This window comes from Stutzerimonas chloritidismutans AW-1 (genome assembly GCF_000495915.1).
Taxonomy (GTDB): domain Bacteria; phylum Pseudomonadota; class Gammaproteobacteria; order Pseudomonadales; family Pseudomonadaceae; genus Stutzerimonas; species Stutzerimonas chloritidismutans.
Window position 1 is genome coordinate 1 of record NZ_AOFQ01000048.1, and the last position, 52,081, is coordinate 52,081.

The window sequence follows — 52,081 nt, forward strand, 5'->3', positions numbered from 1 at the left end:
GCCCGCCGGCGAGCCCCCCCCCCGCCGCTACGCGCTGACCGCCGAACGCTTCGACGGTAAGCGTGCCCGCGAACTCGGCCTGCTTGCCGAGACCTACCCGGCCAGTGAACTGGACGCCGCGCTCGAGCAGTGGGTCGACAACCTGCTGCTCAACAGCCCGCAGGCGCTCAAGGCTTGCAAGGACCTGCTGCTGGAAGTGGGTGATGGCGATTTCAGCGCCGACCTGCGCCAGACCACCGAACAGGCCATTGCGCGCCTGCGCACCAGCTCGGAAGGTCAGGAAGGCCTGAGCGCCTTCCTGGAAAAACGCACGCCCGCCTGGCAGGAGCGCGCGTGATGACTGGGCTTCTGTGGGGTGCTCGCTCGTATACGTTGTCGCGTACGCGCGGTGAGAGGGTTGCGTTGTGTGGTGGTCGGGCGGCTGTGTCGGTCCTTGGCACCGCCCCCTCGCCCCAGCCCTATCCCCAAGGGGGAGAGGGAGTTGGTCTGTGCAATGGCTGGGCGGGAGTGCATGTGCGTAGCAACTCCCCCTCGCCCCGGCCCGCTCCCCAAGAGGGAGATGGGGTTGGGTTGTGTGGGGTTTGGGAGCGGCTGCCTAACCATATCGTCCGCGCTCATGCCGCTGATCGCACATCAACCGGTCACGCCAATCATTGCCGAACCACTTCATTGCTTCGCCCCACTCCGTCATCCCCTCGCCCCTCAGGGGAGAGGGCTAGGGTGAGGGGAAACGTCTTCCAGGCCACGCAGGAATCACAACAATGATTACCACCCTCCTGGTTGCCAACCGCGGCGAGATCGCCTGCCGCGTAATGCGCACCGCCAAGGCCATGGGCCTGACCACCGTTGCCGTGCACAGCGCCATCGACGCCAGCGCGCGCCACGCCCGCGAAGCCGATATCCGCATCGACCTCGGCGGCGCAAAGCCGGCCGACAGCTATCTACGCGTGGACAAACTGATTGATGCGGCCAAGGCCAGCGGCGCCCAGGCGATCCACCCGGGCTACGGCTTTCTCTCGGAGAACGCCGAGTTCGCCCGCGCCATCGAACAGGCCGGGCTGATCTTCCTCGGCCCACCCGCCTCCGCCATCGACGCCATGGGCAGCAAGTCCGCCGCCAAGGCGCTGATGGAAGAAGCCGGCGTGCCGCTGGTACCGGGCTACCACGGCGAGGCGCAGGACGTGGAAACCTTCCGTGCCGCCGCGGAAAAGATCGGTTACCCGGTGCTGCTCAAGGCCACCGCCGGTGGTGGCGGCAAGGGCATGAAGGTAGTCGAGCGCGAGGCGGACCTGGCCGAGGCGCTGGCGTCCGCCCAGCGCGAGGCGCAGTCGTCGTTCGGCGATTCGCGCATGCTGGTCGAGAAATACGTCCTCAAGCCGCGCCATGTGGAAATCCAGGTCTTCGCCGATCAGCACGGCAACTGCCTGTACCTGAACGAACGCGACTGCTCGATCCAGCGCCGCCATCAGAAAGTGGTTGAAGAGGCGCCGGCGCCAGGCCTCTCCCCCGAGCTGCGCCGCGCCATGGGTGAAGCTGCGGTAAAGGCGGCCAAGGCCATCGGCTACGTCGGTGCCGGCACGGTGGAATTTCTGCTGGATGCCCGTGGCGAATTCTTCTTTATGGAAATGAATACCCGCCTGCAGGTCGAGCACCCGGTCACCGAAGCCATCACCGGCCTCGATCTGGTCGCCTGGCAGATTCGCGTCGCCCGCGGCGAGCCGCTGCCGATCAGCCAGGAGCAAGTGCCGCTGATCGGCCATGCCATCGAGGTACGGCTGTACGCCGAGGATCCGGACAACGATTTCCTCCCCGCCACCGGCACCCTCGATCTCTATCGTGAAGCGGCGGATGGCCCGGGCCGTCGCGTCGACAGCGGCGTCGCCGAGGGCGATACCGTGTCGCCGTTCTACGACCCGATGCTCGGCAAGCTGATCGCCTGGGGCGAGAACCGCGAGGAAGCGCGTCTGCGCCTGCTGGCCATGCTCGACGAGACCGCCGTCGGCGGCGTGCGCACCAACCTCGCGTTCCTGCGCCGCGTCGTCGGCCACCGCGCCTTCGCCGAGGCCGAGCTGGATACCGGCTTTATCCCGCGTCACGAAAGCGAATTGCTGCGTCCGGCTGGCGAGCTATCCGATGCGTTTTGGCAGCAGGCTGCGGAGTGCTTCGTGCAGACCGAACCGACCAAGGTACGCGGCGACGATGCCCATTCGCCGTGGTCCAAACGCGACGGGTTGCGTTTCGGCATGCCGGCGCAGATCAGCCTGCACCTGCAGTGCAATGGCGAAAGCCGCCGGCTGAAGGTCGATCCGGCAGCGCCGCAGCCAAACGTCCGCACGCCCAAGGCGATCCGCCAGGGCGATGCGCTGTACCTGCAGTGGAACGGCGAATGGCTGGCTGTGCGCACCTTCGACCCCATTGCTGAAGCCGAGGCCAGCCACCAGCATCACGGCGGCCTGACCGCACCGATGAACGGCAGCATCGTTCGTGTATTGGTGGAGGCCGGTCAGCATGTCGAGGCCGGCACCGCGCTGATCGTGCTGGAAGCAATGAAGATGGAACACAGCATCCGCAGCGCCCAGGCAGGCGTAGTCAAGAGCCTGTTCTGCAGCGAAGGCGAAATGGTCAGCGAAGGCGCGGTGCTGCTGGAGATGGAAGAGGCGTGACGGTCGCCATGGTGAGCAAGGCTTCGCCGTTGTTCACCTACGTCCCCCGCAACCAGTAGGGTGGAAAACGCCGCAGGCTTTTCCACCGGTAGCCGGACGCCTCGGCTGACACACATAAACCGGTGAGCCCGCCAATCGCGCTCACCCCAGGAGGACATATGAGCCTGCCCAAACAGGTCCGGCTGGTGGAAGTCGGCCCGCGTGACGGTCTGCAGAACGAGCAGCAGCCCATCAGCGTGGCGGACAAGGTGCGCCTGGTGGACGACCTCAGCGCCGCAGGGCTGTCCTATATCGAAGTCGGCAGCTTCGTCTCACCCAAGTGGGTGCCGCAGATGGCGGGCTCCGCCGAGGTCTTCGCGCAAATCCAGCGCAAGGCCGGTGTCACCTACGCGGCGCTGACGCCCAACATGAAGGGTCTGGAGGCGGCCATCGAGGCCGGCGTGAAGGAAGTCGCGGTGTTCGGTGCGGCCTCCGAAGCCTTCTCGCAAAAGAACATCAACTGCTCCATCGCCGAGAGCCTGGCGCGCTTCGCGCCGCTGATGGAGGCTGCCCGCGAGCAGGACATCCGTGTGCGTGGCTACGTTTCCTGCGTGCTCGGCTGCCCCTACGAAGGTGAAGTGGCGCCAGCCAAGGTCGCCGAAGTTGCCCGCGAGCTGTATGCCATGGGCTGCTACGAGGTTTCCCTGGGCGACACCATCGGCACCGGCACACCGGGCAAGACCCGCTCCCTGTTCGATACCGTGGCCCGTGAGGTGCCGCGCGAACGGTTGGCCGGGCATTTCCACGACACCTACGGCCAGGCGCTGGCGAATATCTACGCCAGCCTGCTGGAAGGCATCGCGGTGTTCGACAGCTCGGTCGCCGGTCTCGGCGGTTGCCCCTACGCCAAAGGCGCCAGCGGCAATGTCGCCAGCGAAGACGTGCTGTACATGTTCAACGGGCTGGACATAGCCACCGGCATCGACCTCGATGCGTTGATCGGCGCCGGCCAGCGCATCAGCCAGCTGCTGGGGCGTGCCAATGGTTCGCGGGTCGCCCGCGCCAGGCAGGCCGGTTAGCGGCACCGATTTTGCTAAACCCTATTCGTTGGGCGGCCATCTATCGGACCACCCGGCACAGACAGAACAACAAGTAGAGGTAATTCATGAACAAGATTTACCCCAGCGCCGCCCACGCCCTGGAAGGCCTGGTCGAGGACGGCATGACCATCGCCGTCGGCGGCTTCGGCCTGTGCGGCATCCCCGAGCAGCTGATCGCCGCCCTGCGCGACAGCGGCAAGAAAGACCTGACTGCCATCAGCAATAACGCCGGCGTCGACGGCTTCGGTCTCGGCCTGCTGTTGGAGACGCGGCAGATCAGCAAGATGGTTTCCTCCTACGTGGGTGAGAACAAGGAGTTCGAGCGCCAGTACCTGGCCGGCGAGCTGGCCCTGGAATTCACCCCGCAGGGCACCCTGGCCGAGAAGCTGCGTGCAGGCGGTGCGGGCATTCCGGCGTTCTACACCAAGACCGGCTACGGCACCCTGGTGGCCGAAGGCAAGGAAACCCGCCAGTTCAACGGCGAGTGGTACGTGATGGAGGAATCGCTGACCGCGGACCTTGCGCTGGTCAAGGCGTGGAAGGCCGACAAGGCCGGCAACCTGCTGTTTCGCAAGACCGCGCGTAACTTCAACCCGCTGGCCGCCATGGCCGGCGAGGTCTGCGTCGTCGAGGTGGAGGAGATCGTCGAGACCGGCGAGCTGGACCCTGACCAGATCCACCTGCCGGGCATCTACGTGCATCGCATCGTGCACAACCCGAGCCCGGAAAAACGCATCGAAAAACGCACGGTGAGGAGCTGAGACCATGGCCTGGACACGTGAACAGATGGCGCAACGCGCCGCCCAGGAGCTGCAGGACGGCTTCTACGTCAACCTCGGTATCGGCCTGCCGACCCTGGTAGCCAACTACATCCCCGAAGGCATGGACGTCTGGCTGCAGAGCGAGAACGGCCTGCTCGGCATCGGCCCCTTCCCGACCGAGGAAGAGATCGACCCGGACCTGATCAACGCCGGCAAGCAGACCGTTACCGCCCTGCCCGGCTCGAGCTTCTTCGACAACGCGCAGAGCTTTGCCATGATCCGCGGCGGCCACATCAACCTGGCCATCCTCGGCGCCATGCAGGTGTCGGAAAAGGGCGACCTGGCCAACTGGATGATCCCCGGCAAGATGGTCAAGGGCATGGGCGGCGCGATGGATCTGGTAGCCGGCGTCAAGCGCGTCGTAGTGCTGATGGAGCACACCGCCAAGGGCGGCGCGCACAAGATCCTGCCGGCCTGCGACCTGCCACTGACCGGTCTCGGCGTGGTCGACCGGATCATCACCGACCTCGGCGTACTGGACGTCACCGAGCAGGGCCTGAAGCTGGTGGAGCTGGCCGAAGGCGTCAGCTTCGAGGAGTTGCAAGAGGCCACCGGCAGCCCGATCCATCGCTGAAACCTGGGTGCGGGAAGGACGCCGGAGCAACCTTTGCCCGCCGCGTTTTCCCGCCTGCCCCGAACGCAACAAGCCGGCGGCGCGCCAGCACTGGCCAGTCACTTAGGCGCCCGTATACTGCGGCATTGGCCGGCCTGCGAGGCCGCTTCTCCTGTGTCGTTCGAGGGCACCCTTTCCCGGAGTCAGGCCGCGCGCCTGGCCCTCGCGTTACGCCCCAGCGTAGCGCCTTTTAATTCGGAGTCCGTCATGCAAGACGTCGTCATCGTAGCTGCAACCCGCACCGCCATCGGCAGTTTCCAGGGCGCGCTGGCCAATGTGCCGGCGGTCGAACTCGGCGCCACCGTGATCCGCGCGCTGCTGGAAAAAACCGGCATCGACCCGGCCCAGGTCGATGAAGTCATCCTCGGTCATGTGCTCACCGCCGGCGCCGGTCAGAACACCGCGCGCCAGGCCTCGATCAAGGCCGGCCTGCCGCACGCGGTACCGGCCATGACACTGAACAAGGTCTGCGGCTCGGGCCTCAAGGCCGTGCACCTGGCCGTGCAGGCGATCCGCTGCGGCGACGCCGACGTGGTCATCGCTGGCGGTATGGAGAACATGAGCCTGGCGCCCTACGTCATGCCCGGCGCGCGCACCGGCCTGCGCATGGGCCACGCACAGATGGTCGACAGCATGATCACCGACGGCCTGTGGGACGCCTTCAACGGCTACCACATGGGCATCACCGCAGAGAATCTGGCCGACAAGTACGGCATCGACCGCGCCCAGCAGGACGCCTTCGCCGCGCAGTCGCAGCAGCGTGCCGCCGCCGCCATCGAAAGCGGCCGCTTCGATGCCGAGATCACCCCGGTCATGATTCCCCAGCGCAAGGGCGAGCCGCTCGCCTTCGCCCGTGACGAGCAGCCCCGCGCCGGCACTACGGCCGACTCCCTCGGCGGCCTGCGCGCAGCGTTCAAGAAAGACGGCAGCGTCACCGCCGGCAACGCTTCGACCCTCAACGACGGAGCCGCCGCGGTGGTGCTGATGAGCGCCAGCAAGGCCGTGGCCCTGGGCCTGCCGGTGCTGGCGAAGATCGCCGGTTACGCCAACGCTGGCGTCGACCCGGCGATCATGGGCATCGGCCCGGTTTCCGCTACCCGCCGCTGCCTGGAAAAAGCCAGCTGGTCGCTGGCCGAACTGGACCTGATCGAAGCCAACGAAGCCTTCGCCGTTCAGGCGCTGTCGGTGGGTAAGGAATTGGGCTGGGATGCCGATAAGGTCAACGTGAACGGCGGCGCCATCGCCCTCGGCCACCCGATCGGTGCCTCGGGCTGCCGCATCCTGGTGACGCTGCTGCACGAGATGCAGCGCCGCGACGTTCGCAAGGGCCTGGCAACACTGTGCATCGGTGGTGGCCAGGGAGTAGCCTTGGCAGTCGAACGCCCCTGAGCGCACCGTCGCGGCAGGGCATGCTGGCAGACACGCGCCCGGATCACCGGGCGCGACAGAGGATGATCGGAAGGAATCATGGCGAAACAGACCTACAGTATTTCCGACCTGGCCAATGAGCTGGACATCACCACTCGCGCCATCCGCTTCTACGAAGAACAGGGCATGCTCACGCCGACCCGCCGCGGTCAGGAACGCATCTATTCACCCAAGGATCGCGTCGCGCTGAAGCTGATCCTGCGCGGCAAGCGCATCGGCTTCTCGCTGGCTGAATGCAAGACGCTGATCGAGCTCTACGATCCCAAGGCCGGCAACCAGAAGCAGCTGAACATCATGCTGCAGATGATCGCCGAGCGGCGCCAGCAGCTGGAGCAGCAACTGCTCGACATCCAGCAGATGCAACTGGAACTGGACACCGCCGAGGAGCGCTGCCGCAGCGCCCTGGAAAGCACCCTGGCCAAGCAAGCCGCCAGCTGATCGCACCCCCTCCGCTCTACTCCTTTGATTCTGCGTCGCGCCCCGCGCAACGCCGGATTTTGTTTGTCCAGCAGTCAGCCATTGCGGATGTCCATGGAACTGGACATGTTCCAGAATTCCGGACACCGCCGCATGTTCACCTGAGCAGTGTCTGCCGCAGCGGACACCGCTATCGCCCTGCAATCATCCGAATGCCGCTGCAGAGCGCGCCTTTCCTCGCTCGCGAGCGATAGGCACAGAACCTGCAATCCACCCTGCGACGCCAGAACAAACCAAAGAACAAGACTGGCGCCGGATCGGCAGCATCGGCTCGGCCTCTGTTCTTGTTCTGGCCTGTTAACGCCCTCGACCCACGGGCGGTTACGCGTCCGCCCCCGGGCACCAGAACAACAACAAGAAGGAAACCTGCATGTCGACCAAGAACAAACTCTCCCGTATCGCCTGCGCCATCGGTGCGACCACCCTGCTCGGCGCCAGCCTGTTCAGTGGCGTCGCCAGCGCCGCGGAAAAGATCCGCTGGCAGGTGCCGCTGGCCTTCCCTTCCCACCTGATCGGCCTCTCCACTCCGGTCAAGCATCTTTCCGAATCGCTCAAGGCCGTGTCGGGCGGCGACATCCAGCTGCGCTACTACGAGCCGGGCGAGCTGGTGCCGCCGTTCGAGATCATGGATGCGGTGAGCAGCGGCAAGTACCCGGCCGGCTACACCTGGATCGGCTACGACCAGGGCACCATCCCGGCCCTGCCGCTGTACTCCGGCGCGCCGTTCAACATGGAGCCGCCGGCGCACCTGGCCTGGTACTACCAGGGCGACGGCAAGAAGCTGCTCGAGGAGATCTACGCCGAGCGCAACATCCACCCGATGCTGTGCAGCATCATCGGCCCGGAAGGCGCCGGCTGGTTCGCCAAGCCCATCGAGAAGCTGGACGACTTCGACGGCCTGCGCATCCGCTTCGCCGGTATCGGCGGCAAGGTGCTGGAAAAGCTCGGCGCCTCGGTGACCATGGTGCCGGGCGGCGAGATCTACCAGGCGCTGGAGCGCAAGACCATCGACGCCACCGAGTTCTCGCAGCCGGCGGTGGACAAGATGCTCGGCCTGGACCAGATCATCAAGAACTACATCATGCCCGGCTGGCACCAGACGCTGACCACCTCGCACCTGCTGGTGAACAAGGACGTCTGGGACAAGCTCGCACCGGAAAGCCGCGCACTCATCGAGATGGGTTGCGAGTCGGCCACCCTCAAGGGCTTTGCCGAAAGCGAGTGGGCCCAGCCGACCGCGCTGCGTGACTACCAGAAGCAGGGCGTGAAGGCCCAAGTGCTGCCTGAGCCGGTACTGCGCGAGCTGCAAAAGGTCACCGACGAGGTGCTCGACGAGATGGCCGCCAAGGACGAGATGTTCAAGCGCGTCCTGACCAGCCAGCGCGAGTTCATGCAGCACCACTCGATCTGGCACGGCATGGGCTATCTGCCGCGCGACTTCTACAAGTACGACTGACAGCTGTACTGCAGCCCGCGGGCACGGCGACGTGCCCGCCTCCTACCCCTGTGCCGAGATTCCGAGGTCCGCCGTGTCCTTCAAGCCCGTCTCTCCCGATGCGCCAGCGCCCGCCGCGCTGCCGTACAACCGCATCTCGCGGCCGCTGGATCGCCTGCTGGTGGCCATCGGCGAAGCCAGCGCCTGGCTCTGGCTAGCGGTGCTGCTGGTCGTGCTGGCCAATGTGTTCAGCCGCTTCGCCCTCTCGCGTGGTTCCATCGCGCTGGAGGAAATGTCCTGGCACCTGTTCGGCGCCGCGCTGATGCTTGCCCTCGCCTATGCCGTAGTGCGCGACGACCATGTGCGTGTCGATGTGCTGAGCGAACGCTTCAGTCTGCGCAGCCGCGCCTGGATCGAGCTGGTCGCCATCGTTCTGCTGGCGCTGCCGGTGATCGCGCTGATGATCGATGCGCTGATTCCCTACGCCTACAAGGCCTACCTCTACAACGAGCGCTCCCAGGCACCCAGCGGGCTGCCCCATCGCTTCATCTTCAAGAGCGTGCTGCCCATCGGCCTCGCCCTGCTGGCGCTGGCGCTGCTGTCCCGCGCGTTGCGCTGCAGCACCCTGCTGTTCAATTTCCCGCGGGCCCTGACGGCCCCCTCGGACGAGCGCGACCGCACTCGTTCGCAGCCCTGATGGAGTAGTCGCAATCATGGGTCTGGAAGAAATCCTCGTCATCGCCATGTTCGCCAGCTTCATGGGCCTGCTGCTGCTCGGCTTCCCGGTCGCCTGGTCGCTGGCCGGCATCGGCCTGCTGTTCGCCGTGGTCGGCTATGTGCTGGTGGAACACTTCGACGCCAATCTCTGGTTTACCTGGGACGGCACCATCGGCGTGCTCGACGCGCGCATCTACGGCATCGTCGCCAATGAGCTGATGGTGGCCCTGCCGCTGTTCATCTTCATGGGCATCATGCTCGACCGCTCCGGCATCGCCGAACGCCTGATGCACAGCCTAGTGCGCGTGCTCGGCCCGCTGCGCGGCGGCTACGCGGTGACCGTGGTGGTGGTCGGCATCCTGCTCGCCGCCTCCACCGGCATCGTCGGCGCCTCGGTGGCGCTGCTCGGCATGCTCTCCATCGGGCCGATGCTGCAGGCCAACTACAACAAGAGCCTGGCGGTGGGCACCGCCTGCTCGGTGGGCACCCTGGGCATCCTGATTCCGCCGAGCATCATGCTGGTGCTGATGGCCGACCGCCTCGGCACCTCGGAAGCCTCGGTGGGCAAGCTGTTCATGGGCGCGTTGATCCCGGGGATGATGCTGGCGCTGATGTACATCCTCTACATCGTGATCGCCGCCTGGCTGAAGAAGGACTTCGCCCCGGCCCCGGTCAACCGGCCGAAGCTCGACGCCCGTGCCCTGCTCGACGTGTTCTGGGCCGTGGTGCCGCCGCTGGCACTGATCTTCGCTGTGCTCGGCTCGATCTTCTTCGGTATCGCCACCACCACCGAGGCCTCCGCCGTCGGCGCCTTCGGTGCACTGTTGATGGCAGCGGCCAGCCGCCGGCTGAACCTGCCGGTGCTCAAGGATGCGCTGTACCAGACCAGCCGCACCGCCGCGTTCATCTTCGGCATCTTCATCGGCGCCACGGTTTTCGCCGCCGTGCTGCGCGGCCTGGGTGGCGACGACGTGATCCGCGCGGCGCTCACCGGCCTGCCGTTCGGCCAGACCGGCGTACTGCTCACCGTGCTGGCAATCACCTTCCTGCTGGGGTTCTTCCTCGATTGGGTAGAGATCACCCTGATCATCCTGCCGCTGGTGGCGCCGGTGCTGTTCTCCATGGGCGTCGATCCGCTGTGGTTCGCGATTCTCTTCGCGCTCTGCCTGCAGACTTCGTTTCTCACCCCGCCGGTGGGCTTCGCGTTGTTCTACATCAAGGGCGTCTGCCCGCCGGGCATCACCACCCGCGATGTCTACCTCGGCGTGCTGCCGTACATCATCATCCAGCTGATCGGTCTGGCCTTGGTGTTCTATTTCGCGCCGCTGGCCACCTGGCTGCCCAACGAAGTGTATAGCCCCTGAAAACTACCTGCGTTGGCAATACTGCGTTAGAACCGGCCTCAGAATGCTCATTTACAACACGTAAACTCCGCTTCTTCGGCCGCTTCTGCCTTGTCTTGCCTGCCTCGGCAACGTTTTCTCCAGCGTCTCCAACGTCCTCCGGCTGCCTTGCCCGTGGCAGCCGGGGCCAACCATAATCGGTCGCCCCAGAACGGACCCTGACTGCCCATGAGCATTGCCCGCGACGCACTCGACAACCACGGCCTGATCGTCGGCGTTTCGCCGGAACGCTTCCGTGCCGTGGCCATGCCACTGCTGTTCGATCATCTGAACGCGCAGTGCGAGGGCACCATCGCGGTCAATCGCCAGGCGCGCATCGTCTGGATCAACGACAAGTACGCCGAGAAGGTCGGCATTCGCGATCCGGCCAGCGTGCTCGGCAAGGAAATCGAGGAAGTGCTGCCGGCCAGCCGCCTGCGCGAGGTGGTGGAAAGCGGCCTGCCGAGCATCATCGACCTGATGGCCTTCGGCGACGAGCACTTCGTCGTCACCCGCATTCCGCTGCGCGACGAGGACGGCACCCTGGTCGGCGCGCTGGGCTTCGTGCTGTTCGACCGCGCCCGCCACCTCAAGCCGCTGATGTCCAAGTACACCAGCCTGCAGACGCAGCTGGTCGCTACCCAGAACGAACTGGCCAAGGCGCGCCGGGCGCGCTACACCATCGCCGGCTTCATCGGTAACAGCCCGGCCGCCAGCGAGATCAAGCGCCAGGCGCGGCGCGCGGCGCAGCTCGATGCCACCGTGCTGCTGCGCGGCGAAACCGGCACCGGCAAGGAGCTGCTGGCCCAGGGCATTCACAACCTGTCGCCACGGGCGCGCGGCCCCTTCGTCGCGGTGAACGTCGCGGCGATCCCGGAAAGCCTGGTCGAGGCCGAGCTGTTCGGCACGGCCCCCGGCGCCTTTACCGGCGCCGACCGCAAGGCGCGCATCGGCAAGTTCGAGGTGGCCAATGGCGGCACGCTGTTCCTCGACGAGATCGGCGACCTGCCCCTGCCGCTACAGGCCAAGCTGCTGCGCGTGCTGCAGGAACAGGAGGTCGAGCCGCTCGGCTCCAACCAGGTCAAGGCGCTCAACGTGCGGGTGATTGCCGCGACGCATATCGACTTGGAAGCCAAGGTCGCCGCCGGCCAGTTCCGCGACGACCTGTACTACCGCCTCAACGTCCTCGCCCTGCGCGTGCCGCCGTTGCGCGAGCGCGCCAGCGACATCCCCGCCGTGGTCGAGCACCTGCTCGACGACATCGCCAACCGCTCCGGCCAGCCGCCCATGGAGCTGAGCCCCGAGGCACTGGCACTGCTCTGTGCGCAACCCTGGCGCGGCAACGTGCGCGAGCTGGGCAATCTGCTGGAGCGCGCGCAACTGTCCGCCGACGGCCCGCAGCTGCAGGCGGCACACTTGATGCCATTGCTCGGCGATCAGGCACGCCCGGTAGACGCCAGCATCCATCTGGCAGCCGTGTCTCCACCTGTTCAAGCCGCAGCGGCAGCCAGTCTCGAAGAACTGCCGCTGCAACCGCTGGCCCAGACCATCGCCCAGGCCGAGCGTCGCGCGCTGCAGAGCGCACTGGCCGCCTGCAAGGGCAACCGCCGGCGCGCCGCCATGGAGCTCGGCATCTCCCGCGCCAGCCTCTACAGCAAGCTGCAGCAACATGGCCTGAGCCAGCGCTGAGCGGTCTAACCCGCGGCTTGGCCGTCGTTGACGACGCGGCAATGTCACAGCGGCTGATCTACATTGGAGGCAGGGCCGCCGATTCCCGGCGCCGCAAGGGGACGCTCAACGATGACAGACGATGCAGGCAAACTGGTTCTCAGGCTCTCGGTCGGCGTATTGATGCTGCTGCACGGCATCCACAAACTGCTGCACGGCGTCGATGGCATCGGTGGCATGCTGGCCGGCATGGGCCTGCCGACGGTCCTCGCCTACGGCGTCTACCTGGGTGAGGTGGTCGGACCGCTGCTGGTGATCCTTGGCCTTTATACTCGCCTCGGCGCTCTGCTGATGCTGGGCAACATGGTCGTCGCGCTGGCGCTGGCGCACCGGGCCGAACTGTTCGACATCGGGCCGATGGGCGGCTGGGCCATCGAACTGCAGGGCCTGTTCCTGTTCGGCTCGCTGGCCATCATGCTGCTCGGCGCCGGGCGCTACAGCGTCGGCGGGATCAACGGCCGCTACAACTAGCAACCCGAGTGTCCGGCGCGGCGGACAGTCGTCCAGCGCGCCGGACATCGCTTCACCTGAACTCCGCCGCGCCGAACATCTCGCTGCCCACCTCCACTGCTTCCGCATCCCCGCCCTAGAGCCCTCGCCCCGACGGCGATGACCGGCTATCGCCTGCTCTCGCCTCCTTCCGCCCGCTGGCATGTCATTGGCTTGAGCGCTTATGCGCCCGACCCGGCGCATCGGCTCGACAACAACAAGAAGGAAGCCCTAATGATGCCTATCCGTAGCAATCCATTTACCCGCCGCGCGCTGTGCCTGACGCCATTGGCGCTGTCGCTACTTGCCGCCGAATCCGTGCAGGCGGCGACCTGCACCGAACTGCTTGGCCGCGAGATACCAGCCCAGGCCATCGGCCTGCCCACCAGCGGCGCCCGTGTCACGGGGGCGACCCCGGTGGCCGCTGGCGGCAACGCACCGCAGACGTTTGGCGCCTATTGCGACCTCAGCGCCGAGATTCGCCCGGTCGATCCCGCCGCACCGGCAATAAGCATGCGCCTGGTGCTGCCCGAGCGGTGGAACCGCAAGGCGATGATGTTCGGCGGCGGCGGTTACAACGGCACGGTGCCGAACGTCGCCGGCAACGTACCCGCCGGCCCGGTCGATCAACCCACGCCGCTCGGCCGTGGCTACGCGGTGTTCGGCAGCGATTCCGGGCATGTCGCCGATCCGCTGAGCCCCGGCTCCTTCGCCTGGAACGACGAAGCCCTAGCCAACTACGCCCACGACGCGCTGAAGAAAACCCGCGATGCCGCCGTCTACCTGATCGAACAACGCTACGGCGCCGCGCCCGAGCGCAGCTATTTCGCCGGCGGCTCCACCGGTGGCCGCGAGGCGCTGGCCGTGGTGCAGCAATGGCCGACCGACTTCAACGGCGCCATCGTCCTCTACCCCGCCTACAACGCCCTGGCGCTGGACCTGCAGTTCGGCCGCATCACCCGCGCCCTCGCCCAGCCCGGAGCCTTTCCCAGCCTGGAGAAGCGCGCCGCACTGCTGGAAGCCGCGATGCAGGCCTGCGACAAGTTGGATGGCGTGCGCGACGGCGTGATCAGCCATCAGGCCGCGTGCAATGCGCAGTTCGACCCGGCCCGCGCCAAGCTAGACGGCAAACCGCTGCGCTGCCCGGGCGGTGCCGATACCTCGCAGCGTTGCCTGTCGGATGCGCAGATCCAGGCGCTGCGGGTGTTCAACACGCCGATCCGCTTCAACTTCCGGCTGGCCAGCGGCGAGACCCACTACCCCGGCTTCAACACCTGGGGCACCGACCTCGGCCGGCCAGGTGAAGGCCTGCAGCTGGTGGTCAACCGCCTCGGCCTCAACACCCTGCAGCCGAGCTATCCGATGCCCGTGCACGGCACCGGCTTCGCCGAGGGCGCGCCCTACCATTCGGGCTTCTGGGATGAATGGGTGCGCTACTTCGTGACGCGCAATCCCACGTTCAATTCGCTGACCCTCGACCCGCAAAACCCCGGTCCATGGCAGGCGCGCATCAGCGAGCTGTCGCTGCGCCAGGACGTCAACCGGACCGACCTCACCGCCTTCGCCCGCACCGGCGGCAAGATCCTCATGGCACACGGCACTTCCGACCAACTGGTGAGCACCCGCGCCACCGCCGAGTACTACGAGCGCGTGCGTCGCGACATGGGACCCGGCAAGACCAAGCACTTCCTGCGCTACTACGAGATCCCCGGCTACGGCCACGCCGCCAGCACGGTGTTCAACGCCGCCTGGGATTCGCTGAGCGCGCTGGAAGACTGGGTCGAACAGGGCCGTGCGCCGCGCCGGCAGGTCGTTGCCGACAGCGTCGGCGTGCCCGGCCGCACCCGCCCGCTGTGCGAATACCCCGGCTGGCCGAAGTACGTCGGCAAGGGCGACGTGAACGCCGCGTCGAGCTTCGTCTGCGTCAAGAGTCGCAGGGGCACGCGCTGACCTGACACGGCGCCGGCCTCAGTCGCCGGCGCCGTCCAGTCTGCCCGACTGGACACCTCGACCCCGCAGAACACCGCCGTCCGCCATACATGTCCAGTCCAACGGACGCACCGCACCCCGCGCGGCAAGCCCAGCCAACCGCCCATAGACCGCTCTACCACGCGCCATTGCGGCGGGGGGCCACTCGAACGCCGCGCCTGGCACGCCTTTCGCTCTATGCCCTGTAGCCGCCCGAGAGCGGCCCAAAACAACAACAAGAGGAAATACCATGCGACTGCACCACAAGTCCCTCTGCCACATTATCTGCGGCGGCGCCGTAGTGATCGCCACCCACCCCGCCAGCGCCGCCTTCGTCGAAGACAGCAAGGCCAGCATCGACCTGCGCAACTTCTACATGAACCGTGATTTCCGTTCCGGCGACGGTCAGTCCAAGGCCGAGGAATGGGCCCAGGGCTTCATGCTGAAAATGGAATCCGGCTACACCGAAGGCCCGATCGGCTTCGGCGTGGACGCCATCGGCCTGCTCGGCGTGAAGCTCGACTCCAGCCCCGACCGCGTCGGCACCGGCATCCTGCAGAGCGACCGCGAAGCGCCCAACCGCGCCCAGGACGACTACGGCTCCGCCGGTGTGACGGCCAAGGCCAAACGGTCCGCCACCACCCTGCACATCGGCACCCTGCAACCGATCCTGCCGGTGGTGATGCGCAACGACAGCCGCCTGCTGCCGCAGACCTATCGCGGCGCCTGGCTGCAGAGCAAGGAGATCGACGGCCTGACCCTGGATCTCGGCAAGCTCGACCGCGTCAACCAGCGCAACTCCTCGGATAACGAGGAAATGACCGCCTTCAACGGCGGCCGCCGCAACATCCAGTTCGGCAGCCAGACCAGCAGCGACGAATTCCTCTTCGCCGGCGCGCGCTACGCCTGGTCGCCCGAGCTCAGCACCAGCTACTTCTACGGCGGGCTGGACGGCATCTACAAGGAGCACAACTTCGGCCTGGTTCATGTCCTGCCGCTCGGCGACAAGCAGAGCTTCAAGACAGACCTGCGCTACGTGCACCAGACCGACGACGGCGGCAGCAACGTCGACGCCGATGCCTTCGGCGCCATGTTCACCTACAAGCTCGGCGGCCACGCCTTCGGCGCCGGCTACCAGCAACTCAACGGCGACACCGGCTTCGCCTACATCGCCGGCAGCGACAACTCGCTGGTCAACCTGGTGCAGATCAACGACTTCGGCAACGAGGACGAACGCTCCTGGCAGGTCCGCTACGACTACGACTTCGCCGCCATGGGCATCCCCGGCCTGAGCCTGATGACGCGCTACCTCTCCGGCGACAACGTCGACCGCGGCCCCGGCGCCAGCGAAGGCAAGACCTGGGAACGCAATACCGACCTCGCCTACGTGTTCCAGAGCGGCCCGCTGAAGAACCTCGGCCTGCGCCTGCGCAACGCCACCACCCGCAGCAACTTCGGCAGCGACCTGGACGAGAACCGCTTTATCGTCAGCTACAGCCTGCCGCTCTGGTAAGCACCCACGCCGCAGCACCTCTCCTCGTTGGACTTCGCCGGGCTTGCGCCCGGCTTTTTTCGGGCATGAAAAAGGCGACCCTCGGGCCGCCTCTTTTTATTCCGCCGCCTTGCCTCTCGGCTCAGCTCTGCTTGGTATTACGCCGCAGAATCTCGTTCACCCGCTCCGCGGTATACACCCGCTTCGCCTCGTCGCTCGGCTTTTGCCGAACATCGAGCATCACACCCGCACTGATTGCCAACACACAAACGATCACCGAGACCGCAGACAGCAACGTATTCATCACACGCCCTTCAGACACCAAAGAAACCGCTAGCGGAGGATGGCTCCCCGCGAAATGGCGCCGATTCTGCGCCGCACCACGGGTAACGTCAACGGCAAGAGAAGGCGCCACAGCCCGCTGATACCGAGGCCTTCACGTGAATCTGCTCGCGAGCCTTGCGCCCCAGCTTTCACGGCACCGCAATCTGCAAACTGCCCAACGCAAACCGCACAGCCACCGCCCAACCCACGGCGCTCAAAACACCCAACGCCAGATAACCCACCACAATTCCCAACGCGATCTGCTTCCACAGCCCGGCATGGGGATCACGGTTGTAAACAACCGGCTCCACGGAATGAACATCCCGCTCTGCACGAATCTCATCGAAACGGTCACGCATGGTTTACCTCGGTAAACGGAACAGCAAATAGGTGGAACGACAAAGGGCTGAATCGCCCCTAGTTTCGTAGACACCTCCAGACCTCATAATATGGCCTATTAGGAGGTGCCATGAGCAACCCGCGTTATCCCGAAGAATTCAAAATCGAAGCAGTCAAACAGGTGACCGAACGAGGTCTGCCAGTGGCTGAGGTCGCTGCTCGTTTGGGCATGTCGACCCACAGCCTGTATGCCTGGGTTAAACGCTACAGCAAGCCTCAAGAGCAGCGCGCGCAAGAGGACGATCAACACGCTGAACTACGCCGTCTGCGTGCTGAACTCAAGCGCGTGACTGAAGAGCGAGACATCCTAAAAAAGGCCGCCGCGTACTTTGCCAAGGAGTGCGGCTGAAGTACGCTTTCATCAACCGGCTATCCGCTGACTATTCGGTTCGCCGCCTGTGCCTAACGCTGAAAGTACATGCCAGCGGTTACTACGCGTGGCTGGCTGAACCGAAGTCGGCACGAGCCAAGGATGATCAACGCCTGCTTGGACTGATCAAGCACGCGTGGCTAGAGAGCGGCGGTGTGTACGGCTACCGCAAAATCCACGACGACCTGCGTGAGCTTGGAGAAGCATGCGGCAAACATCGTGTTGCTCGACTGATGCGCTTGGAAGGGCTGCGCTCACAGACAGGGTATCGTCGTCGACCGGGCCGCTATGGTGGTAAGCCTCCAGCGGCCTCACCGAATCATCTGGAGCGCCGATTCAATGTCACCGAACCCAACAAGGTCTGGGTAACGGACATCACCTACATCCGCACCTATGAGGGCTGGTTGTATTTGGCGGTGGTGCTCGATCTGTTCTCGCGACAGGTAATCGGTTGGTCAATGAAACCGCAGATGACCAGCGATCTGGCTATTGATGCGTTGCTGATGGCAGTTTGGCGGCGTAAGCCAAAGCAGGAGGTGATGATTCACTCAGATCAGGGGAGCCAGTTCAGCAGCGGCGACTGGCAGAGCTTCCTGAAAGCCAACAACTTACTTGGCAGTATGAGTCGGCGCGGCAATTGCCATGACAACGCAGTAGCGGAAAGCTTTTTCCAGCTGCTGAAGCGGGAACGGATCAGGCGAAAAATCTATAGCACCAGGCAAGACGCACGCGCTGATGTGTTCGACTACATCGAGATGTTTTACAACCCAAAACGCCGACACGGTTTCAACAACCAGCTGTCACCGGTAGAGTTTGAGAAGCGACATTTACTGAGCCTGGAAAGTGTCTAAGAAATCCGGGGCGATTCACTGAGATGGTCGCGTTGAAAGGGGCTGATTTAAGTAATGGCCAGACAAGCCAGAGAAATGCACGATATGCGCTGTCAATGCTAAGGTTTGATAACTTTGGTAACGATGGTAAAAAGAGCTCTAGTTTTTATGTTGGAGCAAGATCTGGCCGAGTCGCAGATCAGAAGAAAAGCAACTTTACTCTCCGTGATTTATCCGAATGGGTGGATACAGTCTCTGAGCAAATGTATAAAGGGGGAAATGTTGGGCGGCTGATTAAGTCTTATGCTCAGCCCACTACTGATCTTCCCGGTTGTGGTCCAGTCTCAGTGATTTTGGATTTTTCTGACATTGATGCTTCTGTTCCAGTCAGGAATGGTGTTCTTTACCCGGAGTTTTACTATGTCGGTGGGGGACCTGTTTTCTCGGTACAGCTTGACGGAGAGTCAATCGATTTTGAATTAGAGTATGATAGTGAGAAAGTTAATTTCTCTCTGGTTTTGGCAGGTGCGTCGGTCGGGGTTCCAGAATTCCAGGCGATCTTGGATTACATTAATTCTCGCCAAGAAATTAAGGTTCTTTTCCAGGATGGAACAACATACCTCAACGGCGTGTTTTATCGCCTGTCTCTTCCATATGAGCAAGGCATTAGTGTCGAGGAGTCATGGGCAGGGTCAGTACTATTTGGTATTCCTAGTTTGCAGCGTGATAATTTGAAAGAGAAGGGGATTTCTGATGGCCATGGTAATTATATAAACACCACCCCTGCAGAGTTTGATCCTGATTCGATATTCTATATGCTCGATCTACTAAGGAATAGTTCCGCGCCGGGCGTGGCTTTATCTGACTTAGGGGAGTTTGCAAAATATATTCCTGGTTGTGATCTGGTTCTGTGTGCGGATATGAATACAGAGCCGTGTGATTTCATCTTATCTTCGCCCGAAAAACTTTGCTTTGTTCATATTAAGTGTGGCGATACAGCTAACCCTGGGGCACCTGCTGGGGCTTTGGCTGAGGTGGGTAGTCAGGCAATTAAAAATATCCACTATCTTATTTCGAATGAAGATAATGATTTGCCTGGTAATTTTGGGATGTGGAAAGATACTTGGCCCACCTCAAAAACTACTCATCCTCTAGATACAAGATTTAGGCTATATAATGAGATACTTTCGCACCCATCAGCGAGGGATGGATCAACCTCAGAAGAAGTATGGAAGTTGATTTGCAAGAGAAGAAGATCGCTACAATGCAAAAAGGAAATTTGGATTGTGGCAGGGAGATCCTTTTCAAGAAGCGCCTTTATTCAGGGCGTCTCACGAGGTCTAACTGCTCCTACAGAGATTGTGCAGGCTTATCAGTTGATAGAGAACTGGGCAGGAACCGCCAATGACTATGATGTGGCACTAAAAATCTTTACATCAGATTAGCGCTCAATCTATCGACGGGCGAACCAGCGCTTACTGACTTCCTGTGTGACCAGCGTGGAGATCCCAAGTTTTAAGAGAAAAGGAGACAGATTTATTTTCCGCCCAGACACGGCCAATCAAGCGGAGGGGGTAACGTTCACGAAGCAGCATCAACGGAAGGGGTGCCTGCTAGGCCATCCGGGAGGCGGTAGTCACCGGCCAGAAAACAAAAAAGGCGGTTAGCTTTCGCTAACCGCCTTTCTGTGTCTGGTGGCTACACCGGGACTTGAACCTGGGACATCAGCATTATGAATCGCTTGTATTCCACCTGTTTACTCCATGCAGGCCCATAAATCGGGGCTTTGTTCTAGTCTATGTCCCCGCTACGCCACAACACTGCACGAAAGTTAACTGATGTAGTCACAGGGTTTGCTTTTCCTTAAGCAAAGGCCGGCGCGGTGGTGTCCTTAACCGTCGCCTCTATTTTTTGCTGAGGCAGGCATTTTCGGATGTTCGTCAGTAATGCCTCCGCAATGATTGGAGATACGCTATTGCCGATCATTCTAAAGCTATGCCAAACCGTCGCATGAAATACAAAATCGTCAGGGAATCCCTGCAAACGGGCAGCCTCTCTGGGGGAGATAACGCGGTTGTGCTCTGGATGAAGCGGTCGAACGGATTGATATGACCCCCGGTCACTCCCCGTGCCAGCTCGAAGGGTCGGGCAAAGTCCATTCCAGTCTAGCCTTTTGTGTTTTCCCACCGGGTCTACACCCCCTTGCGGTACGTTGGCGTAGCGTTTGATCGTTTCATCGCGGTGTTTTGTCAACTGGTGCCCGGTAAAGTAACCGCTTGGTGATCGTAGTTTCTGGGCGTATTTCGAGACTACTTTCTCACCGTCGTAGGCCCACTGCTTTGCATCTGAAACTGGTATGCCTGCGATATCGCCAATGGCATCTTTTACAGTTGTTCTACTGGATTGGCTTGCGATTAGGTCTGCAATGGACGGTACGTCCATTTTTTTTGGGTCAAATCCAAACACGAAGATCCGCTTACGCTTAGTTGGCGCTCCGAAGTCAGATGCATCCAACGTCAATGGGCCGAGAATGACCCAACGCCCCTGCAGCGTGCTTATAGCATTGTCCAAAATCGGACGATTCTCTGGAAAGCCCAAACCTGGCACGTTTTCCATCATAAAGAATGCGGGCTGGACCGCTTGGATGATTCTAAAGAAATGATTCACCAGATCCCGGCGTGGGTCATCTGGTAAACGCTTCCCTATACCGCTAAACGCTTGGCACGGAGGCCCACCAATGACTCCATCTACTCCCATGGGTAGCAATGCGGACAACTGCTCCTTCCCCAGCGTCGCAACATCCGCCTGTAAGAACCGTGTGCCCGGAAAATTGACGCCAAAGGAGCTGGAAAGGATAGGGTCTACATCCACTGCCAAGGCAGTCTTGAACCCAGCCCTTTTCGATCCGAGCGCGAGCCCTCCGCAGCCACTAAAGAGGTCCAGAATGGTGTGCATGAATTTGCGCCTAGCCTAAATGGTCACGGACGATACACCAATCAGGCCGAGCTGTCGATCGGGGCACGGTCAGGACTACCGTTGCAGCCGCGAACTTGGCATTATCAAGGAAGGAAACAAGGAGAGTGAGTGAGCTAATGGCAGCCGAACTGGATGATGATGAGATCAACGCGGAGCCTACAAAGGCTTTTTTTGTGGACATGCTGGTTCGAGACATTCCACTTGAGCAGGCAATACTAGATCTAGTCGACAACTGCATTGATGGTGCTAAGCGGCTGGCTCAGGCTAAGCAAAGTTCTGAAACCCCGCATGAAGGATGTAGGGTTGATATTACGTTTAATCGCGATCTATTTAGCATTGTAGATAACTGTGGCGGTTTTGACCGAAATACTGCTCGGACTTATGCTTTCCGTTTTGGACGACCACGCGGAGCGGTACAAACTGCTCATTCCATAGGTCAGTTCGGTGTCGGCATGAAGCGTGCCCTGTTCAAGTTCGGAAAGCACTTCATTGTAAGATCGGCAACAAGTGATGAAGAATGGGCTATCGAAGTTGATGTTTCCGCTTGGGAACAAGCAAATAAGTGGACGTTTCCATGGGTCGAATTTGGAAATAGCACCACGATTTCGAAAGCCAACCCTGGCACCGATATAGTTGTGACCAACTTACGACCAGAGGTAGCCTTCAGGTTTTCAACATCAATTTTTGAAAACTCTATAATCGGCTTAATCAAATCCAAGCATCGCCAGTTCATTTCGGAAGGTCTTCAGGTTTTTGTAAATTCGAAAAGAATTGATGCCACCAACATCTATCTTCATGTAACTGACAAAATGCAGCCTGGCAGGGACGTTCTTCGATTTGAGGAAACAGGCCAGGCCCCTGTAGATGTGAATATCATTGTAGGCGTTGGGCCGTCGGCACCTAAAGATGCTGGCTGGTATGTAATTTGTAACGGGCGAGTGGTTTTAGAAGCTGACCGCAGATCTGTAACTGGCTGGGGACTTTTGGAGGACGAAGCTAACAAGACGTTGATCCCTACGTTTCACAACCAATTTGCAAGGTTTCGCGGCATTGTCTCATTCGATTCTGAAGACTCATCCAGGGTGCCGTGGAACACTACCAAGACTGACGTAGATCAAGACAGCGTGGTTTGGGTGAAAACTTCTCAGCGCATGTTTGAAATGATGCGCCCAGTAATAGATTTCCTTAAGGATGGTCTGAAAAAGACTTCCCGAATCTGGTGAAATACGCCGATCCCGCCAGCCGAGTTTTTCCATGAAGCAGATGACCTTCGCCGACGCCGAGTACGCCGGCAAGCGCAAGCAGACCCGTAAGGAATTGTTCCTGATCGAGATGGATCAGGTGGTGCCGTGGAAGGGATTGATTGCCCTGATCGAGCCACACTACCCAAAGGGTGAAGGTGGTCGTCCAGCCTATCCGCTGATGGCCATGTTACGTATCCATCTGATGCAGAACTGGTTCGGCTACAGCGACCCGGCCATGGAAGAAGCGCTCTACGAGACGACCATCCTGCGTCAGTTCGCCGGGCTGAGCCTGGAGCGCATTCCCGACGAAACCACCATCCTCAACTTCCGTCGCTTGCTGGAGAAACATGAGCTGGCAGCCGGCATCCTCGGCGTAATCAATGGCTACCTGGGGGATCGCGGCCTGTCGCTGCGCCAGGGCACTATCGTCGATGCCACACTGATCCACGCGCCCAGCTCGACCAAGAACCAGGACAGCAAGCGCGATCCGGAGATGCACCAGACCAAGAAGGGCAACCAGTACTACTTCGGCATGAAGGCCCACATCGGTGTGGATGACGAGTCGGGGCTGGTGCACAGCGTGGTCGGCACGGCGGCAAACGTGGCGGATGTCACCCAGGTCGACAAACTACTGCATGGTGAAGAGAACGTCGTCTGCGCCGATGCCGGCTACACCGGCGTCGAAAAGCGCCCCGAACATGCTGGCCGCGAAGTGATCTGGCAGGTCGCAGCACGCCGCAGCACCTACAAGAAGCTCGATAAACGCAGCGCCCTGTACAAAGCCAAGCGCAAGATCGAGAAGGCCAAGGCACAAGTGCGAGCGAAGGTCGAGCACCCGTTTCGAGTGATCAAGCGCCAGTTCGGTTACGTGAAGGTGCGCTTCCGTGGCCTGGCCAAGAACACCGCTCAGCTGGTGACGCTGTTCGCGCTGTCAAACCTATGGATGGCGCGCCGACATTTGCTGACTACCGCAGGAGAGGTACGCCTGTAATGCGGAAAATGGCTGCTGCGAGGTGCTCGCGGCGGCCAAAAACGGAGAACTGAGCGGGTTACCTGGTCGATTTTGATCGACGGCCCGCTTTCAAAAGCAGCGAGGGCTGAAGTCGACCGGAAATACAGGGCTACTTCAGACCTTCCTTAACAACCTCGATAAAGACATTGATGAGTACACTAGGGACAAAAGCCCTCTGCTTGACCACGTTTCCAAGGCCAACTCAACACGCCCCGAAGCCCTAGACTATAAGGCAGAATTTATTGCCCCAGTCAGAGGATCAATTACCAAAGGCCCTCGTTACATCAAGATCCAATACTCGAAAAAATTTGAGGAGGTAGAATTTTTGCAGGATGAGCTTGGAGTAGGGTCAGCCAAGGCTGTGGGTGAGACCACCTTCGACCTAATCTTTAAGAGGCACAAGGAATGAGTGCTAGCTTTAGGAAAATTGACTACTCTCTTCGTCCGGCGAAGTATGCTGAGCGGAAGATGTTTGTCGAAATCCTTCGCAGACTGGCGGCTTTTCAGCCAGTTGAAGACTATGCGTATATCGGCTTCGGCTCGGGATGGGTCTCGGACTTTACTTTATTCCATCGTGCCCTTGGCATTAAGAGCATGGTTTCTATTGAGCAGGCAGTGGATGCAAGGGAGCGAATAGAAGCAAATAAGCCTTTCCAGATCAGAGTGGAATACGACAACTCTTCCTCCGCACTACCTAGGATGGAATGGGATAGAAGAGTAATAGTGTGGCTTGACTATGACGGCCCCTTGAACACATCTATGCTTGAAGATGTCCGAACTGTTGCTGCCAGGTGTTTGTCCGGTTCAGTCATAGCGGTTTCGGTACAGTGCATGAGGGCACCAGAGTACACCGCTTATGAACTTGAGAAAGCCACTGACGAAAATGCCATCGGTGCAATTGAACGGTTTATAGGTGCATTTGGCAGGCAAAGAGTCCCCCCGGAGGCTTCGGACGAAGATCTAATATCTTGGCCATACGGCAAACTAGCAAGGCATATGCTGCGATCAGAGATTGATTCTGCCTTAGCAAATCGCAACACCGGCGGTGATAACCCGTTAAGCTTTTTACCGATATGTGAAATTGAGTATCAGGATGACGCTCGCATGACCACATTGATTGGCTTGGTCGCAGATGCCGCAGATAATCAGCGTTATCCTCTTTGCGGGTTTGACCGATTAGATTTTATGCCTGCGCCTGGGCAACCCATCAGAATTGACATGCCGAAGCTCACCATCCGAGAACTTCGCTATTTAGAACAGCAGTTGCCTCTTGGCGACAATGAAGTCTCTTTTGGAGCGATACCAACGTCAGATGCGAACAAATTTATAAGGATGTACCGCTACTTCCCTAACTTCGCCGTAATGGAAGCATAAGGATAGCGGGGCGCTGCCCTACTATTTACATTATTCGTACAGACTGGTGTAGTAGGTTTACACGCCCCCTAATCACAAGTGTTAAGGTATCGAAACAGCGGCTCCATAGCGGCGTCGCTTACCTTCGCTAATCAAAGGGAGTCAATGTTATCGTCAGGCCACTCACGCGGCTCTGTTTGCTGCGTTTCAGCTTTCTGATTCGCCTCAGCTGAGCGTTGCTTCGCGAACTCCTGTATTCCCTGCGAACCTTGGTAGATGGCAAACATCGCAGCCACAGTCACGCCTGCTTTCAGTAGCGCACGTTCAATATCCATATCCGTCCCCTCCTCCGATCCTTCGGGCGTACCAGCGCCTAGCTACTTCCCGTGTGATCGCTATCCCGCGTTTTGATCGGTCAAGTTTCGGTTGGCCTCGTCGTACTCGGGGCTGGTCTGGCCTATCTCCGGCGCGACCTCGCCGCTGACCATCCACCAGCGATACGACGGATACAGCGCTCCTAAGGCCTCTATCTCGTCGGTGCTAATCCGAACGTCTTTGTTGTAGAGCACTGTTCTCCAGCGATTCGAGCCGATCGGAGTCTCTCGCACGAGGCGATCCATTCCAGCCATAGAGGCAACTGTTCTAACGCGCTCGTTTATCGTGCCCATTTCTTCTAAATATTTTGTTCAAATAGTTTGAATTTCTGAACAGCAGTTCATATGCTTTGTTCAACTATTTTGACTCAAGTATCTGAGTCGAATGCTTGGACGAGTATAGGACAAAAGCTATGGAACAGTCTGGCGTAGTGGGGTTAACCATCGAAGGCCAAGCCGAACGGATCGTCAGCTTCCGCGAAGCGCCGTTCTGCACGCAGCTTGTGCTGGCTGAAATGATGGGCGTCGAGCAGATCACCGAAGACGTGGTGCGCGGCTGGGTGGAAACCTACACCCTCCCGACCGTGAAGATCGGCCGCCGCCGCGTCATCAACCTGCACCGCATCCGCCGCGACATCGAGCGGGGCAAGTCGGTGTTCTGCCAGGGGGATTACGCCGATGAATGAGGCTATCGACCATGAGCGCCTACAACCGGCTTCCCCACGCACCGGACTGCGACTGCTCTGTCTGTTGGTCCAGACGCGAAATGGCGAAACCCGCTCCCTCCCCGTCCACACGCTGCGCCCAATGCCGCCCCGCCTCTGCGCGGCCGATTCGCACGCTGCAAATGGGCTGCATCGGTGGAACCTGGAAGCCTCTGGTCTCGGAGTGGCAAGTGGAACCGGCCTATATCTGCGAGAAGCACACGCCACCCGAGCGCCCCGCGAAGTGGTGGAGCGTTGCTTACCAAGATTCAACCTCGGCGCCGAGCGAGCAGTTTCCGTTCTAGCCGAAACCCCGACCGAGGCCGAACAGGTCCAGGGCCGCGCTCCCGGCTCGTCGGATCACGCTTCACCGATCCGGCGAACGGAAGCACGGGCGGAGCGCACCCTTGACCCTGCACGAACAGAAACAGCCTCCGCTCGTGAGTGTGGGGCAGCTTCACCGCCCCGCGCTCCCGAGCCCTCGGCGGCAAGAGTGGGATGACAAGGGCAAAGCCCTTGGTGTTAACCAACTAGAGAACACGCACAACGCGAAGTTTTAACCGGTAGGCCAAGTAACAGATCACCTCGGCGAACTTGCAAGTTCACCGGTTCGGGATCGCTCGGTCTGCAGAAAGCAAAGCCGCGCAATAAAGCGCAACTAGAGAGAGGAAACACAAATGGCACGTTCGACTATGGAAGTTGCATTTCTCGGCACTCAGAAACTCGCCTTCAGCCAGAACGGCAGCGAAGTAAAGATCGTCAAAGTCTTCTATGGCGATGAGCCGGACGGCCAGACCGAAAACGGCCTGTCCATCGTCAGCATGGATGTTCCCCTGGAAGTGGCCGACGAAGTGTTCGCCTCGGGCGCCAACTTCGAGCCGCTGGAAACCGTGCGTATCCACTTCGAGATCGCCCGAGCCGGCAAACAGAAGGGCAACAATCTCTGCCTGCATCTGGAATCGGTGAAGCCCGCCACCCAGGCCACCAAGCCCACTCAGCAACCGACCCCAACCGCCAAGCCAGCCGGCACCCAGCCGGACCCGGCCAAGGCCAACTAACCGGGAGGGGCGGCCATGCTGATCGATGACCGGGTGTACTGCGACTGCTGCGGCAACGACATGGGCAAGCTCATGGCGCTGCCCGCGCCGCAAAGCGACCTGCTGCCAGACCTCAGCCTGCCGCCCCACTTCGCCGTCTGCCCTGACTGCGAACCCTCCGAACAAACCGCCGACCTCGAGCAGGCCGGCGAATGAATTTCCTCGCCTGTGACGGTGACTGGCTGCAAGGCGCCGATGGCTCGCCCATCTGCTCCGGCTCGCTGGTCGCCCTCACGGTCGAGGAAATGCAAAGCCTCTACGGCTCTGCACTGACCTGGGACCAAGTCTCCGAGCTGCAAGGCGAAGCGATTGTTCTGTTCGCCACCGTGTTCGGCTTCCTGGTCCTGAAAAAAGCCCTGAATCAGTGAGGTATCACCCATGCAACTGAACAAACACTTCATCAAGAAAATCGGCCTCGGCGCTGCCGTTGCTCTCTCGGCTGTAGCCGGCTCTGTCTATGCGGCAGTCCCGGCTGAAGCCACCACCGCGCTCGATACCGCTGGCACCGACGTCGGCACCATTGGCTGGGCGGTGTTCGCCGTGATCATCGCCGCGATGGCGTTCAAGTACATGCGCCGCGCCCTGTAACCGGGGTTTTGCGCACTGCATGTGCCGAAGCAAACAAACCCCGCTCCGGCGGGGTTTTCTCTTCCAGGGAAACGCCAATGAGCTACGAACTGTACGTCCTGATCCTGACCACCCTGGCGTTCTATCTCGTGTTTTTTGGGCGGGTGTAGGGATGGATCTTCTATTTTTTAGTTCTTTAACCCGGAAGATGTGGTTCTCTTCATTGCTGTTAATGCTATTCGTTATCTGCTCTGAGAGCGTCAAAGCTGAGGACTATTACTGGGTTGTTATCAGTTCAGAAACATATCTTCCAAGCGGGTCAAGGTTTGAAAGCCCGTCTCAGGCGTGTACAGCTCTTGCCGCGGCTAGGCCTAGCGGTCCGTATACCCCGATTATCCTCATGGAAGTTCCCACCGAGGCGACGTGTTCCCTCAAATGGAACTTCAACGGTTCGGTTGTTGCGATCCACTATTTGTCCCGTAGGGGCGATTCGTGTGGTGATGGTTCTGAATACAATTCCGCAACTGGCGAATGCGTCGCCCCTGAACCCGATCAATGCGCCACCGCAACAGGTGAGTTCGTTCACGAGTACAACGCCGGCTCTCTGGACCCATCCGTACCGCCTTCGCTGCCTCCATCTTCGATCTGTGAAAGCGGCTGCCTCTACAACCGCACCGCCACGGTCAAGGGCTGCAACCGCTTTCTTGAAGACACCACCGGCAAGGACCTGAACTCCGTTTATTGCAAAGTGGTTTACCAGGGCGCCGGCTCGCAATGCACGTCAAACAACCCGCCTCCCGGCAGTGTGTTCGATCAGCCACCATCCAAGCCTCCGGCCGACAGCACGCCTCAGTTCACCAGCGAAAGCCTATGCGGTGACTGGGTCACCAACGCGGACGGCTCGCAATCGCGCAACTGCACCAGTAGCGAAAAGCTGAAAGAGCCCGGCCAGCTCAACTGCGATAACGCCGGCGATTACCTGCACTGCACCACCGGCAAGCCCGCGCCGCGATTCGAAGACACCACTAAGACCGAGGAAACCACCAAGACCACCAACCCGGATGGCTCCAGCAAGACGGAGACCACCACCACGACCGACAAGACTGTCTGCGTTGGCACCAAGCCCTGTACGTCCACCACTGCCGAAGAAACCTCGACGTCCGAGACGGATGCCGAGGGCAAGCCCGGCGACGAAACCAAGTCCTGTACCGGCTCCGGTTGCACGCCCGATGAAGGCGAAGGCGAGGATGAAGGTGAAGAAGGCCCGGAGCGTTTGGCTTCTGCCGGCTCCTGCGATGCGTCGTTCTCCTGTAGCGGCGACCCGATTGATTGCGAGGTGCTGCGGCAGCAGAAAGAGCAGCTGTGCCTCGCTGAGGAAATGACCGATTTCCCCAAGCAGCAATCCGCCATCGAGGCCGCTGTTACCGGCGACCGGTTCCAGCTGGATGAAGGCTCCGGCGTCATCGACGTGCCTTCCTTCATCAACCAGGGCACTCGCTTTCTGCCGTCTGCTTGTCCTGCCGCCGAGAGCTTCAGCCTGACCACAGCGGGCGGTCGCACTTTCCAGCTCAGCTACGAACCGCTTTGCCGCGCCGCCAGTGACCTGAGCGGCCTGTTTGTGGCTGTGGCCACCGTTCTTGCCGCCCTGTATGTGGGCCGCGCCGTAGGAGGTCAGTGATGCAGTTTCTATTCATCGTCCAGATGCTCGTGATCATCGTCGGGCCGCTGGTGAAGATGGTGTTGAAGATGATCGGTTTCGGCTTCGTCTCTTACATGGGCTTCAACCTCATCATTGGCCAGGCGCAGGGCTACCTGTTCGGGTTGATGGGCGATGTCGGGCCGGTCATCCAGGGGATTCTCGGGCTGGCCAAGTTCGATGTGGTGGTGAACCTGTATTTCGCCGCGATCTCCACGCGCTTCGTCCTCGCCGGGATCGACAAGGCGACCGACCGCAAACGCAATCAGGTCTGGCATAAGCCGGGCGGCACCTCTATCGACGCATAAGGAGGCGCCGTCATGCTCGTTATCCGTACCGGCAAGCCCGGCCATGGCAAGACCCTGAACACCATCCGCGAAGTGGACCAGAAGGCCCACGCCGAAGGCCGTGTCGTCTACTACCACAACATCAACGGCCTCAAGCCCGATCAGCTGCAAGCGCAGTGGTTCGAGTTCGAAAATCCCGAAAAGTGGTTCGAGCTGCCGAACGACTCGATCATCGTCGTGGACGAAGCGCAGGGCTGGTTTGGCTCACGCGATCCACGGGCGCGGCCACCGGAGCACATCACCCGCTTCGAGACCATGCGCCACCAGGGCCACGAAGTGCACCTCGTCACCCAGGACCCGCGTTATCTCGATGTGCACCTGCGCCGGCTGTGCAACACGCACATTCACTACTGGCGCGTCTTCAAGTCCGCTCAGCTGCTGCGCTTCGAGTCGGAAGTGGTGGTGGAAAAGGTCGAGCTGAAGACCAGCTTCAAAGATGCCGACAAGAAGTCGCTGCGCCTGGATAAGCGCTACTTCGGCGCTTACACCAGCACCAACGCCAAGCACCACTTCCAGGCCAAGGTGCCGACCAAGTTCATCTTGGCCATCTGCGTGCTGATCGGCGCGGGCATCCTCGTCTATCGCGCCTATGAGCGTTACAACATCGAGAAAGCACAAGCCGAGACAGCTAGCAGCGCGCCGGCCGGGAGCATGGTCGATCAGGTGCGCGATACGGTCGGTGCGTTCATCAAGCCTGTGGGCGAAACGAAGACCGATGCGCCTGAGAGTGTCGCCAGCTACATCGGGCGGCGTGTGCCTCGGGTGCCGCAGGTCCCATCGTCGGCGCCGATCTACGACGAGCTGACGCGGCCCGTGTCGTTTCCTCGGCTCTACTGCATGTCCAGCACCGACCCCGCGACCTATGCCCGCGAGTTCGGGCGAATGGCGCATGCCGTCGTCAACGGAACACCCACCGTTTGCCAGTGCTACACGCAGCAGAGCACGCGGGTCGAAACCGACTTCGCCTTCTGCATGCGCGTGGTCGAGAACGGCTTCTTCGATCCGACCCTGCCTGATCGCTCCACCGGCGAGCGAACCCAGCAAGTCCAGAACAACCAGCCTCCTGCAATGCAGGCGGCACGCCCTGGAGCAGCGCAGCCAGCCGGTGGCACGAACATGACTGTCGTGCCGTACCAGAAAGGGCAATTCCTGTGGTGATGACCGTCAGCGCGCGTGCGCTCCGCGCTCTTTGCACGCGCGGCGAGGCACGAGCCGGCGTGCAAACGCGCGCGCTGACGTCCCTGTAACACGTCAGATAACCACTACTAAGCAACCACAGTAATCCAGAGTAAAGGGGAAAACGGAATGGCCAATAAGGACTTCAAACGAATCGACCTCATGACCGGGTTGGAAGACTCGCAAAGCAGACTATTCGTCGACCCGGGCACCGCTCGGATAGTCGATCTATCCAAGGTCCGCTTGCTGCGTTGCGGAGTCGATACGGTCCGCCAGCTGTACCGCGGACTGATCCGTCCCGAGATCATGGCGCTATTCGAGAAACCGGGCGCAATGGTCCAGTTCGCTGGCGAGTTCTGGCATGCCGGTCGGGTTGGCCGGGATTCGGGCTACCAGTACAAGCTCCAAAATGCTGACCTCGGGTTCATCCTGCTCATCAAGAACTTCAACGCCAAGCTGGACCAAATCGGCCCACACCTGAAAATCGAAGTGTCGCCGCACGCCATCGACGCGTTGTCGCCTGAGCGCCTGCAAGAGCGCATGGACTATTACGCCGCAGCCGTGATGACCCACCGCGAACGCAACCAGTGCGCTGTTCATCTGGCGTTGGATCTCCAGGGCTGGCTGCCTCCGGTGGATCTGGTAGCTCGCCTGCACTGTCGCGCCAGGACGCACCGGGATATCACTGGCATAAACCAGATCGAGTGGGCCACCAAGTCCAGCGTCTACGGTCGTGGTGAAACGTCCATGTTCGGTTCCCCTGGTGGCGTCCAGCTGTGTATCTACAACAAGACTGAACAGGCCCGCGCAACCGATAAGCTCGACTTCTGGGAAAGCGTCTGGCGTCGCCGGGATTCGTTCGATTCGACCGATCCCGACAACTACGATCCGACCCAAGATGTATGGCGCATCGAGCTGCGCTATCACCATTCGGTCATCCAGCAGTTCGCCAGCGGCTCGATTGACGCAAGGACCGGCCAAGCCCTTGAAACGGACTCCTATGCCGCGTTCTCGGCCCATCTGGATGGCCTGTGGCGCTACGGGCTGGGTCAATTCAAGCTGCTCTCCCGCCCCGGCTATTTCGAACCCATCTGGACGCTGATCCGCGACGACATCCGTGTCGATGTACCGGTCGATTCCCTGGTCGATGAAACCGAATACAAACGCTACTACAAGACCTCTCGGGGCTTCTCAGGCAAGAACGTGGAGCTGTTCCTGGGAAACTTCGTAAGCCTACTGGCACGGGAGCGAGTGGGCGCTAAAACCGCATTTGATCGACTGAAGGAATGGGAATGCTGGCCGGTGATTCGCGACCACTACGCCTCGAAGGATATGACGGAGCGTGATCTGTACAAGCACATCAAGAACCTGCTCCAGGAACGGCATGTGCGATGGGGTCGCGCTATATGACGGCACGCAAGGACGGTAAGACCTGGACGGCTGACTTCTACGAAAACGGGCGAAGTGGACGCCGTATCCGCAAGAAAGGTTTTCTGACCAAGGCCGCTGCCCAGCGATACGAAACGGATTTCTTCAAGAGCCTGACGCTAACCGGGCGACCGCTGGATGATCGGCTGTCGGATCTGGTGAACCTCTGGCATCAGCTGCACGGCTGCACGCTCAAGGACGAGAACGTTGGCGATCACGAAACGGCTTGGCGATCCGCTCGCCTCTTCCTTCGATGCACTGGCATGGGCGCGGTATCGGCAGCAACGGTTGAAAGAGGCGTCTCCGCATACGGTCAACCACGAGCAACGCTACCTGTCCGCCGTGTTCGCGGAGCTGATCCGGCTCGGTGCCTGGGTGGGAAAGAACCCGCTCGCCAATGTCCGCCAGATCAAGACCGATCAGGTAGAGCTGACCTTTCTCACGCTGCCGCAGATCCGCCAGCTGCTCGAAGAGTGCAAACGCTCCACCAACAATCACACCTACCCCGTCGCCCTACTCTGCTTGGCTACCGGTGCCCGCTGGGACGAAGCCGAGTCGCTGACCCGTGCCGCGATCTACGGTGGCAAGGCTCACTTCCACCGAACCAAGAATCGACAGTCGAGATCCGTACCGATCCCGAAGGATGTTGAGGATCTGGCGTTGAAGGTGGGGATGCCTGGAAACGGTCGGCTGTTCATGCCCTGCCGGTCGGCCTTTCGGTGTGCCTACAAGCGTTGCGGCTTCGACACCCCGGGCCAGATGACCCACATCCTGCGGCACACGTTCGCGAGTCATTACATGATGGCCGGTGGCGACATTCTCGGCCTGCAACGAATCCTGGGGCACTCGTCGATCACGATGACCATGCGCTACGCGCACCTGTCGCCGGATCATTTGGAATCGGCACTGCGGCTTTCGCCACTCTCCCAAAGCAATCACACGGTGGGCGTCGATGCTTCAGTTCTCTAATAAATTGAAGGCATACTCAGCGCGGTTAGTCGGCCTGAGATATCGCATGGAAAGTAAAATCCCCCTCCCAACCGATAACCTATACAAGTTTTTTGCTCTATTTGCGCTTGTTGTTTTTCTGTCGGGATTCGGCACCATCATCTATGCGACAAGCGCCACGAACACCATTGCATTCGAACACTGGGTCGAACTGGAGAGCCTACAAGCTCTGAAGGAGCCAACCTTAGAACAAGCAGCACGCTTGCGATCATTAGAGCGGAGAATCGAGGTCGCTGTTGCGGACAAGGAAACCTATACGCTACTTGGTCAGTTCTTGATCGTGGCAGGCGTTGTCGGGATGTATCTAGGCTTTAGCCACTGGTACATGCGCATACAGCCCCTTGCGGACCAAATGGCAGACACTCAGTTGGAAATAGCGAAGCTTCAGCTGCTCAGCCTGAAGGCAGATTTGAAGTCGAAGGGAATCGACGTAGACAAGCCGTAGTCACTTCGTAGTCACCTACACAAACAAAAAAGGGGCTAGCTTTCGCTAACCCCTTGTTTTGTCTGGTGGCTACACCGGGACTTGAACCTGGGACATCAGCATTATGAATGCTGCGCTCTAACCAACTGAGCTATGTAGCCAAGTGGCGCGCATTATTCTCTGGTCGGTTAGGGCTGTCAACCCTGGCTCCGCAGATTTTTTATCCTTTTCAAACGGTTAGTTACGAACGGTCAATAGCGCCTAGGCCGCGCCATTTGGGGCGCCGCTAGCGAAATGACGGCCGCGTGGCCAGCAGCAAGCCAGCGAAGATCAGGGTGCCGCCAATCCAGTGGAAGGGCTGCAGCGCTTCTCCGAGTAGTAGCCAGCCGAGCAGTGCGGTGAAGACGGGCATCAGGTAGCTGGCCATGGCGGCCTTGGCGGCGCCGACGACTTTTACCCCGTGGTTCCAGGCGAGGTAGGCGATCAGCGAGGCGAACACGGCGGTGTAGCCGATTGCGCCGAGGTTGGCCGGCGTGGCGGCGAAGCCCCCTACCCGGCTAAGTTCGTACAGGTAGAACGGCAGGATCAGCGGCACGCCCAGCAGCATCAGCACGCCAAGCAGCACCAGCGGGGGGACGGTGAGGAAGCTGGACCAGCGCCGCAGCAGCAGCGTGTACAGCGCCCACACCAGCACGGCCAGCAGCATGATGAGGTCGCCGGCCTTGAACGACAGGCTGGCAAAGGTCTGCCAGCTGCCGCGGCTGATCAGGTAGAGCAGCCCCGCCGCCGCCACGGCCATGCCGAACCAGGCGCGGCGCAGTGGCCATTCTCCGAGCAGGAAGCCCGCGCCGATAAAGGTCGCCAGTGGCAGGCAGGTGTTCACCAGCGTCAGGTTGATCGCTTCGGTGCTTTGCGCAGCGGTGTAGAGCAGCGAGTTGTAACTGGCGATGCCGAGTGCGGCGATCACAGGCAGGCGCCAGCCGGCGGCACGCAAGGCCGCTCGGTGGGTCCAGATGCCTTTCGCCACGAAGGGCAACAGCAGTGTCGTGGCCAGCACCCAGCGCCAGAATGACAGGCTCAGCGGCGGGATCTGGTCATAGAAGGCACGGGCGACCAATGCGTTGCCGCTCCAGCAGAGCACAGCGATGAGCAGACCGGCGAAGGCCGGGGCGTGGCGGCTGTTCATCAGGCGTTACGCAGCGGACGCAGGCGGTATTGCGACGGCAGCTGATCGAGTCCGCTGACGGTGACGTTGAGGTTCTTCCACAGGCCATCCTTGATGCCGTAGATGCAGCCGTGCACGGCCAGCGGCTGGCCGCGGTGCCAGGCGTTCTGGACGATGGTGGTGTGGCTGACGTTGGCAACCTGCTGGATGACGTTGAGCTCGCAGAGGCGGTCGACCTGCTCCTCTTCGCTGGTCAGCTTGGAAAGGTGCACGCGATGCTCGTAGTAGAGGTCGCGGATGCTGCGCAGCCAGCCGTCGATCAGGCCCAGCTGGTCGTCACGCATGGAGGCGCGCACGCCACCGCAGCCGTAATGGCCGGTGACGAGGATGTGTTTGACCTTGAGCACGTCGACCGCGTACTGGATGACCGACAGGCAGTTGAGGTCGGTGTGCAGCACGACATTGGCGACGTTGCGATGGACGAACAGGTCGCCCGGCAGCAGGCCGACGATCTCGTTGGCGGGCACGCGGGCATCGGAGCAGCCGATCCACAGGTATTCCGGCGCCTGCTGCTTGGACAGTTTCTCGAAGAAGGTGGGGTCTTCTTCCTTGATGGCCTCGGCCCAGCGGGCGTTGTTCTCGAACAGCGGTTCCAGCTCGCTCATCTACGTTGTCCCTATGGTTCGGCCCCGCACCTTACGAGCCGGCCTGGCCTTTGACAAGCAAGGCCGGCTCGCGCGGGCGATCAGTCCGGCTCGACGAGTTCTTCCGTCTCGATGACCGTGGTGCTGGGCTGGGAGACGAACGAGCGCAGGTCACGCATGAAGTTGTCGCGCCAGGCATCCAGATCGGCGGCACGAATGGCGCGCATCAGGTGCTCGTAGCGGTCCTTGCGTTCGGCCAGCGGCATGCTCAGCGCGCGGTCGAGCGCTTCGGCCATGCCGACGCAGTCGTACGGATTGACGATCAGTGCGGAGGTCAGCTCGCGCGCCGCACCGGCGAAGCGCGACAGCACCAGCACGCCGGGATCTTCCGGGTCCTGCGCGGCGACGTATTCTTTGGCGACCAGGTTCATGCCGTCGCGCAGCGGCGTGACGAAGCCGACGTCGGCGGTGCGGAACAGGCCCATCAGCACGCGGCGGTCGTAGCTCTTGTTGAGGTAGTGCAGCGGCGTCCAGTCAAGATCGGACAGGCGCCCGTTGAGGTGCCCGGCCTGGCTTTCCAGCTGCTCGCGGATGTGCTGATAGGTGCGCACGTCGGAACGCGATGTCGGCGCGATCTGCAGGAATTCGACGTTGTTGCGGTGCTTGGGATAGCGGTCGAGAAACTCCTCGTAGGCGCGGAAGCGCTCCACCAGGCCCTTGGAGTAGTCCAGGCGGTCGACCGAGATGATGGTCTGGCGCCGGGTATCGCTGGCCCGGCGCATGGGATGGGCGCGGCCCTTGTAGCCTTCGGCGAGCTTCTGGATTTCGTCCGGTACCACGCCGATCGGGTACACCCCGGCGCGGAAGTTCTGCCCGTAGGCGGTCAGGCTGCCGTCTGGCTCGATAACGCCACGCACCTCACGGGTGATGTAGTCCTGAAAGGCCAGGCGATCGGTGTCGGTCTGGAAGCCGATCAGGTCGTAGTAGCAGAGGGTCTTCAGCAGCTCGTTGTGCGGCGGGATGGCGGTGAGGATTTCCGGTGCGGGAAACGGGATGTGCAGGAAGAAGCCGATGCGGTTGCGGATGCCCAGCTGCCGGCAGGCTTCGGCGAACGGGATCAGGTGGTAGTCATGAATCCAGATGATGTCGTCAGGTTCAAGCAGCGGTAGGAGCTTCTCGGCCAGCATGCCGTTGACCCGCCGGTAGCCGTCGTATTCTTCGCGGCTGTAGCGCGCCAGGTCGATACGGTAGTGGAAGATCGGCCAGAGTGTGTTGTTGGAGAAGCCGCGGTAGTACTGGTCGTAGTCACGCTTGTTCAGCGGCAGCGTGACGTAGGTGATGTTGCCCACTTCCTCGGTGTTGATCGTCGGGGTCGCGCTGATCTCGCCACTCCAGCCGAACCAGATGCCACCGGCCTGGCGCAGCGCATCGTAGACACCGACGGCCAGCCCTCCGGCGGCTACCTTGCCCGGTTTGATTGGCGCCACGCGGTTGGAAACCACTACTAAACGGCTCATGGCAGTAAATCTCGCTCTAGTCGGGTTTTGTTCTGGGTTCGGCCGGCACACCGAGTTCGTTCAGCAGCGCTTCGATCCAGGTGCCGACGGCAGCCACCGACGCCACCCGTTCGCGGGCCTCGCTGGGGCCGTCGCCGACCTTGATGGACCGACCGCCGAGCGCATTGACGGCGGCAAAGCCGGCTTCGTCGGTGAGATCGTCGCCAAGGAACACGGGAGTGCAGCCGGAGAACGGCGCTTCCTGCATGAAGGCGCGGATCACCTCGCCCTTGCTCGCGCCGCGGGGCTTGAGTTCGAACACGCACTTTCCGGGCTGCAGGGTCAGTACCTCGGCGTAACGCTGGGCGAAGTCTTCGGCGAGTGTGCGGGCAACCTCCTCCAGCTCCGGCGCCTGACGAAAATGCAGGGCAAAGGCGACGCTCTTGTTCTCCAGGTGCAGGCCGGGGTGCTCGCTGCAGGCCTGCTGCAACTCACGCTGGATGCGCGCCAGGGCCTGATTGTCGAGTGCCAGGTTGCGCAGCTCACCCGTGGCATCACGGCGCTCGGCACCGTGCACGCCGGCGGCGGGAAGTTGCAGGGGCGCCAGCAGCGCATCGAGCTGCGCGAGCGGCCTGCCGGAGATCACGGCGACGGGAATGCCGCCGGCATGCAGGCGTTCCAGGGCCGCGAGGGTGGCCGGTGGAATGAAGACGAGTTCCGGTCGGGGCTGAATCTCAGCCAGCGTTCCGTCGACGTCGAAGAAGAAGGCGTAGCGCCGAGGCTCTGGCGCGGGTTGGTCGTTTTGATCATTCATGCAGAGTAGGACTCCGGATCACGCGCGGTGGTTCGTCCCCTTTTTCTCAAGACGCTCAGGCATCTACGGCCGCAGGAAAGGATGGACCCGAATGGCGTTATCGGCCAGCCGACAGCCCTGAATCTTCCCAGGGCGGCCGGGTCACAACCTGCATGACCGACGTTCTGACAGGAGACGATCATGAGCGATCAAAAACCCTACACCCCAACGGAAATCGACAACACCGAAGACCGCATGGGCTCCATTGAACAGCTCGATTTCGATCAGCGCCGTGACGAGCGCAAGGGCCGCATCGGTGACGAAGTGCCCGGTGAGCAGGTGGCCGACGAGTTCTCCGCCGAACGCGCCGCCGAAGCAGGCATGACGGCCGGTGAAGTCCCGGATGGCGAGACCACAATGGACGACATGGCGCCGGAAACGCTGATCCCCGAGGACGGCGCACGCTCTCCGAGCGAACGCGGCCATGGCGAGCCGGCCGATCAGGACCTGAGCGTGGTTTCCGAGCATGAGATCGGCGCCGATGTGGATCTCGACGAGGCCGAACTCGGCCGCTACGACCCGCTCGACGGCAAACCCTGGGATGGCCCCGCCGAAGGCGACGAAGACACCGGCCTCAGCGGCGGCGATGCGGTATTGCGCGAGGACGACAGCGTGCTGTCGGACGAAGAACTGGAAGGCGAAGCCCCACTGGATTCCGGACGGGACAAGCGGCCGGGGGAATAAAGCGGAGCCATTTGCCGCACTCGGTAGGCGGAAGCGACATGGCCCCGGAGCTCATAAGGCCTCGGCTTACTTCGTAGATGTAGGGTGGATGTCGCCTTTTACATCCACCTTGACCAGAGCACGGTGGTTCGCTGAAGCGCGATCCACCCTACCGAGGCTGGTGACAGTCAGAGGTCGGCAACCGTGATCGTGGCGCCGGCGAACTCCAGCACAAAAACCGAAGCCCGCAACAATCAATCCAGCAACGTGCAGGCCATCACCAGCGCATCTTCACGGCCATCTGCCGCCGGGTAGTAGGCCCGGCGCCGGCCAACTTCATTGAAGCCATAACGCTCGTAAAGCCGATAGGCCGTGGTGTTGCTCGCACGTACTTCGAGGAAGCACTCGCGGCCGCCGCGTTCGCGGGCACGCTCCATCAGATGCTCGAGCAGGCGCAGGCCGAGGCCGCGGCCCTGGCTCTGCGGCTTGACGGTGATATTGAGCAGGTGCGCCTCGTCGAGGATCAGGTTGATCACACCGTGCCCGACCTGCTGCTCGCCCTCGAACATCACCCAGCACTCGTAGGCACTCAGCGCGTCGTTGAAGATGCCGCGCGTCCAGGGGTGACTGAAGGCGGCGTACTCGATCTTCAACACGGCTTCGATGTCCGCCGCGGTCATCGGGCGGAAGCTGACAGCATCACTCATCACACGTACTCATGAACCTATGTGCCAGCGCGGCATGCTGCGGCGCAGGGTTTTCCACAGCTCGGCCTTGGCGGCCGGCTGCTCCATCAGCTGTTCCAAGCCGGGCATCGCCAGTGCGCGACCGAGCCCTTCGACAGCCAGTTCGCGATAGCAGGCGTCGACATCCACTTCACCGGCGAAACGCAGCGCCGGACGACCGATCAGCCAGATGCAATCGCAGCCCATGTTTTCCAGCTCGGCGGCCATCACGCCCTGCACGTAATCTCGTGCGGCTTCTCCACCCTGGTCGAGGCTGCCCTTGTTCAGCAGCGGCCAGCGAATCGGCTCGCCATCGCCGACCTGCTGCGGCTTTTTCCGCCGGGGGGGGGGGGGGTCCGGCAGGCGTGCGGCGCGCAGCAGGTCCTTGAGCAGGATGTAGGCCGGGTCGCGGCTCTGGAAGGATTCGCCGGTGGGCAACTCCACCACCAGCAACACGTTGCCGGCGCGCATCAGCTGCAGCGAGAAACGTGGCGGTGGCTCGATGGGTTTGGCCGGTTCGGCCGCCTGTTCTACCGCCGCAGCAGCAACCGGTTCCGGCTGCTTGGGTTCCGGCATGGCGATACGCGGACGCGGCGCCTGTGGCGGCTCGACGACAGGTGCTGCGGGGGCCCGTTCCACTACCGGCGCGGCCACCGGCACCTCGGCTGGCGGTGCGACGGCAATGTCTGGCTCCGTTTCGGCCGCGACCGGCAACAGCAGCTCCGGCCGCGACGGCGCAGCGAAAGGCAGTTCGGTACGCGGCAGCCAGCTGGCCACCTGCATGGCGTCGAGGTAGGCGCGACGCCGGGCTTCGTTGATCAAACGCCTTCCACCTGTGGGTGAGCCTTGGCGCCGACCTGCATCAGGTTCAGCGCGTTGAGATAAGCCTTGGCCGACGCGACGACGATATCGGTATCGGCGCCGTTGCCGTTGACGATGCGCCCGCCCTTCTCCAGCCGCACGGTGACTTCACCCTGGGAGTCGGTGCCCTGGGTGATGGCGTTGACCGAATACAGCTGCAGCGTGGCGCCCGATTCGGCGACCGCCTCGATGGCTTTGAAGGTGGCGTCGACCGGGCCGGAGCCCTGGGCCTGGGCGCTGCGCTCGGCACCGTCGACGCTGAGCACCAGCTTGGCTTCGGGGATGGTGCCGGTCTTGCTCGCGACTTCCAGGCTGGCCAGCTTGAAGTGCTCAGGCGCTTCGTCGGCCAGGGTGTCGGAGACCAGCGCCTGCAGGTCTTCGTCGAAGATTTCGTGCTTCTTGTCGGCCAGCTCCTTGAAGCGGGCGAACGCGGCATTCAGCTCGTCGCCTTCGAGCACGATGCCCAGCTCATCCAGGCGCGAACGGAATGCGGCGCGGCCGGAATGCTTGCCCATCACCATCTTGTTGGCGTTCCAGCCAACCGACTGGGCGGACATAATTTCGTAAGTCTCGCGGTGCTTGAGCACGCCATCCTGGTGGATGCCCGACTCGTGGGCGAAGGCATTGGCGCCGACGATGGCCTTGTTCGGCTGCACCGGGAAGCCGGTGATGCCCGAGACAAGGCGCGAGGCCGCGAGAATGTGCTCGGTCTCGATGCGGGTGTGTACGTCGAGCAGGTCCTGGCGGGTCTTGATCGCCATGACGATCTCTTCCAGCGCGGCGTTGCCGGCACGCTCGCCGAGGCCGTTGATGGTGCACTCCACCTGCCGCGCACCGGCGACCACTGCCGCGAGGGAGTTGGCCACGGCCAGACCCAGGTCGTTGTGGCAATGCACCGAGAACACTGCCTTGTCGGCGTTGGGGATGCGTTCGAGCAGCTGGCGGATGGTGTCGGCGTACTGGTGCGGAATCGCATAGCCGACGGTGTCCGGGATGTTGATGGTGCGCGCACCGGCGTCGATGGCAGCCTCGATGATGCGGCAGAGGAAATCGATCTCCGAGCGCCCGGCATCCTCGCAGGAGAACTCCACGTCGGCGCACAGGCTGCGCGCCTTCTTCACCGCACGCACCGCCTGCTCGACCACCTGGTCCGGCTGCATGCGCAGCTTGTACTGCATGTGGATCGGGCTGGTGGCGATGAAGGTGTGGATGCGCCCGGAGTTGGCGCCGGCCAGTGCTTCGGCGGCACGCTCGATGTCGGCATCGACAGCGCGCGCCAGGCTGCACACGGTGCTGTCCTTGATGTTGTCGGCAACCAGCTTCACCGCGGCGAAGTCGCCGGGGCTGGCGATGGCGAAGCCAGCCTCGATCACGTCCACCTTCAGCCGCTCCAGCGCCCGGGCGATGCGCAGCTTTTCCTCACCGGTCATGGACGCGCCGGGGCTCTGCTCGCCGTCGCGCAGGGTGGTGTCGAAGATGATGACGCGATCATTGCTGCTCATAGGAAATCCTCACGGCTGCCGAGCGCCTCTGACAGGGCGCTGTAGTGGGCGGATTGTCGCGTGAAATGAACAAAGCGGAAAGGCGAAGCTGCGTTTGGCTTGGGTTGTTGCAGCGTAGGGTGGAAAACCGCGAAGCGTTTTCCACCAGCGTTCCCCGTCGGTGGAAAAGCCTTCGGCGTTTTCCACCCTACGCCAGAAAACACAAAGCCCGCCTTTAGGCGGGCTTTAGGTTGATCGAGCGAGCTAGAGCCTGTTTTTAACGCAGCAGGGCCGACGCGCAGCCGATCAAGCCTGATCCCAGGCCCGATCGCCGCGCTCGTCCTTGATCCGGGTCGGCAGACCCATCACATCGAGCAGCTTGAGGAACGGCTGGGCCGGTAGCTCTTCGACGTTGACCATGCGCTGCGCATCCCACTCGCCACGCGCTACCAGCAGCGCGGCGGCAACCGGCGGTACGCCGGCGGTGTAGGAGATGCCCTGGCTGTCGGTCTCGGCATAGGCTTCTTCATGGTCGGCGACGTTGTAGATGAACAGCTCGCGAGGCTGCCCGTCCTTCGTGCCCTTGACCAGATCGCCAATGCAGGTCTTGCCGGTATAGCCCGGCGCCAGCGAGGCGGGATCGGGCAATACGGCCTTGACCACCTTGAGCGGTACCACTTCCAGGCCTTCGGCGGTGCGCACCGGCTGCTCGGAGAGCAGGCCAAGGCTGTTCAGCACCGTAAAGACGTTGATGTAGTGCTCGCCGAAGCTCATCCAGAAGCGGATGTTCGGTACATCGAGGTGCTTGGAGAGCGAGTGCACCTCGTCGTGGCCGGTCAGGTAGAGACTCTGTTCGCCCACGACCGGCAGGTCGTCGGTGCGTTTGACCTCGAACATGCGATTGGTCGTCCACTGGCTGTTCTGCCAGCTGTAAACCTGACCGGTGAATTCGCGGAAATTGATTTCCGGGTCGAAATTGGTGGCGAAATACTTGCCGTGGGAACCGGCGTTGACGTCGAGAATGTCGATTGACTCGATCTTGTCGAAGTATTCCTGCTGCGCCAGGGCAGCGTAGGCGTTGACCACGCCCGGATCGAAACCGACGCCGAGAATGGCAGTGACGCCCTTCTCCTGGCACTCGGCCAGGTGCTTCCACTCGTAGTTGCCATACCACGGCGGTGTTTCACAGATCTTGCCCGGCTCTTCGTGGATCGCGGTATCCAGATACGCGGCACCGGTGTCCATGCAGGCGCGCAGCACCGACATGTTGAGAAAGGCGGAGCCAACGTTGATGACGATCTGCGATTCGGTCTCGCGGATCAGCGCCTTGGTCGCTTCCACGTCCAGGGCGTCCAGGGCGTAGGCCCTGATTTCGGCGGGCTGTTTGAGGCTGCCCTTGGCCTGTACGCTATCAATGATGGCCTGGCATTTGGAGATGCTGCGCGACGCGATAGCAATACGACCGAGTTCGTCGTTGTGCTGCGCGCACTTATGGGCCACCACCTTGGCGACACCTCCTGCACCAATGATAAGAACGTTCTTCTTCAATTTTTTTAACTCTCCTTACCCTGCCACCTACGAGAGGCTGGACAGGTAATCCTCAAAGTTGAATTCCCGAACCACCTCGACGCTGCCGTCGAGCTGCTTCACCACGATGGACGGCATTTTCAGGCCGTTGAACCAGTTTTTCTTGACCATGGTGTAACCCGCTGCGTCGATGAACGACAGACGATCGCCGATGGCCAGCGGACGATCGAATTGATACTCGCCGAAGATGTCGCCGGCCAGACAGGATTTGCCGCACACCATGTAGCTGTGCTCGCCGTCCGAGGGCGCCATCTTGGCGTTCAGGCGATAAATCAGCAGATCGAGCATGTGTGCCTCGATGGAGCTGTCCACCACTGCGAGATTCTTGCCGTTGTACAGGGTGTCGAGCACCGTCACTTCCAGCGACGCACTCATGGTGATCGCCGCTTCGCCGGGCTCCAGGTAGACCTGCACACCAAATTTTTCCGAGAAGGCTTTCAGGCGTGCGCAGAAGGCATCGAGCGGATAGCCCTCGCCCGTGAAGTGGATACCGCCGCCGAGGCTGACCCACTCGACCTTTTCCAGCAGGTGGCCGAAGCGCTCCTCGATGGTGGTCAGCATCTGGTCGAACAGCTCGAAGCTGGAGTTCTCACAGTTGTTGTGGAACATGAAGCCACTGATCTTGCCGATCACCGCCTCGATCTTCGCCGGATCATGCTCGCCCAGACGACTGAACGGACGCGCCGGATCGGCCAGCAGATAGTCCGAGCTGCTCACCTGCGGATTGACGCGCAAGCCGCGAATGGTGCCTTCGGTGGCCGCCTCGAAACGCTGCATCTGACCGATGGAGTTGAAGATGATCTTGTCGCAGTTGGCGACCATCTCGTCGATCTCGTCGTCAGCCCAGGCCACGCTGTAGGCGTGGGTCTCGCCGGCGAACTTCTGCCGACCCAGCTTGAGCTCATAGAGCGACGACGAGGTGGTGCCATCCATGTACTGCTGCATCAGATCGAACACTGACCAGGTGGCGAAGCACTTCAGCGCCAGCAGCGCCTTGGCTCCGGAGTGTTCGCGCACGTAGGCGATCTTCTCCAGGTTGCCCAAGAGCTTCTGTTTGTCGATGAGGTAATACGGCGTCTTGATCATTTAGAAGTGCCCATACGAGGTCGCCTGGCAGGAAGCTGGCGGCTCCCCGTTTGCAAAAGGGCGGATTCTGCCGACAATCGCCGCATATCGAAAGGCCATCGACGCATTTCTTCTGACAGAATGCGTCGCCGCGCGTCTGTAGGGTCAAATTCATTCGGCCACCGATTCCGCCAAGGCCGAACACGTTCGGCCCTAAGAACCCGCGCAGGACAGCTAACCCGGCCCTGATGACAAACCGGTGACTGCGCCCACATTTGCCACAACTGCGAACGGCAACCGATCGTCTGATCGCCTATACACGCGCCTCAATGCAGTACAATTCGCGCCTTTTTTCACTGGCTGGAACCGGCGCCTCGATGATCGAACCCAAGCGCGTACTGCGTGCCCTTGCCGAACACTGGACCCTGCTCGAACCACTGTGCGAGCGCTTCGATGCCGGCACCCTGAGTCTGGTTGAGCTGCGTCATCAGCTCGCCGCGCAATTGCCCGAAGGCACGCCCACCGATATCACCGCCCTGCTCGACCAGTGGATTCGCCTGGACATCCTGGTGCCGGTGGCCAAGAGCCCCAACCGCTTCGAGCTGAACGCGCAGATCCACGACTTCCTCGCCTACCTGCGGCGCGAGCACCGCCTCGGCCTGTGCCTGGAGATCGAAGCCTACCTGCGCCATCTGGAGCGTCTGGCCGGGCATATCCTTGATGCCTTCGAGATTCGCGACGGCAACGACCTGGCCCGCCAGCTGCGCCTGCTCGACATGCGCGTACGCGACGTGCTGAAGAAACTCGACAACGACGAGCAGGCACTGGTCGCCGTGGCCGACCGGGCCAAGACCAGCGACCGCCAGATCCCGCTGCGCCAGCGCTACGCCGAGGTGCTGGCGACCTGGGACGAGTACGTCGAGCCAATGATCCAGCTGGTCTCTGCCGATGGCGCCTTCGAGCAGGGCGTGCACCGCGTCGAGCAGGTGCTGATGAAGTTGCTCGGCGAGCAGCAGCGCCTCGGCCAGCTGGTGGACGACGATCTGCTCGTGCGCACCCATGCGCGCATCCTCGAAATGCAGACCACCGCCCAACTGACCCTGCGCAAGGCACGCGAACTGTTGCTGCCACTGCGCGAGGAAGCGCGCCGGCACAACGCCGTGACCCGCGGTGCGGCGCTGGCGTTGTCGGCGATCCGCAAGAAAGGCCTGGACGCCGTGCCGCAAGCATCGCTGCCGTTGTTCACTCGTCCGCAGACCACCTTTCTCGGCACCGCCAGCCAGGTTGAGGCCTACGTCTACGCGCTGGCCCGCTTCGAGCCGAAGCCGGCGCAATTCCCCCGAGCCAGCGCCAAGCGCCAGGGCGAACTGCCACGCGCACCGCGCACGGCACGCGAGATGATCGAGCGTTGCCAGCAGGCGCTGCCGCTGCCGGACCTGATGGCCTGGCTGCTGGAACAGGAACCCGAAGGCGCCACCGACGAGCTGCTCTACTGGTTCTCGCGCCTGTCCCGCGACAGCCGCTTCCAGCGCGACCGCCTGGAGCGTCGCGAATACCTGACCCGCGAGCACCTCGTCAGCCTCAGCTCCTTTGCCCTGGTGGCCAACGCCAATGGCTGATTCCTACGTAGGGTGGGCAACGCGCAGCTTGTCCACCTCCAGCCACACCGAATCGAAAAGGTGGAAAAGGCTTCGCCGCTTTCCAGGGGGCGGTCTTCCATACAGCGCTCACATCCGGCATTGCAGCCAGGCCCCGCAGCCTGCCCATCGCAAGGCTCAGGTCGACGTCGCTTTCCGCTCCCCGCACCAACAGCCCCCTCTCCCCTATGGGGAGAGGGTTGGGGTGAGGGGCAGGCACCAACCAGCAGCACAGACAGGCCAAAGCCCATCAAATCACGCTGTGGAAATCACCTTGTTGATTTCTACCCAACGATCCAGCGAGCAACCTGAATGAACATCGACCTCAAGGAAATGACCCAGCTGGCGCCGATCTTCCGCGAGCTGTTCAAGGGCTATCACCTGTCCCGCAGCGAGCCGGAGCCTTACGCGCAGCTGTCGAACATGCAGGACCAGTACCGCGCATTGTTCAAGGCGCTCGGCTTCGAGCTGGTCTGCGATCCGCGCGGCTTCTATTACTTCGTCCCCGAGCAAATGGGCGCGCAGGTGAACAAGACCGCCCAGCGCCTGGCACTGTTCACCTTCATCCTCGTCGAGCACCTGGCCGACCAGGGCCGCGATCCGCTGGCCGTGCTCGATGGCGGCAGTCTCGGTCGCGATGAACTGCCGGCGCTGCTGGACAAGTATCGCGACCTGTTTCTGCAGGCCGAAGTCACCACCCAGGAAGAACTGGAAGAAAAGGTCATCCGCCGCCTGACCCAGCTGGGCTTCGCCGAAGACAGCAACGGCGTCTACCGCTTCCTGCCGCCGATGCACCGTTTCCTCGACGTCTGCCTGTCGGTGCAGCAGGACCGCGATCTGGCCGCCAGCCTGCACAGCAGCGACCTGCCGCTGGCCACGCCGCAGCTGATTGCCGAGGAAGAAGACGAGGACGAAATCATCCTCATCGACGAACCTGCCGAAGACCCCACCGAAGAATCCGAAGAAGACGCCCTGGCCCGCGCCATCGCCGCAGAAAAGGAGCTTGAAGCATGAGCCAGGAACGCTACGGCATTCGCCGCTTCGCCCTGCTGAACACCGCCGGCTACAGCCTCGGCATTTTCCCGCTGGAAAACCCGCTGTCGGTCTACGGCGCCAATAACCTGGGCAAGTCCGCCTCGATCAACGCGCTGCAGTTCCCGATCCTGGCGCGCATGTCGGACATGAGCTTCGGCAAGTACAGCCTCGAGCAGTCACGCAAGTTCTACTTCGCCTCGGACACCAGCTACATCCTGGTCGAGGTGATGCTGCCACATGGCCCACACGTGATCGGCGTGGCCGGGCGCGGCCCGGGTGGCGGCTTCGGGCACCAGTTTTTCGTCTACCAGGGTGCGCTGGACCTGGACCATTACCAGCAGAACGGCACCTGCCTGCGCCAGCGCGAGCTGTTCGCCAACCTCGAACGCGCCGGCATCAAGGCCTACGAGGCCAAGCCGGACGAACTGCGCCGCCTGCTGGTCGGCGGGCACACCTCGATCCCGCTGGACATGACGCTGATCCCGCTGCGCTCGACCAGCGAGCAGAGCCTGAAGACCTTCCGTGCACTGTTTATCAACCTGCTGCATATGAGGGAGATCACGGCTGCCAAATTGAAGCAGCTGTTCCTCGACGCCTTCGAACACAGCCTGCGCTCGGGCAGCGTCGATTACATCGCCGCTACCGAGGAAGCTTTCCGCGACGTACGCCGCATGGAGCAGGACTACCAGGCGCTGGTGGCCGCCGGCCCGCTGGTCGAAGCGCTGGCCTCAGGCGTGGCCCAGCGCGAGCTGCTGCGCGGCAAGCTGCATCGCCTCTCGCCGCTGCTCGACAACCTGCTGGGCACCTGGCACGACTACGCCGATGCTCGCAAGGAAGAGCTGGTGATCCAGGCCGAACACTACCGCCGCGAGCAGGACGGCCTGCAGAACGAACAGCGCGGCTCGACTGGCGAACTGATGCGCCTGGAACGTGAAATCAGCGAAGCCCAGCGCTGGCTCGGAGAGCTGGCGGTGCTGAAGAACCGTTTCGCCCTGGTCGAGGACGCCCATGTGCTGGAGCAGCAGCTGCTCGCCGCCAAGGACGCCCATGACGAGCTGGCCGGTGCATTGGCGCAGTCCCGTCAGTTCTCCAGCGAAGATCTGGACGAGCGCCTGCGCGATCTGGAAAAGCGTTTGAAGTCGGTGAGGCAACAGCTCGATCACGCCGACAACAACAGCTATTCGCGCCTGCGCGAAGAATTTTCCCAGGCCGACGTCGACCGCCTGATGCGCCTGTTCAATGGCCAGCTGTTCAGCCTGCCGCTGGGCGAAAAAGGTATCACTGCCGAGGGCGAGGACTGGGTCAGGGCAGTCGAAGCGGTGCTTGATCGTTTTAAGGGCGACACCTTCTCGGTGCCGGGCCTGTCCATCGACCTTTCGCATATCGAACCGCCGGCGCTGCAGGCTCTGGCCGACCGTGCCGCACTGCGCGACCAGAAGGATCGCCTGGAGCGCGAACTCAAGCAGCTCAAGACCCAGCATGCCGTGGCCGTCGACCGCGCCGCGAGCAAGGCCCAGGCCGAGGCGCTGTACCAGGCCGTGCTGGATGCGCAGAAAGCGCTGGAGGATTTCCGCCGCAGCCAGACCCTGGCCGCCGAAGAGCCCGCCAAGCTGGAACAGCTGGCCCAGGCCGAGGCCGCCCAGGAAGAACTCAAGCGCACCAGTGACGCCTTCGCCGAGCGCGTGCAGCATTTGTCCGCCAAGCTGCAGCTGGTCGGCCGTCAGCTGGCCGATCTGGAAGCCAAGGAACGCACGCTCGAGGATGCCCTGCGCCGCCGCCAGCTGTTACCGGCGAACCTGCCGTTCGGCACGCCCTTCATGGACCCGGTGGACGACTCGCTGGACAACCTGCTGCCGCTGCTCAACGACTACCAGGACAGCTGGCAGGCGCTACAGCGCGTCGACGGCCAGATCGAGGCGCTGTATGCCCAGGTGCGCCTGAAGGGCGTAGCCAAGTTCGATAGCGAGGAAGACCCCGAGCGCCGCCTGCAGCTGCTGGTCAATGCCTACGCCCATCGTCAGGACGAGGCGCTGACCCTGGCCAAGGCGCGCCGTGCCGCGGTCACCGACATCGCTCGAACGCTGCGCAATATCCGTAGCGACTACGAAAGCCTGGAACACCAGCTGGCGCTGTTCAACCGCGAGATCAACAAGCGTCAGGTTTCCAACCTGGCGAGCTTCCGCATCGTGCTGGCGCCGAACAAGGATGCGCTCAAGCACATCGATCAGATCATCCACAGCGCCGGGCAATACGAGGAAGGCGAGACGCTCTCGGTGTTCGATCTGTCGCAGTCTTCCGAACAGGACGCGAAGAACGAGGAAGCCAAGGAGTATCTGGCGCGGCTGGTGGCGGCGAACAACAACCAGCTGGGCCTGAAGGACCTGTTCGAGCTGGCGTTCGAGATCACCAAGGTTGGCGGCCAGCCGGTGATCCACACCGACATCGACGGTGCGGCGTCCAACGGCACCACCATGACCATCAAGGCACTGACCAACATGTATCTGTTGCTGCACCTGATGGACCGCGAGCAGGCCGGGCGCATCCGCCTGCCCTACTACCTCGACGAGGCGGCTGACATCGACGAGCGCAACCAGCAGGCGCTGATCGAAACCAGCCTGCAGCTGGGCTTCGTGCCGATCCTCGCGTCGGTGAAGCCGCAGGTCTCGGCCCACGTAGCCATCGACCTGGAAGGCGGCAGCGGGCCGGCCGGCATCTACATCGATGAGGCAGACTGGAAATACATCAGCCGCCGCGAACCGGTCGCCAGCGAGCACACTGCTTCAGCCCAACGGACCGAAGAACCGGCCTGATCTCACCGCAACGAAAAAGGGCCCCGACGGGGCCTTTTCCTTATCTATATTTCGCAGAAATGGTGGTCGGCGGCGCTGCAGCTAAGCAGCCTCTCGACCACATGCCGCCGCCCGGTCATTCACCGGCCTCCGCTCGGCCCAGCTCGATCTTCGGCGCCCAACCAAACCATTCCTCCTGCGGCTCCTTGAACAAGGCGAACGTCTGTCCCGGTAGTGCGCGGCGCCCCATCTGCTCACCATCAGGAGTGGCGAAGGCAACGCCACCCTCGATCAGCGACTCCAGCGAGTCGGTACGCACGCTGGCGCCCTTGAACAGGCTGAAGTCGACACCAAACCCGCTGGTTTCCCAGAACCGGCTGCCGGTATGCACCAATGCAGCGTAGCGTGGCTCGATCAGTACGCGGATCAGCACGCGGTCGGCAGTCTGCCCCAACTCGTAGCCAGTCACCTCACCGACCTTCACCTCACGGTAGGTGACCGCATTGCCTGGCTTGATCGAACCCAAACGCGCAGCGCTGAGGACCAAGGCGAACCCTTCACCAGCCTTCTGCGGCTCACGCTCCTGGCCCACGAAATGCGCTTGAGCGGCCGCACCTGGTTTGCCGGGAGCCACCTCAAGATAGGGACCACTGACCAGCGTATCCAGATTGGCGGTGCGCATGAGGCCAAACTCGGGCCGTACGACCCAGAACTGCGTGCCAGCACGAGCAATCCGCGACTCTGCGGCGGTAATCCGGGCCCGCAGCACGACGTGTCCGAGGTCATCGCTAAGCGTCACACTGTCAACCTCGCCGACCTCCAGCCCCTTGTAGCGGATCGGCGTGCCGGCAACGAGGCCGTCGCCGCGATGGAGACGAATCTCTATCGAGGTACCGCGCCGTATTGCGCTGTCCCGGTCCTTGTGCAACTTGAATCGGGGCACCTTTCTGGTAGCCGGAGCTTGCGGCTCCGGCGTCTCGAATGCGATGCCCCCGGCCAGCAGGCTCTGCAGCGATTCGCTGCGCACTTCAATACCAGAAAGCCCGCCGGTGAGGGAAATGCCACTGGCATTCCAGAACCGGCTCGAACTGTTTACCAGATCGGCGTAGGGCTGCTCGATGTGCACGCCAACCACGACCCGCTGCTGGTCGCGCGAGAACTGGTAACTCTGCACGGTGCCAACCCGTACCTGGCGATAGAGCACAGGACTACCGACATCAAGCGAACCGAGGTTGTCCGCCGTCAGTACCAGGTGAAGGCCGGGCGAGCGTATATCCAGCGGTGGTGCCTTGGCGCGTGCGACGAAGTTGCGCCTGGCTTCTGCGCCCTTCTCGCCGGGCCGAACAGCAATGTAATTGCCGCGCACCAAGGCCTCGAGCCCGGATATCCCGGCAACCGAAACCGACGGTTTGACCACCCAGAACTGCGTGTCCTCTACCAGATAGTCCTCGAACAGCGGGTCGATGGAGAGTTCGGCCTGCGCGCCGCTAAGGTCGGAATCGATATCCAGCTTCTTCAGCAGACCGACCTGCATGCCCTTGTAGATGACAGGGGTCCGGCCGGCCTGTAGCCCATCGAAATCCTGCAGAGATACGAGCGTCTTGATACCCGCCTGGGCCGCATCGAAGTCCTCATAGAGCCGGAACGGGATGCTCGGATCGGTCGCAGGGCTGTCCTTGCGGTGAGATGGAGTGGCGAAGGCGATACCGCCGGCGACGATGCTAGCCAGAGACTCCGTACGGAACTTAACCCCCGTCAGACCGGCATCCACGGTGACGCCGCTGGCATTCCAGAATCGCGTGTGCTTGCGCACCAGATGGGCGTACTCCGGCTGTATATACAACTGCACCTCGACGGTACTGTCGTCCTCGGACAACACGAAGTTCTTCACCTGTCCGACCTGGATCTGCCGATAGAACACCGGACTGCCGCGATTCAGCGAGCCAAGGCGCTCGGCTTTGAGCGTCAGGTGCAGGCCGATGCGGCTGTCGGACATCGGCGGCTCTTCCGCCAGCGCAACGAAACGCCGCGTTGTCTCGCCATCAGCAGGGCTGATACCGATGTAGTTGCCCGACACCAGAGTCTCCAGCCCGGTAATCCCGGCTAGCGTCACACTGGGCTTGACCAGCCAGAAGCGCGTGCCGCTGCGTAGATAGCCATCGACGTCCTTGTTCATCTCGATGTCCGCGACAACGACCTGCCGACGCTCATCGTCGCCTAGACGCAGATCACGCACGACACCGATCGTCATGCCCTTGTAGAGCACCGACGTCTTGCCGATCTCGATCCCTTCGGCACTCTCGAAGACCACCTCGATGTGGATACCTCGCTCGCTATAGGCCTGCCAGGCAAGCCACGCTCCGATAGCCAGTGCGATCAGAGGCAGTATCCAGATGGCCGACCAGCTGGAGGCAGGGCGAGTATTGGCTTGTGGCAGGGGAGGCATGCTTTTTTCCCGG

Annotated in this window: 48 protein-coding genes, 1 tRNA gene and 1 pseudogene; 35 read left to right on the forward strand and 15 right to left on the reverse strand. The window is 61.8% G+C overall.

The genetic code is table 11. The features are described from left to right. The 14 genes from F753_RS39495 to F753_RS39560 all read left to right on the forward strand — a co-directional run. On the forward strand, window positions 1-337 hold a 337-nt coding region (locus F753_RS39495; RefSeq protein ID WP_023445817.1), incomplete at its 5' end, for an enoyl-CoA hydratase-related protein. Window positions 338-761: 424 nt separating this feature from the next. After that, window positions 762-2,663 carry an acetyl/propionyl/methylcrotonyl-CoA carboxylase subunit alpha gene (locus F753_RS39500; protein WP_023445818.1) on the forward strand — a complete coding sequence of 634 codons (1,902 nt, stop codon included), beginning with the start codon at window positions 762-764 and terminating at the stop codon, window positions 2,661-2,663. Between the two features lie 158 nt (window positions 2,664-2,821). Further along, complete coding sequence (locus tag F753_RS39505) at window positions 2,822-3,721, forward strand: hydroxymethylglutaryl-CoA lyase (protein ID WP_023445819.1); 900 nt, start codon at window positions 2,822-2,824, stop codon at window positions 3,719-3,721. Window positions 3,722-3,807: 86 nt separating this feature from the next. Continuing rightward, the gene (locus tag F753_RS39510; protein ID WP_023445820.1) at window positions 3,808-4,503 is read left to right on the forward strand and encodes a CoA transferase subunit A; all 696 of its coding nucleotides are present in this window, start codon (window positions 3,808-3,810) and stop codon (window positions 4,501-4,503) included. A 4-nt stretch (window positions 4,504-4,507) separates the two neighbouring features. Beyond that, window positions 4,508-5,137: a CoA transferase subunit B gene (locus F753_RS39515; protein ID WP_023445821.1), complete on the forward strand. Its 630-nt coding sequence runs from the start codon at window positions 4,508-4,510 to the stop codon at window positions 5,135-5,137. A gap of 246 nt (window positions 5,138-5,383) precedes the next feature. Continuing rightward, complete coding sequence (locus F753_RS39520) at window positions 5,384-6,565, forward strand: acetyl-CoA C-acetyltransferase (RefSeq protein ID WP_023445822.1); 1,182 nt, start codon at window positions 5,384-5,386, stop codon at window positions 6,563-6,565. Between the two features lie 78 nt (window positions 6,566-6,643). Further along, entirely contained in the window at window positions 6,644-7,042 is a 399-nt protein-coding gene (locus tag F753_RS39525; RefSeq protein ID WP_014597531.1) for a MerR family transcriptional regulator, read from the forward strand. Between the two features lie 409 nt (window positions 7,043-7,451). Further along, complete coding sequence (locus tag F753_RS39530; RefSeq protein WP_023445823.1) at window positions 7,452-8,537, forward strand: TRAP transporter substrate-binding protein; 1,086 nt, start codon at window positions 7,452-7,454, stop codon at window positions 8,535-8,537. Between the two features lie 73 nt (window positions 8,538-8,610). After that, a complete protein-coding gene (locus F753_RS39535) occupies window positions 8,611-9,213 on the forward strand; it encodes a TRAP transporter small permease subunit (RefSeq protein ID WP_023445824.1) in 603 nt (200 codons plus the stop codon). Window positions 9,214-9,229: 16 nt separating this feature from the next. Beyond that, complete coding sequence (locus F753_RS39540) at window positions 9,230-10,597, forward strand: TRAP transporter large permease (RefSeq protein ID WP_023445825.1); 1,368 nt, start codon at window positions 9,230-9,232, stop codon at window positions 10,595-10,597. A 207-nt stretch (window positions 10,598-10,804) separates the two neighbouring features. Further along, complete coding sequence (locus tag F753_RS39545) at window positions 10,805-12,304, forward strand: sigma-54 interaction domain-containing protein (protein ID WP_023445826.1); 1,500 nt, start codon at window positions 10,805-10,807, stop codon at window positions 12,302-12,304. Window positions 12,305-12,415: 111 nt separating this feature from the next. After that, window positions 12,416-12,814, forward strand: a complete 399-nt coding sequence (locus F753_RS39550) for a DoxX family protein (RefSeq protein ID WP_023445827.1) — start codon at window positions 12,416-12,418, stop codon at window positions 12,812-12,814. A gap of 252 nt (window positions 12,815-13,066) precedes the next feature. Beyond that, the gene (locus F753_RS39555; protein WP_031297926.1) at window positions 13,067-14,782 is read left to right on the forward strand and encodes a tannase/feruloyl esterase family alpha/beta hydrolase; all 1,716 of its coding nucleotides are present in this window, start codon (window positions 13,067-13,069) and stop codon (window positions 14,780-14,782) included. Window positions 14,783-15,050: 268 nt separating this feature from the next. Continuing rightward, complete coding sequence (locus F753_RS39560; RefSeq protein WP_023445829.1) at window positions 15,051-16,313, forward strand: OprD family porin; 1,263 nt, start codon at window positions 15,051-15,053, stop codon at window positions 16,311-16,313. Between the two features lie 121 nt (window positions 16,314-16,434). On the opposite strand, the gene F753_RS49755 is transcribed toward F753_RS39560, so the two are convergent. Both F753_RS49755 and F753_RS39565 read right to left on the reverse strand, forming a co-directional pair. Then, window positions 16,435-16,596, reverse strand: a complete 162-nt coding sequence (locus F753_RS49755) for a hypothetical protein (protein WP_023445830.1) — start codon at window positions 16,594-16,596, stop codon at window positions 16,435-16,437. A 169-nt stretch (window positions 16,597-16,765) separates the two neighbouring features. Continuing rightward, window positions 16,766-16,975: a hypothetical protein gene (locus F753_RS39565; RefSeq protein WP_023445831.1), complete on the reverse strand. Its 210-nt coding sequence runs from the start codon at window positions 16,973-16,975 to the stop codon at window positions 16,766-16,768. Window positions 16,976-17,085: 110 nt separating this feature from the next. Here F753_RS39565 and F753_RS39575 point away from each other — a divergent pair. Next, window positions 17,086-18,236, forward strand: a protein-coding gene (locus F753_RS39575) for an IS3 family transposase (protein ID WP_156924045.1) whose coding sequence is annotated in 2 segments (ribosomal slippage) — window positions 17,086-17,329 and window positions 17,329-18,236 — 1,152 coding nt in all. Because the reading frame shifts where the segments join, the coding sequence is not laid out codon by codon here. Between the two features lie 23 nt (window positions 18,237-18,259). Then, window positions 18,260-19,660: a hypothetical protein gene (locus F753_RS49595; protein WP_156924046.1), complete on the forward strand. Its 1,401-nt coding sequence runs from the start codon at window positions 18,260-18,262 to the stop codon at window positions 19,658-19,660. A 418-nt stretch (window positions 19,661-20,078) separates the two neighbouring features. Here F753_RS49595 and F753_RS39580 read toward each other — a convergent pair whose 3' ends face one another. Next, window positions 20,079-21,170 carry a DNA cytosine methyltransferase gene (locus F753_RS39580; protein ID WP_023445834.1) on the reverse strand — a complete coding sequence of 364 codons (1,092 nt, stop codon included), beginning with the start codon at window positions 21,168-21,170 and terminating at the stop codon, window positions 20,079-20,081. Between the two features lie 125 nt (window positions 21,171-21,295). Here F753_RS39580 and F753_RS39585 point away from each other — a divergent pair, with 125 nt between their 5' ends. The 3 genes from F753_RS39585 (at window position 21,296) to F753_RS39595 (ending at window position 24,821) form a co-directional block, all read left to right on the forward strand. Further along, window positions 21,296-22,414: an ATP-binding protein gene (locus F753_RS39585; protein WP_167332071.1), complete on the forward strand. Its 1,119-nt coding sequence runs from the start codon at window positions 21,296-21,298 to the stop codon at window positions 22,412-22,414. Window positions 22,415-22,445: 31 nt separating this feature from the next. After that, on the forward strand, window positions 22,446-23,426 hold the full coding sequence (locus F753_RS39590; RefSeq protein WP_023445617.1) for an IS5-like element ISPa16 family transposase: 981 nt from the start codon (window positions 22,446-22,448) through the stop codon (window positions 23,424-23,426). 426 nt (window positions 23,427-23,852) lie between these two features. Next, entirely contained in the window at window positions 23,853-24,821 is a 969-nt protein-coding gene (locus F753_RS39595; protein WP_023445836.1) for an O-methyltransferase, read from the forward strand. A gap of 131 nt (window positions 24,822-24,952) precedes the next feature. Here the strand turns inward: F753_RS39595 and F753_RS39600 are convergent, their stop codons facing one another. Then, complete coding sequence (locus tag F753_RS39600; RefSeq protein WP_023445837.1) at window positions 24,953-25,135, reverse strand: hypothetical protein; 183 nt, start codon at window positions 25,133-25,135, stop codon at window positions 24,953-24,955. Between the two features lie 452 nt (window positions 25,136-25,587). Here F753_RS39600 and F753_RS39610 point away from each other — a divergent pair, with 452 nt between their 5' ends. The 12 genes and pseudogenes from F753_RS39610 (at window position 25,588) to F753_RS39655 (ending at window position 33,642) form a co-directional block, all read left to right on the forward strand. Continuing rightward, window positions 25,588-25,860 carry a hypothetical protein gene (locus F753_RS39610; RefSeq protein WP_023445839.1) on the forward strand — a complete coding sequence of 91 codons (273 nt, stop codon included), beginning with the start codon at window positions 25,588-25,590 and terminating at the stop codon, window positions 25,858-25,860. Then, on the forward strand, window positions 25,857-26,183 hold the full coding sequence (pflM, locus tag F753_RS49760) for a lysogeny maintenance protein PflM (protein ID WP_084799390.1): 327 nt from the start codon (window positions 25,857-25,859) through the stop codon (window positions 26,181-26,183). Before F753_RS39610 ends, pflM begins: the two co-directional genes overlap by 4 nt. A 372-nt stretch (window positions 26,184-26,555) precedes the next feature. Beyond that, window positions 26,556-26,936, forward strand: coding sequence for a hypothetical protein (locus F753_RS39615; protein ID WP_023445840.1), 381 nt, complete (start codon window positions 26,556-26,558; stop codon window positions 26,934-26,936). A 15-nt stretch (window positions 26,937-26,951) separates the two neighbouring features. Beyond that, entirely contained in the window at window positions 26,952-27,131 is a 180-nt protein-coding gene (locus tag F753_RS39620; protein WP_008567547.1) for a hypothetical protein, read from the forward strand. Continuing rightward, the gene (locus tag F753_RS39625) at window positions 27,128-27,343 is read left to right on the forward strand and encodes a hypothetical protein (protein ID WP_023445841.1); all 216 of its coding nucleotides are present in this window, start codon (window positions 27,128-27,130) and stop codon (window positions 27,341-27,343) included. The genes F753_RS39620 and F753_RS39625 overlap by 4 nt, the downstream gene beginning before the upstream one ends. Before the next feature lie 10 nt (window positions 27,344-27,353). Beyond that, window positions 27,354-27,563 (forward strand): major capsid protein, encoded by a 210-nt coding sequence (locus F753_RS39630; RefSeq protein ID WP_023445842.1) that lies wholly within the window; start codon window positions 27,354-27,356, stop codon window positions 27,561-27,563. A 379-nt stretch (window positions 27,564-27,942) separates the two neighbouring features. Continuing rightward, a complete protein-coding gene (locus F753_RS50050; protein WP_023445843.1) occupies window positions 27,943-29,220 on the forward strand; it encodes a virulence factor TspB C-terminal domain-related protein in 1,278 nt (425 codons plus the stop codon). Further along, entirely contained in the window at window positions 29,220-29,546 is a 327-nt protein-coding gene (locus F753_RS39635; RefSeq protein ID WP_023445844.1) for a DUF2523 domain-containing protein, read from the forward strand. The genes F753_RS50050 and F753_RS39635 overlap by 1 nt, the downstream gene beginning before the upstream one ends. A 12-nt stretch (window positions 29,547-29,558) precedes the next feature. Continuing rightward, window positions 29,559-30,743: a zonular occludens toxin domain-containing protein gene (locus F753_RS39640; RefSeq protein ID WP_023445845.1), complete on the forward strand. Its 1,185-nt coding sequence runs from the start codon at window positions 29,559-29,561 to the stop codon at window positions 30,741-30,743. 147 nt (window positions 30,744-30,890) lie between these two features. Then, window positions 30,891-32,171, forward strand: coding sequence for a hypothetical protein (locus tag F753_RS39645; RefSeq protein ID WP_023445846.1), 1,281 nt, complete (start codon window positions 30,891-30,893; stop codon window positions 32,169-32,171). After that, a pseudogene (locus tag F753_RS39650) lies at window positions 32,168-33,158 on the forward strand (phage integrase). The gene F753_RS39645 and the pseudogene F753_RS39650 overlap by 4 nt, the downstream one beginning before the upstream one ends. 46 nt (window positions 33,159-33,204) lie before the next feature. Beyond that, window positions 33,205-33,642: a hypothetical protein gene (locus tag F753_RS39655; RefSeq protein WP_023445847.1), complete on the forward strand. Its 438-nt coding sequence runs from the start codon at window positions 33,205-33,207 to the stop codon at window positions 33,640-33,642. Window positions 33,643-33,705: 63 nt separating this feature from the next. On the opposite strand, the gene F753_RS39660 is transcribed toward F753_RS39655, so the two are convergent. From F753_RS39660 to otsB, 5 genes are all read right to left on the reverse strand, one after another. Continuing rightward, window positions 33,706-33,782 (reverse strand) — tRNA-Met (locus tag F753_RS39660). Between the two features lie 125 nt (window positions 33,783-33,907). Beyond that, window positions 33,908-34,807, reverse strand: coding sequence for a DMT family transporter (locus F753_RS39665; RefSeq protein WP_023445848.1), 900 nt, complete (start codon window positions 34,805-34,807; stop codon window positions 33,908-33,910). Beyond that, window positions 34,807-35,451 carry a carbonate dehydratase gene (can, locus tag F753_RS39670; RefSeq protein WP_023445849.1) on the reverse strand — a complete coding sequence of 215 codons (645 nt, stop codon included), beginning with the start codon at window positions 35,449-35,451 and terminating at the stop codon, window positions 34,807-34,809. Before can ends, F753_RS39665 begins: the two co-directional genes overlap by 1 nt. Before the next feature lie 80 nt (window positions 35,452-35,531). Beyond that, complete coding sequence (otsA, locus tag F753_RS39675) at window positions 35,532-36,947, reverse strand: alpha,alpha-trehalose-phosphate synthase (UDP-forming) (protein ID WP_011914307.1); 1,416 nt, start codon at window positions 36,945-36,947, stop codon at window positions 35,532-35,534. 16 nt (window positions 36,948-36,963) lie between these two features. Next, the gene (gene otsB, locus F753_RS39680) at window positions 36,964-37,740 is read right to left on the reverse strand and encodes a trehalose-phosphatase (RefSeq protein ID WP_023445851.1); all 777 of its coding nucleotides are present in this window, start codon (window positions 37,738-37,740) and stop codon (window positions 36,964-36,966) included. A 180-nt stretch (window positions 37,741-37,920) separates the two neighbouring features. Here otsB and F753_RS39685 point away from each other — a divergent pair, with 180 nt between their 5' ends. Continuing rightward, the gene (locus tag F753_RS39685) at window positions 37,921-38,463 is read left to right on the forward strand and encodes a hypothetical protein (protein WP_023445852.1); all 543 of its coding nucleotides are present in this window, start codon (window positions 37,921-37,923) and stop codon (window positions 38,461-38,463) included. A 233-nt stretch (window positions 38,464-38,696) separates the two neighbouring features. Here the strand turns inward: F753_RS39685 and rimI are convergent, their stop codons facing one another. The 5 genes from rimI to F753_RS39710 all read right to left on the reverse strand — a co-directional run bounded on the left by rimI (window position 38,697) and on the right by F753_RS39710 (window position 44,182). Next, the gene (rimI, locus tag F753_RS39690) at window positions 38,697-39,149 is read right to left on the reverse strand and encodes a ribosomal protein S18-alanine N-acetyltransferase (protein ID WP_003281964.1); all 453 of its coding nucleotides are present in this window, start codon (window positions 39,147-39,149) and stop codon (window positions 38,697-38,699) included. Between the two features lie 9 nt (window positions 39,150-39,158). Beyond that, window positions 39,159-39,989 (reverse strand): hypothetical protein, encoded by an 831-nt coding sequence (locus F753_RS39695; protein ID WP_023445853.1) that lies wholly within the window; start codon window positions 39,987-39,989, stop codon window positions 39,159-39,161. Further along, window positions 39,986-41,530 (reverse strand): 2-isopropylmalate synthase, encoded by a 1,545-nt coding sequence (locus tag F753_RS39700; protein ID WP_014819297.1) that lies wholly within the window; start codon window positions 41,528-41,530, stop codon window positions 39,986-39,988. The genes F753_RS39695 and F753_RS39700 overlap by 4 nt, the downstream gene beginning before the upstream one ends. Window positions 41,531-41,815: 285 nt before the next feature. Next, window positions 41,816-43,057, reverse strand: coding sequence for a saccharopine dehydrogenase family protein (locus F753_RS39705; protein ID WP_023445854.1), 1,242 nt, complete (start codon window positions 43,055-43,057; stop codon window positions 41,816-41,818). Window positions 43,058-43,084: 27 nt separating this feature from the next. Further along, window positions 43,085-44,182 carry a carboxynorspermidine decarboxylase gene (locus tag F753_RS39710; RefSeq protein WP_023445855.1) on the reverse strand — a complete coding sequence of 366 codons (1,098 nt, stop codon included), beginning with the start codon at window positions 44,180-44,182 and terminating at the stop codon, window positions 43,085-43,087. Window positions 44,183-44,490: 308 nt separating this feature from the next. On the opposite strand from F753_RS39710, the gene mksB reads away from it, so the two are divergent. From mksB to mksF, 3 genes are all read left to right on the forward strand, one after another. Then, entirely contained in the window at window positions 44,491-45,780 is a 1,290-nt protein-coding gene (gene mksB / locus F753_RS39715; RefSeq protein WP_031297940.1) for an Mks condensin complex protein MksB, read from the forward strand. 330 nt (window positions 45,781-46,110) lie between these two features. After that, entirely contained in the window at window positions 46,111-46,812 is a 702-nt protein-coding gene (gene mksE / locus F753_RS39720; RefSeq protein WP_023445857.1) for an Mks condensin complex protein MksE, read from the forward strand. Next, window positions 46,809-49,643, forward strand: a complete 2,835-nt coding sequence (gene mksF, locus F753_RS39725; RefSeq protein WP_023445858.1) for an Mks condensin complex protein MksF — start codon at window positions 46,809-46,811, stop codon at window positions 49,641-49,643. Before mksE ends, mksF begins: the two co-directional genes overlap by 4 nt. Window positions 49,644-49,758: 115 nt before the next feature. On the opposite strand, the gene F753_RS39730 is transcribed toward mksF, so the two are convergent. After that, window positions 49,759-52,068 carry a PqiB family protein gene (locus F753_RS39730; protein WP_023445859.1) on the reverse strand — a complete coding sequence of 770 codons (2,310 nt, stop codon included), beginning with the start codon at window positions 52,066-52,068 and terminating at the stop codon, window positions 49,759-49,761. Between the last annotated feature and the right edge of the window lie 13 nt (window positions 52,069-52,081).

What these genes read in the sequence shown, in the direction of transcription:
- otsB (WP_023445851.1), bottom strand. Translation starts at nt 37,740, where the DNA reads ATGAATGATCAAAACGACCAACCCGCGCCAGAGCCTCGGCGCTACGCC.
- mksF (WP_023445858.1), top strand. Translation starts at nt 46,809, where the DNA reads ATGAGCCAGGAACGCTACGGCATTCGCCGCTTCGCCCTGCTGAACACC.
- rimI (WP_003281964.1), bottom strand. Translation starts at nt 39,149, where the DNA reads ATGAGTGATGCTGTCAGCTTCCGCCCGATGACCGCGGCGGACATCGAA.
- F753_RS39530 (WP_023445823.1), top strand. Translation starts at nt 7,452, where the DNA reads ATGTCGACCAAGAACAAACTCTCCCGTATCGCCTGCGCCATCGGTGCG.
- F753_RS39525 (WP_014597531.1), top strand. Translation starts at nt 6,644, where the DNA reads ATGGCGAAACAGACCTACAGTATTTCCGACCTGGCCAATGAGCTGGAC.
- F753_RS39665 (WP_023445848.1), bottom strand. Translation starts at nt 34,807, where the DNA reads ATGAACAGCCGCCACGCCCCGGCCTTCGCCGGTCTGCTCATCGCTGTG.
- F753_RS49595 (WP_156924046.1), top strand. Translation starts at nt 18,260, where the DNA reads ATGGTCGCGTTGAAAGGGGCTGATTTAAGTAATGGCCAGACAAGCCAG.
- can (WP_023445849.1), bottom strand. Translation starts at nt 35,451, where the DNA reads ATGAGCGAGCTGGAACCGCTGTTCGAGAACAACGCCCGCTGGGCCGAG.
- F753_RS39555 (WP_031297926.1), top strand. Translation starts at nt 13,067, where the DNA reads ATGATGCCTATCCGTAGCAATCCATTTACCCGCCGCGCGCTGTGCCTG.
- F753_RS39700 (WP_014819297.1), bottom strand. Translation starts at nt 41,530, where the DNA reads ATGAGCAGCAATGATCGCGTCATCATCTTCGACACCACCCTGCGCGAC.
- mksE (WP_023445857.1), top strand. Translation starts at nt 46,111, where the DNA reads ATGAACATCGACCTCAAGGAAATGACCCAGCTGGCGCCGATCTTCCGC.
- F753_RS39640 (WP_023445845.1), top strand. Translation starts at nt 29,559, where the DNA reads ATGCTCGTTATCCGTACCGGCAAGCCCGGCCATGGCAAGACCCTGAAC.
- F753_RS39540 (WP_023445825.1), top strand. Translation starts at nt 9,230, where the DNA reads ATGGGTCTGGAAGAAATCCTCGTCATCGCCATGTTCGCCAGCTTCATG.
- F753_RS39630 (WP_023445842.1), top strand. Translation starts at nt 27,354, where the DNA reads ATGCAACTGAACAAACACTTCATCAAGAAAATCGGCCTCGGCGCTGCC.
- F753_RS39580 (WP_023445834.1), bottom strand. Translation starts at nt 21,170, where the DNA reads ATGCACACCATTCTGGACCTCTTTAGTGGCTGCGGAGGGCTCGCGCTC.
- F753_RS39560 (WP_023445829.1), top strand. Translation starts at nt 15,051, where the DNA reads ATGCGACTGCACCACAAGTCCCTCTGCCACATTATCTGCGGCGGCGCC.
- F753_RS39515 (WP_023445821.1), top strand. Translation starts at nt 4,508, where the DNA reads ATGGCCTGGACACGTGAACAGATGGCGCAACGCGCCGCCCAGGAGCTG.
- otsA (WP_011914307.1), bottom strand. Translation starts at nt 36,947, where the DNA reads ATGAGCCGTTTAGTAGTGGTTTCCAACCGCGTGGCGCCAATCAAACCG.
- F753_RS39500 (WP_023445818.1), top strand. Translation starts at nt 762, where the DNA reads ATGATTACCACCCTCCTGGTTGCCAACCGCGGCGAGATCGCCTGCCGC.
- F753_RS39625 (WP_023445841.1), top strand. Translation starts at nt 27,128, where the DNA reads ATGAATTTCCTCGCCTGTGACGGTGACTGGCTGCAAGGCGCCGATGGC.
- F753_RS39710 (WP_023445855.1), bottom strand. Translation starts at nt 44,182, where the DNA reads ATGATCAAGACGCCGTATTACCTCATCGACAAACAGAAGCTCTTGGGC.
- F753_RS39610 (WP_023445839.1), top strand. Translation starts at nt 25,588, where the DNA reads ATGGAACAGTCTGGCGTAGTGGGGTTAACCATCGAAGGCCAAGCCGAA.
- F753_RS39520 (WP_023445822.1), top strand. Translation starts at nt 5,384, where the DNA reads ATGCAAGACGTCGTCATCGTAGCTGCAACCCGCACCGCCATCGGCAGT.
- F753_RS39590 (WP_023445617.1), top strand. Translation starts at nt 22,446, where the DNA reads ATGAAGCAGATGACCTTCGCCGACGCCGAGTACGCCGGCAAGCGCAAG.
- F753_RS39550 (WP_023445827.1), top strand. Translation starts at nt 12,416, where the DNA reads ATGACAGACGATGCAGGCAAACTGGTTCTCAGGCTCTCGGTCGGCGTA.
- F753_RS39510 (WP_023445820.1), top strand. Translation starts at nt 3,808, where the DNA reads ATGAACAAGATTTACCCCAGCGCCGCCCACGCCCTGGAAGGCCTGGTC.
- F753_RS39635 (WP_023445844.1), top strand. Translation starts at nt 29,220, where the DNA reads ATGCAGTTTCTATTCATCGTCCAGATGCTCGTGATCATCGTCGGGCCG.
- F753_RS39645 (WP_023445846.1), top strand. Translation starts at nt 30,891, where the DNA reads ATGGCCAATAAGGACTTCAAACGAATCGACCTCATGACCGGGTTGGAA.
- mksB (WP_031297940.1), top strand. Translation starts at nt 44,491, where the DNA reads ATGCAGTACAATTCGCGCCTTTTTTCACTGGCTGGAACCGGCGCCTCG.
- F753_RS49755 (WP_023445830.1), bottom strand. Translation starts at nt 16,596, where the DNA reads ATGAATACGTTGCTGTCTGCGGTCTCGGTGATCGTTTGTGTGTTGGCA.
- F753_RS50050 (WP_023445843.1), top strand. Translation starts at nt 27,943, where the DNA reads ATGGAAGTTCCCACCGAGGCGACGTGTTCCCTCAAATGGAACTTCAAC.
- F753_RS39545 (WP_023445826.1), top strand. Translation starts at nt 10,805, where the DNA reads ATGAGCATTGCCCGCGACGCACTCGACAACCACGGCCTGATCGTCGGC.
- F753_RS39620 (WP_008567547.1), top strand. Translation starts at nt 26,952, where the DNA reads ATGCTGATCGATGACCGGGTGTACTGCGACTGCTGCGGCAACGACATG.
- F753_RS39615 (WP_023445840.1), top strand. Translation starts at nt 26,556, where the DNA reads ATGGCACGTTCGACTATGGAAGTTGCATTTCTCGGCACTCAGAAACTC.
- F753_RS39595 (WP_023445836.1), top strand. Translation starts at nt 23,853, where the DNA reads ATGAGTGCTAGCTTTAGGAAAATTGACTACTCTCTTCGTCCGGCGAAG.
- F753_RS39655 (WP_023445847.1), top strand. Translation starts at nt 33,205, where the DNA reads ATGGAAAGTAAAATCCCCCTCCCAACCGATAACCTATACAAGTTTTTT.
- F753_RS39565 (WP_023445831.1), bottom strand. Translation starts at nt 16,975, where the DNA reads ATGCGTGACCGTTTCGATGAGATTCGTGCAGAGCGGGATGTTCATTCC.
- F753_RS39685 (WP_023445852.1), top strand. Translation starts at nt 37,921, where the DNA reads ATGAGCGATCAAAAACCCTACACCCCAACGGAAATCGACAACACCGAA.
- F753_RS39730 (WP_023445859.1), bottom strand. Translation starts at nt 52,068, where the DNA reads ATGCCTCCCCTGCCACAAGCCAATACTCGCCCTGCCTCCAGCTGGTCG.
- F753_RS39505 (WP_023445819.1), top strand. Translation starts at nt 2,822, where the DNA reads ATGAGCCTGCCCAAACAGGTCCGGCTGGTGGAAGTCGGCCCGCGTGAC.
- F753_RS39600 (WP_023445837.1), bottom strand. Translation starts at nt 25,135, where the DNA reads ATGGATATTGAACGTGCGCTACTGAAAGCAGGCGTGACTGTGGCTGCG.
- pflM (WP_084799390.1), top strand. Translation starts at nt 25,857, where the DNA reads ATGAGGCTATCGACCATGAGCGCCTACAACCGGCTTCCCCACGCACCG.